The sequence below is a fragment of the Micromonospora sp. NPDC048040 genome, assembly GCF_055587185.1.
The window spans coordinates 1-56,445 of record NZ_JBVJGT010000041.1; the positions used below are offsets into that span (position 1 = coordinate 1).

The 56,445-nt window shown below is 70.3% G+C and carries 52 protein-coding genes and 2 pseudogenes (1 of these 54 only partly in view); 36 read left to right on the plus strand and 18 right to left on the minus strand.

Annotation, left to right across the window (positions count from 1 at the left end; all coding sequences use genetic code 11):
- Positions 1-161 precede the first annotated feature (161 nt).
- From ACZ6O2_RS27230 to ACZ6O2_RS27270, 9 genes are all read left to right on the plus strand, one after another.
- Positions 162-341, plus strand: coding sequence for a hypothetical protein (locus tag ACZ6O2_RS27230; RefSeq protein WP_466024839.1), 180 nt, complete (start codon positions 162-164; stop codon positions 339-341).
- Positions 342-658: 317 nt separating this feature from the next.
- Positions 659-1,198, plus strand: a complete 540-nt coding sequence (locus ACZ6O2_RS27235) for a TetR/AcrR family transcriptional regulator (protein ID WP_466024840.1) — start codon at positions 659-661, stop codon at positions 1,196-1,198.
- 143 nt (positions 1,199-1,341) lie between these two features.
- Complete coding sequence (locus ACZ6O2_RS27240; RefSeq protein ID WP_466024841.1) at positions 1,342-2,691, plus strand: MFS transporter; 1,350 nt, start codon at positions 1,342-1,344, stop codon at positions 2,689-2,691.
- A gap of 17 nt (positions 2,692-2,708) precedes the next feature.
- Positions 2,709-4,058 carry a carotenoid oxygenase family protein gene (locus tag ACZ6O2_RS27245; RefSeq protein WP_466024842.1) on the plus strand — a complete coding sequence of 450 codons (1,350 nt, stop codon included), beginning with the start codon at positions 2,709-2,711 and terminating at the stop codon, positions 4,056-4,058.
- 59 nt (positions 4,059-4,117) lie between these two features.
- Positions 4,118-4,900 carry an SRPBCC family protein gene (locus tag ACZ6O2_RS27250; protein WP_466024843.1) on the plus strand — a complete coding sequence of 261 codons (783 nt, stop codon included), beginning with the start codon at positions 4,118-4,120 and terminating at the stop codon, positions 4,898-4,900.
- A 13-nt stretch (positions 4,901-4,913) separates the two neighbouring features.
- Positions 4,914-5,351: an SRPBCC family protein gene (locus tag ACZ6O2_RS27255; protein ID WP_466024844.1), complete on the plus strand. Its 438-nt coding sequence runs from the start codon at positions 4,914-4,916 to the stop codon at positions 5,349-5,351.
- A 402-nt stretch (positions 5,352-5,753) separates the two neighbouring features.
- On the plus strand, positions 5,754-5,999 hold the full coding sequence (locus ACZ6O2_RS27260; RefSeq protein WP_466024845.1) for a hypothetical protein: 246 nt from the start codon (positions 5,754-5,756) through the stop codon (positions 5,997-5,999).
- Between the two features lie 169 nt (positions 6,000-6,168).
- On the plus strand, positions 6,169-7,059 hold the full coding sequence (locus tag ACZ6O2_RS27265) for an AraC family transcriptional regulator (protein WP_466024846.1): 891 nt from the start codon (positions 6,169-6,171) through the stop codon (positions 7,057-7,059).
- 153 nt (positions 7,060-7,212) lie between these two features.
- Positions 7,213-9,966, plus strand: coding sequence for an ATP-binding protein (locus tag ACZ6O2_RS27270; RefSeq protein WP_466024847.1), 2,754 nt, complete (start codon positions 7,213-7,215; stop codon positions 9,964-9,966).
- Here the strand turns inward: ACZ6O2_RS27270 and ACZ6O2_RS27275 are convergent.
- Complete coding sequence (locus tag ACZ6O2_RS27275) at positions 9,929-10,498, minus strand: ferritin-like domain-containing protein (protein WP_466024848.1); 570 nt, start codon at positions 10,496-10,498, stop codon at positions 9,929-9,931. The two genes, ACZ6O2_RS27270 and ACZ6O2_RS27275, sit on opposite strands and share 38 nt — an antisense overlap.
- 283 nt (positions 10,499-10,781) lie before the next feature.
- Between ACZ6O2_RS27275 and ACZ6O2_RS27280 the strand changes: the two genes are divergently transcribed.
- The 4 genes from ACZ6O2_RS27280 (at position 10,782) to ACZ6O2_RS27295 (ending at position 14,163) form a co-directional block, all read left to right on the plus strand.
- Positions 10,782-11,087 (plus strand): putative quinol monooxygenase, encoded by a 306-nt coding sequence (locus tag ACZ6O2_RS27280; RefSeq protein ID WP_466024849.1) that lies wholly within the window; start codon positions 10,782-10,784, stop codon positions 11,085-11,087.
- A 14-nt stretch (positions 11,088-11,101) separates the two neighbouring features.
- Positions 11,102-12,085, plus strand: coding sequence for an alpha/beta hydrolase (locus ACZ6O2_RS27285; protein ID WP_466024850.1), 984 nt, complete (start codon positions 11,102-11,104; stop codon positions 12,083-12,085).
- Positions 12,082-12,765 (plus strand): class I SAM-dependent methyltransferase, encoded by a 684-nt coding sequence (locus tag ACZ6O2_RS27290; protein WP_466024851.1) that lies wholly within the window; start codon positions 12,082-12,084, stop codon positions 12,763-12,765. Before ACZ6O2_RS27285 ends, ACZ6O2_RS27290 begins: the two co-directional genes overlap by 4 nt.
- A 132-nt stretch (positions 12,766-12,897) precedes the next feature.
- Positions 12,898-14,163 carry a low temperature requirement protein A gene (locus ACZ6O2_RS27295; protein WP_466024852.1) on the plus strand — a complete coding sequence of 422 codons (1,266 nt, stop codon included), beginning with the start codon at positions 12,898-12,900 and terminating at the stop codon, positions 14,161-14,163.
- A gap of 153 nt (positions 14,164-14,316) precedes the next feature.
- Here the strand turns inward: ACZ6O2_RS27295 and ACZ6O2_RS27300 are convergent, their stop codons facing one another.
- Entirely contained in the window at positions 14,317-14,883 is a 567-nt protein-coding gene (locus tag ACZ6O2_RS27300; RefSeq protein ID WP_466024853.1) for a nucleotidyltransferase family protein, read from the minus strand.
- A gap of 1,056 nt (positions 14,884-15,939) precedes the next feature.
- Here ACZ6O2_RS27300 and ACZ6O2_RS27305 point away from each other — a divergent pair.
- From ACZ6O2_RS27305 to ACZ6O2_RS27320, 4 genes are read left to right on the plus strand one after another with little or no spacing between them, the layout of a single operon-like run.
- A complete protein-coding gene (locus tag ACZ6O2_RS27305; RefSeq protein WP_466024854.1) occupies positions 15,940-16,479 on the plus strand; it encodes a (2Fe-2S)-binding protein in 540 nt (179 codons plus the stop codon).
- Positions 16,476-17,480 carry an FAD binding domain-containing protein gene (locus ACZ6O2_RS27310; protein WP_466024855.1) on the plus strand — a complete coding sequence of 335 codons (1,005 nt, stop codon included), beginning with the start codon at positions 16,476-16,478 and terminating at the stop codon, positions 17,478-17,480. Before ACZ6O2_RS27305 ends, ACZ6O2_RS27310 begins: the two co-directional genes overlap by 4 nt.
- Entirely contained in the window at positions 17,477-19,603 is a 2,127-nt protein-coding gene (locus tag ACZ6O2_RS27315; protein WP_466024856.1) for a xanthine dehydrogenase family protein molybdopterin-binding subunit, read from the plus strand. Before ACZ6O2_RS27310 ends, ACZ6O2_RS27315 begins: the two co-directional genes overlap by 4 nt.
- Positions 19,572-20,576, plus strand: a complete 1,005-nt coding sequence (locus ACZ6O2_RS27320) for an XdhC family protein (protein WP_466024857.1) — start codon at positions 19,572-19,574, stop codon at positions 20,574-20,576. The genes ACZ6O2_RS27315 and ACZ6O2_RS27320 overlap by 32 nt, the downstream gene beginning before the upstream one ends.
- Before the next feature lie 107 nt (positions 20,577-20,683).
- Here ACZ6O2_RS27320 and ACZ6O2_RS27325 read toward each other — a convergent pair.
- The 4 genes and pseudogenes from ACZ6O2_RS27325 to ACZ6O2_RS27340 form a co-directional block, all read right to left on the minus strand.
- Positions 20,684-20,854: pseudogene (locus ACZ6O2_RS27325) on the minus strand (transposase); the annotation flags it as partial.
- Positions 20,855-21,408: 554 nt separating this feature from the next.
- Positions 21,409-22,002, minus strand: a complete 594-nt coding sequence (locus ACZ6O2_RS27330) for a class I SAM-dependent methyltransferase (RefSeq protein WP_466024858.1) — start codon at positions 22,000-22,002, stop codon at positions 21,409-21,411.
- A 344-nt stretch (positions 22,003-22,346) separates the two neighbouring features.
- Positions 22,347-22,496, minus strand: coding sequence for a hypothetical protein (locus ACZ6O2_RS27335; protein WP_466024887.1), 150 nt, complete (start codon positions 22,494-22,496; stop codon positions 22,347-22,349).
- A gap of 456 nt (positions 22,497-22,952) precedes the next feature.
- Entirely contained in the window at positions 22,953-23,330 is a 378-nt protein-coding gene (locus ACZ6O2_RS27340) for a MerR family transcriptional regulator (protein ID WP_466024859.1), read from the minus strand.
- 65 nt (positions 23,331-23,395) lie between these two features.
- Here ACZ6O2_RS27340 and ACZ6O2_RS27345 point away from each other — a divergent pair, with 65 nt between their 5' ends.
- Together ACZ6O2_RS27345 and ACZ6O2_RS27350 are read left to right on the plus strand one after the other, a co-directional pair.
- Positions 23,396-24,568: an MFS transporter gene (locus ACZ6O2_RS27345; protein WP_466024860.1), complete on the plus strand. Its 1,173-nt coding sequence runs from the start codon at positions 23,396-23,398 to the stop codon at positions 24,566-24,568.
- On the plus strand, positions 24,487-25,113 hold the full coding sequence (locus tag ACZ6O2_RS27350) for an IS3 family transposase (RefSeq protein ID WP_466024861.1): 627 nt from the start codon (positions 24,487-24,489) through the stop codon (positions 25,111-25,113). The genes ACZ6O2_RS27345 and ACZ6O2_RS27350 overlap by 82 nt, the downstream gene beginning before the upstream one ends.
- Positions 25,114-25,257: 144 nt before the next feature.
- Here ACZ6O2_RS27350 and ACZ6O2_RS27355 read toward each other — a convergent pair whose 3' ends face one another.
- Positions 25,258-25,500 carry a hypothetical protein gene (locus ACZ6O2_RS27355; RefSeq protein ID WP_466024862.1) on the minus strand — a complete coding sequence of 81 codons (243 nt, stop codon included), beginning with the start codon at positions 25,498-25,500 and terminating at the stop codon, positions 25,258-25,260.
- Between the two features lie 18 nt (positions 25,501-25,518).
- A pseudogene (locus tag ACZ6O2_RS27360) lies at positions 25,519-25,809 on the minus strand (tyrosine-type recombinase/integrase); the annotation flags it as partial.
- Between the two features lie 172 nt (positions 25,810-25,981).
- On the opposite strand from ACZ6O2_RS27360, the gene ACZ6O2_RS27365 reads away from it, so the two are divergent.
- Both ACZ6O2_RS27365 and ACZ6O2_RS27370 read left to right on the plus strand, forming a co-directional pair.
- Positions 25,982-27,322, plus strand: coding sequence for a low temperature requirement protein A (locus tag ACZ6O2_RS27365; RefSeq protein ID WP_466024863.1), 1,341 nt, complete (start codon positions 25,982-25,984; stop codon positions 27,320-27,322).
- A gap of 428 nt (positions 27,323-27,750) precedes the next feature.
- Entirely contained in the window at positions 27,751-28,434 is a 684-nt protein-coding gene (locus tag ACZ6O2_RS27370) for an MFS transporter (RefSeq protein ID WP_466024864.1), read from the plus strand.
- Between the two features lie 109 nt (positions 28,435-28,543).
- Here the strand turns inward: ACZ6O2_RS27370 and ACZ6O2_RS27375 are convergent, their stop codons facing one another.
- Complete coding sequence (locus tag ACZ6O2_RS27375; protein WP_466024865.1) at positions 28,544-28,885, minus strand: hypothetical protein; 342 nt, start codon at positions 28,883-28,885, stop codon at positions 28,544-28,546.
- Positions 28,886-29,108: 223 nt separating this feature from the next.
- Between ACZ6O2_RS27375 and ACZ6O2_RS27380 the strand changes: the two genes are divergently transcribed.
- Positions 29,109-30,218, plus strand: coding sequence for a prenyltransferase (locus ACZ6O2_RS27380; RefSeq protein ID WP_350710242.1), 1,110 nt, complete (start codon positions 29,109-29,111; stop codon positions 30,216-30,218).
- Here ACZ6O2_RS27380 and ACZ6O2_RS27385 read toward each other — a convergent pair.
- Positions 30,206-31,579, minus strand: a complete 1,374-nt coding sequence (locus ACZ6O2_RS27385; RefSeq protein WP_466024866.1) for a cation:proton antiporter — start codon at positions 31,577-31,579, stop codon at positions 30,206-30,208. The two genes, ACZ6O2_RS27380 and ACZ6O2_RS27385, sit on opposite strands and share 13 nt — an antisense overlap.
- 1,429 nt (positions 31,580-33,008) lie before the next feature.
- Here ACZ6O2_RS27385 and ACZ6O2_RS27390 point away from each other — a divergent pair.
- Positions 33,009-33,554 (plus strand): RNA polymerase sigma factor, encoded by a 546-nt coding sequence (locus ACZ6O2_RS27390; RefSeq protein ID WP_350710238.1) that lies wholly within the window; start codon positions 33,009-33,011, stop codon positions 33,552-33,554.
- Positions 33,547-34,818 carry a WD40/YVTN/BNR-like repeat-containing protein gene (locus ACZ6O2_RS27395; RefSeq protein WP_466024867.1) on the plus strand — a complete coding sequence of 424 codons (1,272 nt, stop codon included), beginning with the start codon at positions 33,547-33,549 and terminating at the stop codon, positions 34,816-34,818. Before ACZ6O2_RS27390 ends, ACZ6O2_RS27395 begins: the two co-directional genes overlap by 8 nt.
- A 139-nt stretch (positions 34,819-34,957) precedes the next feature.
- On the opposite strand, the gene ACZ6O2_RS27400 is transcribed toward ACZ6O2_RS27395, so the two are convergent.
- Positions 34,958-35,581, minus strand: a complete 624-nt coding sequence (locus tag ACZ6O2_RS27400) for a TetR/AcrR family transcriptional regulator (protein WP_350710234.1) — start codon at positions 35,579-35,581, stop codon at positions 34,958-34,960.
- A 95-nt stretch (positions 35,582-35,676) separates the two neighbouring features.
- On the opposite strand from ACZ6O2_RS27400, the gene ACZ6O2_RS27405 reads away from it, so the two are divergent.
- The gene (locus ACZ6O2_RS27405; protein ID WP_466024868.1) at positions 35,677-36,159 is read left to right on the plus strand and encodes a MarR family winged helix-turn-helix transcriptional regulator; all 483 of its coding nucleotides are present in this window, start codon (positions 35,677-35,679) and stop codon (positions 36,157-36,159) included.
- Entirely contained in the window at positions 36,156-37,793 is a 1,638-nt protein-coding gene (locus ACZ6O2_RS27410) for an MDR family MFS transporter (protein WP_466024869.1), read from the plus strand. Before ACZ6O2_RS27405 ends, ACZ6O2_RS27410 begins: the two co-directional genes overlap by 4 nt.
- 215 nt (positions 37,794-38,008) lie before the next feature.
- Here ACZ6O2_RS27410 and ACZ6O2_RS27415 read toward each other — a convergent pair whose 3' ends face one another.
- The gene (locus tag ACZ6O2_RS27415; protein WP_350710228.1) at positions 38,009-38,881 is read right to left on the minus strand and encodes a hypothetical protein; all 873 of its coding nucleotides are present in this window, start codon (positions 38,879-38,881) and stop codon (positions 38,009-38,011) included.
- Positions 38,882-39,540: 659 nt separating this feature from the next.
- Here ACZ6O2_RS27415 and ACZ6O2_RS27420 point away from each other — a divergent pair.
- Positions 39,541-40,779 carry a S8 family peptidase gene (locus ACZ6O2_RS27420; protein ID WP_466024870.1) on the plus strand — a complete coding sequence of 413 codons (1,239 nt, stop codon included), beginning with the start codon at positions 39,541-39,543 and terminating at the stop codon, positions 40,777-40,779.
- A gap of 187 nt (positions 40,780-40,966) precedes the next feature.
- A complete protein-coding gene (locus ACZ6O2_RS27425; protein WP_350710225.1) occupies positions 40,967-41,767 on the plus strand; it encodes an ABC transporter permease in 801 nt (266 codons plus the stop codon).
- Between the two features lie 29 nt (positions 41,768-41,796).
- Here the strand turns inward: ACZ6O2_RS27425 and ACZ6O2_RS27430 are convergent, their stop codons facing one another.
- Both ACZ6O2_RS27430 and ACZ6O2_RS27435 read right to left on the minus strand, forming a co-directional pair.
- A complete protein-coding gene (locus tag ACZ6O2_RS27430) occupies positions 41,797-42,357 on the minus strand; it encodes a GNAT family N-acetyltransferase (protein ID WP_466024871.1) in 561 nt (186 codons plus the stop codon).
- Complete coding sequence (locus ACZ6O2_RS27435) at positions 42,354-44,420, minus strand: penicillin acylase family protein (RefSeq protein WP_466024872.1); 2,067 nt, start codon at positions 44,418-44,420, stop codon at positions 42,354-42,356. Before ACZ6O2_RS27435 ends, ACZ6O2_RS27430 begins: the two co-directional genes overlap by 4 nt.
- Positions 44,421-44,517: 97 nt before the next feature.
- On the opposite strand from ACZ6O2_RS27435, the gene ACZ6O2_RS27440 reads away from it, so the two are divergent.
- The 7 genes from ACZ6O2_RS27440 (at position 44,518) to ACZ6O2_RS27470 (ending at position 53,408) form a co-directional block, all read left to right on the plus strand.
- On the plus strand, positions 44,518-45,231 hold the full coding sequence (locus ACZ6O2_RS27440) for a siderophore-interacting protein (RefSeq protein WP_466024873.1): 714 nt from the start codon (positions 44,518-44,520) through the stop codon (positions 45,229-45,231).
- Positions 45,228-46,466 (plus strand): MFS transporter, encoded by a 1,239-nt coding sequence (locus ACZ6O2_RS27445; RefSeq protein ID WP_466024874.1) that lies wholly within the window; start codon positions 45,228-45,230, stop codon positions 46,464-46,466. The genes ACZ6O2_RS27440 and ACZ6O2_RS27445 overlap by 4 nt, the downstream gene beginning before the upstream one ends.
- A gap of 142 nt (positions 46,467-46,608) precedes the next feature.
- Positions 46,609-48,165, plus strand: coding sequence for a pyridoxal phosphate-dependent decarboxylase family protein (locus ACZ6O2_RS27450; RefSeq protein WP_350710216.1), 1,557 nt, complete (start codon positions 46,609-46,611; stop codon positions 48,163-48,165).
- A 29-nt stretch (positions 48,166-48,194) separates the two neighbouring features.
- The gene (locus ACZ6O2_RS27455) at positions 48,195-49,493 is read left to right on the plus strand and encodes a lysine N(6)-hydroxylase/L-ornithine N(5)-oxygenase family protein (RefSeq protein WP_466024875.1); all 1,299 of its coding nucleotides are present in this window, start codon (positions 48,195-48,197) and stop codon (positions 49,491-49,493) included.
- Between the two features lie 5 nt (positions 49,494-49,498).
- Positions 49,499-50,095: a GNAT family N-acetyltransferase gene (locus ACZ6O2_RS27460; protein WP_466024886.1), complete on the plus strand. Its 597-nt coding sequence runs from the start codon at positions 49,499-49,501 to the stop codon at positions 50,093-50,095.
- Positions 50,092-51,903: an IucA/IucC family protein gene (locus tag ACZ6O2_RS27465; RefSeq protein ID WP_466024876.1), complete on the plus strand. Its 1,812-nt coding sequence runs from the start codon at positions 50,092-50,094 to the stop codon at positions 51,901-51,903. Before ACZ6O2_RS27460 ends, ACZ6O2_RS27465 begins: the two co-directional genes overlap by 4 nt.
- Positions 51,900-53,408 carry an MFS transporter gene (locus tag ACZ6O2_RS27470; protein ID WP_466024877.1) on the plus strand — a complete coding sequence of 503 codons (1,509 nt, stop codon included), beginning with the start codon at positions 51,900-51,902 and terminating at the stop codon, positions 53,406-53,408. Before ACZ6O2_RS27465 ends, ACZ6O2_RS27470 begins: the two co-directional genes overlap by 4 nt.
- Before the next feature lie 74 nt (positions 53,409-53,482).
- Here ACZ6O2_RS27470 and ACZ6O2_RS27475 read toward each other — a convergent pair whose 3' ends face one another.
- The 4 genes from ACZ6O2_RS27475 to ACZ6O2_RS27490 form a co-directional block, all read right to left on the minus strand.
- Positions 53,483-54,043 (minus strand): NADPH-dependent FMN reductase, encoded by a 561-nt coding sequence (locus ACZ6O2_RS27475; protein WP_466024878.1) that lies wholly within the window; start codon positions 54,041-54,043, stop codon positions 53,483-53,485.
- A gap of 12 nt (positions 54,044-54,055) precedes the next feature.
- Entirely contained in the window at positions 54,056-55,039 is a 984-nt protein-coding gene (locus ACZ6O2_RS27480) for an ROK family protein (RefSeq protein ID WP_466024879.1), read from the minus strand.
- Between the two features lie 6 nt (positions 55,040-55,045).
- Complete coding sequence (locus tag ACZ6O2_RS27485; protein WP_350710207.1) at positions 55,046-55,399, minus strand: DoxX family protein; 354 nt, start codon at positions 55,397-55,399, stop codon at positions 55,046-55,048.
- Positions 55,400-55,490: 91 nt separating this feature from the next.
- The gene (locus ACZ6O2_RS27490; protein ID WP_466024880.1) at positions 55,491-55,922 is read right to left on the minus strand and encodes a type II 3-dehydroquinate dehydratase; all 432 of its coding nucleotides are present in this window, start codon (positions 55,920-55,922) and stop codon (positions 55,491-55,493) included.
- Positions 55,923-56,264: 342 nt separating this feature from the next.
- On the opposite strand from ACZ6O2_RS27490, the gene ACZ6O2_RS27495 reads away from it, so the two are divergent.
- Positions 56,265-56,445, plus strand: the beginning of a protein-coding gene (locus tag ACZ6O2_RS27495; protein ID WP_466024881.1) for a DegT/DnrJ/EryC1/StrS family aminotransferase. It continues 983 nt past the right edge of the window; the window shows 181 of its 1,164 coding nt (coding positions 1-181); the start codon lies at positions 56,265-56,267; its stop codon lies beyond the right edge, outside the window.

Below are 56,445 nucleotides of genomic sequence, written 5' to 3' on the forward strand. Positions count from 1 at the left end.
AGGACTCTCGACAAGCCCTATTTTCCCTGATCAGAAGGCACTTCTTCGTTTTCAGTCCACTCCTTGGACAGCCCTCAACGAAGGGCCGAGGCTAGCCCCTGGGCCAGGAGCTGATCGTCGATCCCGTCTCCCACCGGCCGCGCCGGTCTATGCTTCGCCATTTGATCAGTATCGACCTCGGTGATCGAAACATCCGTCATCAGGTGCTACTCCTTGATCAGGAGTTGCACCCTTCGTTTAATTGGGACACCAAGGAGCAGGGCATCTACGTCGATGTCGTGTCCGGTGAGCCCTGTTTGAGCATCCAGACGGCGGAGCGAAGCGATGACTGGCACGGCTGAGAAGGCGATCCTGACTGGCGGCTGCCGCGCTCGGTTTGCCTGATCGACCCAGAGGGCCGAGATTGTCCACGACATCCCTGCCTGCCGTGCTGCCCCGAGCGGGAGCAACCGACTGCGCGCGCTACATACGCACCGCCGACCTGCTCTCCCTGCAACGCTCCCGCCGAGTGGAACCACCCCGACGAACTACTGTTCCAGAAATCCGAGAGGCGGTCGCGAGCGCGGCTTGGTGTCGGCTTGAGGCTCAGGTCCCGTTGCATGGTCCAGTAAGTGTGTGGTTGACTACTCACATGCAGGGAGCGAGGAAGACGAGGACATTGTCGACCGCCGAGGACCGGCGGGAGGATGTGCTGACCACCGCGATCGGTGCGTTCGCCGCCCGGGGCTACTTCGGTACGACGACGACCGAGGTGGCGCAGCGGGCCGGGATCTCCCAGGCGTATCTCTACAGGCTGTTCCCGGACAAGGAGACGTTGTTCGCGGCGGTGGTGCAGCGGTGCTACGACCGGTTTCGCGACAGCCTCAGCCGGGGCGCAGCGCGGGCCGCAGGTAGTACGCCCGAGGCTGTGCTGTTCGCGATGGGCGGAGCGTACGCGGAGCTGATCCGTGACCAGGACCTGTTGCTGCTGCAGATGCACGCGCAGGCGGCGGCAGTCTCGGTGCCGGAGATCCGCCGGGCGGTTCAGCAGGGGTACGCCCGTGTGGTCGAGTACGCCCGCAGCGTCTCGGGCGCGACGGATGAGCAGATTCAGCATTTCATCGCCATGGGTGCGTTGTGCAACGTAGTGGTCACGATGGGCGCGGAGAGCGTGGACGCGCCCTGGGCGAACACGTTGTCGGCGGGTATTCGGCACTGACGCGGCGCGCTGGGCTGGCGCCGCGCATTCCCAGCGCCAAGTAGTGAGTAATTAACCACTCTATCTCGAGGTGGAAGATGGTGACAGCAGCACACACCCCGGCGGCACCACGGGTGTCGCGGCGTGGTGCGGTCCTGGCATTGATGGCATTCACGCAGTTTGTGGTGGTGCTGAACACGTCGATCATGAACGTGGCGCTTGGACCCATCGCAGTGACGTGGCAGATGCCGCCGTCGGTCCTGTCCTGGGTGGTCAACGCCTACCTGCTGCCCTTCGGCGGTCTGCTGCTGCTCGGCGGAAGGTTGGGCGATCTCGTCGGGCACCGTCGGATGCTGCTGATCGGTTCCGTCACGCTGACGCTCACGTCAGGGCTGGCCTCCGTCGCGTGGAGTGAGTCGGCGCTGCTCGCCGCCCGAGCGGCACAGGGTGTCGGCGCTTCATTGCTTGCCCCATCAGCGCTGGCAGTGACCGTGGTGCTGTTCCCGATGGCGGCCGAGCGGCAGCGCGCGCTGGGGATCATCGGCGCGGTCTCCGGGTTCGGTGGAGCTGCCGGCGTCGTGCTCAGTGGGGTGTTCATCGCGGCTCTGGGCTGGCGGTCGATCTTCGGGCTGACCGTCGTCCTGGCCGCCGCCATGGCTACTGCGATCCCGATGCTGGTGCGCCCGGATGTCGCGACCGGTCAGCCGCGGCGGCAGCTTGATCTGCCGGGAGCGGTTCTCGTCACCCTGGGCCTGACCAGCGTGGTGTTCGGCCTGTCGGCGACGCGGGGTAACGGTGGCGGTACGGCCGTCGCAGGCTTGGCGCTCGGCGTGGTCCTGCTTGTCGGGTTCGTCTCCAGGCAGCGGTTGGCCGCCGATCCGCTGGTGCGCCGGGGCATCCTGCGAACTGGCGCAGTCGGTCCGGCGAATGTGCTGATGCTGCTGCTGGGTGCCCTGTGGATCGGCTTCTTCTTCTACCTGCCCCTGCTGCAACAGCAGGTCCTCGGCTACACCCCGCTTGCCGCGGGTGTGTCGCAACTGCCGCTGGCAACCGCCACGGTCTTTGGATCATGGCTAGCCTCTCGGGCAGCCGCCACCATGGGGCTGCGGCTGCTGCTCGTGGCGTCGTTCGGTCTGCTCGCCGCTGGGCTGGGCACGATCTCCCTGGTCTCGGCCCACGCGAGCTTCGCCACCGCTCTACTCGGTCCGTCGCTGCTGGTCGGCCTCGGACTCGGCGTCGCGTTCGTGCTGCTGACCGGGCTCGGGGTGGCCGGAGTCGAACCGCGCGAGTCGGGTCTGGCCAGCGGACTGATCAACACCACGCGGCAGATCGGCGGCGGCCTCGGCCTGGCCCTGCTCACCGCCGCCGCCGGGCTGGCCACTGGTGCCGACCACCCGGGATCTGCCGCCCTCCTCGAAGGCTTCCGGTGGGCGATGCGCACCGGACTCGTGATCGCGGCAGCGGCCGCGCTCACCGCACTGTTCACCGTTCCTGTCGGTCGCGACCGGCACTGACCACAAAGGAGTATTCGATGACCACCAACAAGCCCTACCTGACCGGCCACTTCACGCCGGTCGTGGACGAGACCACGGCCTACGACCTGACCGTCGAGGGGACCCTGCCGCCGGAGCTGTCCGGGCAGCTGGTCCGCAACAGCCACAACCCCAAGCCGGGTATCACCCCGACGCACTGGTGGAAGGGCAGCGGCATGGTCCACGGCATCCGGTTGCGCGCCGGCCGCGCCGAGTGGTACCGCAACCGCTGGGTGCACACCCCGGCCCTGGACGGCACGCCGTATATGACCGAGCACGGCCCGGACATGACCGCCAGCGTCGCCGGCACACACGTCATCGAGCACGGCGGCAGGCTCCTGGCACTGTGCGAGGCCAACTACCCCTTCGAGCTCACCCGAGACCTGGACACCGTTGGCGCGTACGACTTCAACGGCAAGCTCACCACCGCGATGACCGCCCACCCCAAGACCGACCCGGTCACCGGCGAGCTGCACTTCTTCGGTTCCTCACCGATGCCGCCGTTCCTGACCTACCACGTCGCCTCACCCGACGGCCAGATCATCCTCAGCGAAGAAGTCCCCACCGCCAGCGCCGCGCTCAAGCACGACTTCGCTGTCACCGCCAACTACGTGGTGTTCCTGGAGATGTCGGTGACCTTCGACCCGACTGAGAAGTCCGGCATCCCCTACGGCTGGAGCGACGCCATCGCACCCCGGCTGGGTGTCATGCCCCGCGGTGCGGGCGGCGCTGCGAAGATCCGCTGGTACGCGATTGAGCCCGGCCAAGCGCTGCACGTCGCCAACGCGTACGAGGACGGCCACGGCCGCATCATCGTGGAAGGCCCCAGCGTCGACCGCGACGGTTGGACCAAGTCGTGGAACTGGTGGGCCGGCGCCGCCGGCCCCCGCGGCGCCGAACCCAGCGCCGGCTCGGTCACCCGCCGCTGGGCCGTCGACCTGGCCACAGGCACCGTCACCGAAGGACCCTGCGACGACCTCGTCGTGGAGTTCCCCACCATCAACGACGATTACCTCGGCCGCGAGCACCGCTACCAGTACGCCATCTCGTTTCCCGACGTGCAGGGCATCGGCAACCACGGCATCGTCAAGTACGACCGCCACAGCGGTACCCGGCAGGTCCTGCCCGTCGGCACCGGCGTGTTGCCGAGCGAGGCCGTCTTCGTCCCCGCCGCAGGCGCCACCAACGAGGACGACGGCTATCTGCTCACTGTCGTCAGCGACCTCAACCGCGACGCGTCCAGCCTGCTCGTCCTCGACGCCAGCGACCTCGGCCGCGCGCCGGTCGCGACCGTCCGTCTGCCCCGCCGCGTCACCGCTGGCATCCACGGCTCATGGATCACCGACTGAAACACCACACCGCCCGTATCGGTGAGTGATCAACCACTCTATCTGGGGAGTGCCCCGCGATGTACCGCAAGTTCAATCGCCGCCAAGTGGTCGCAGGCATCGTCGCGGCGGCGCTGGTCGCCACGGGCGTGACGCTTGTGGCGGCGCCGGCCCACGCCTCCAGTCGACACATCGTCGACGTCGACCGCAAGGCGCAGGTCATCGTCGACCTGTCCATCGTCATCGACGCCCCGCTGCCGACCGTGTGGCGGCTGCAGACCGGCATCGACCGGTGGCCCACCTGGCAGCGCAACGTCACCGCAGCCACCCTCGACGGCCCGCTCGCCGTTGGCAGCACCTTCCACTGGCAGACACACGGGCTGCCCGTGGACTCCACCATCAAGGAGATCGACCCGCTGCACCGCATCGTCTGGGGCGGACCCGCGCTCGGCATCGAGGGCGTGCATGTCTGGACCTTCACCCAGACCCGTCAGGGCGTCCTGGTTCACACCACCGAGTCGTGGGACGGCCCTCCGGTCGCCGCCAACCCCGAGACCGCCAAGGGGCATGCTCACCGACTCGCTGACCGCCTGGCTGGCAGACCTCAAGACGGCTGCCGAAGCCGCTCGCTAACCAATCCATGTAAGAAGAGAACACTCATGACCGACACCGTCGACCCGGCCGACACCATGCAGGCCGCCAGCCCCGACTCCGCCAAGAAGGCCAAGCACCATACGCGCCGCCGCCTCGCCAAGCTGTTGCTCTACATCTCGCTGGCAGTCAGCGCATTGATGGTCCTGGCTGAGCCCTGGCTGCTCGTCCCGCTCCTCACCGCTGCCGTCGCAGTCGCCCTCTGGGACTGAAAGGAAGGCCGTCATGGACATCAACCGCAACGCGCGGATCATCGTCGACCTGACCACCGTCATCGACGCCCCACTGGCAACCGTGTGGAACCTGCACACCGCCATCGACCAGTGGCCGACCTGGCAGAACGACATCACCAGGGCGCAACTGTCCGGACCTGTCGCCGCCGAGACCACCTTCACCTGGCTCACCCACGGCCTGACCATCGAGTCCACCATCGGCGAGGTCGAACCGATGCGCCGCATCGCCTGGGGTGGACCCGCGCACGGCATCGACGGCGTGCACGTCTGGACATTCGAACAGACCACCCAGGGAGTCCTCGTCCGCACCACCGAATCCTGGGACGGCCCACCGATCGCCGTCGACCCCGAGGGCATGCGCACCGCGCTGGCGTCTTCACTGACCGCGTGGCTGGCGGCGCTAAAAACCACCGCGGAATCAGCGGACTGAACGGTTAGAGCGGCAAAGCCAGGACCGGCTACGACGGGGTCCATATAGCAGCGAACCCGTATTATCCCTGGTCAGGGTGATGCGGGTATCGCCAAAATAGGGCAGCAGGGCAGCGCTCCGGTCACTGACGTGGCTGGCGTCGGAGCCGCTGCCTACACCTACACCGACCAGGCGAACGGTTTCACCGTTGCCACGTACGACGCGAAACCTCTACCTGAGTGTCACGGCCGCACCGCTGCGCCTAGAGGCCGCGCTGCGTGCTGACCTGCCTGCCCGGGTGAGTGCCGTAGCGGCCTTGACACTGGCCGCCCTGCACGCCTGACACCGGGTCCCGCCGGCGTCCCACACCTTCCCGCCGATATTTCCATCCGGGCATCTACCCGAGCGTCAATGGAGACTGCTGTGCCTACGACACCTCTGCCCGCTGTTTTGCCGGGATCCGGTGACAACGACTACGTCCGCTACATGCGTACCGACGACCTACTGTCCTTGCAGAAAGGGCCGGGGGAGTGGGTGCACCCCGACGAGCTGCTGTTCCAGATCGTGCACCAGAGCACCGAACTATGGCTGGAACTCACCCGCTCCCACCTGTCTCGGGCACTTGCGCACCTCGCGGCCGAGCAGCCGTCCGCGGCATTGATCGCTTGATCGGGCCCGCCGTCTGGACCTGAGCGCAACCGTCATCGCCGAAACAGCTCTGTCGACCCCCACCGAGCTTGTGGCGGTCACACACGACCGCGCCAGGGGCTGCTGCGTCATGGCGGCGGAACCATCCGCGCCGCGACCATAAGTCGGCAGCCGGTGGAACAATTGGGTCATGTCCCTTGACGAGGTACGCGACCTCATCGCCCGGCACGTCAAGCCCGATCTTCGTACGGCCATCGATGAGGTGCTGATCTTCAAGGCCGACAACCCGTTTCCCCCTAAGCCAACAACATATGGGAAAGTTTTCGCATTCGTCGCTCAAGGGACGAAGCGCTTCGGGCTCGGCGACCAGATCTACGAGTACCGGGCAGGGCAGTACCTCGTCGTTTCGGTGGATCTGCCGGTCACGGCGCACTTCAGCGCCGCGAGCCCGGACAAGCCAGGGCTCGGCGTGGGCTTGACACTCGATCCCATTGCCATCGCTGACCTGCTGCTTCAGGCGACAGCCGACATCTTGCGCGACAGCGACGAGGGCGCGCCTTCCGGGTTGGCCATCAGCACGGCTTCTGCCGACATGCTCGACGCGGTGGTGCGGCTGTTGCGGCTGCTCGACACCCCACGCGACATCCCTGTGCTGGCGCCGATGATCAAGCGCGAGATTCTGTGGCGGCTGATTACCAGCGAACAGGGCCCGATCATCCGGCAGCTCGGGCAACCTGACAGCACTTTGAGCCACATCACTCGCGCTGTCCGCTGGATGCGCGACAACTACCGCGAGCCGTTCCGGGTAGAGATGGCGGCACAGCAGGCGGGAATGAGCGTCTCGGCTTTCCACCGCAACTTCCAGACGCTCACGTCGCTGAGCCCGATCCAATATCAGAAGCAGATCCGGCTTCATCAGGCACGGCTTCTGCTCGCCTGCGACGCCACGGACATCGCGGGAATCAGCCGCCTTGTGGGCTACGAAAGCCCCTCGCAGTTCAGCCGCGAGTATCGTCGCCAGTTCGGCGCGCCGCCGAGACTCGACGCGGTGCGCCTGCGGCAGCCCGTGCCGGCTCACTGATGAACCGGCCAACCCTGCTGGGGCGGTTCATCGCGGCATCGCCTGCCGCCGTCCGGGGAACCCGAGAGGATTAGGCAAGAACGCGAGAGGAATGTTGCTTCCACTCGCATGCATGCTCGTGTTTGTCTGAGGAGCAGGCAACGTGAGGTGCATGTGGGTGATATCGGACTTTACGGTCGAGATGCTGAACTAGAGCAGCTTTTGATATTTCTGGGCCAGGCGAGGCGCGGAGGCGCCGCACGGCTGCTGACGGGTGAGCCCGGTGTGGGCAAGTCCTCGCTCATGGGCGCTGCGGCGGAACGTGCCCTCGCAGAGGGCATGCAGGTGCTGCAGGCCTCGGGGTCTGAGTTCGAGGCCGATGTCAGCTATTCGGCACTCAACCAGTTGCTGCTTTCCGTTCAGGGTGGCATTTCACGGCTTCCCACCGGCCCGCGGAAAGCGCTGGAGGTGGCATTGGGATTCGGGGCCGGTACGGCACCGGACGCCCTGTTGGTCTGCAACGCCACCCTTCTGCTCGTGCAAAGCCTCGCCGACGAGGCGCCGGTGGTGCTTCTGGTCGACGACGTTCATTGGATCGATCGTGCCAGCGCTGTCGTTCTCGGCTTCGTGGCTCGCCGCCTGGCAGGCCGCCGAGCCGGCCTGCTGATGTCGACGAGAACAGGTGCGGCCAGTTACCTCGACCGGCGCGGGCTGGCCGAGGTCGCGGTGGTGCCGTTGGACGAGGCCGCCGCGGAGCAATTGGTCATCGCCACGTTTCCCCAGTTGCCGTCGCGAATCCGGCGGCGGCTGCTTGATCTCGCCCAAGGCAATCCGCTGGCATTGATGGAGCTGCCGTCCACGTTGTCAGGTGCCGTCCAGCGGGTGGTGGCTCAACCCGAGGTTGTTCCGCTCAACGACCGGCTGCAGGCGTTGTTCGCAACGCGCATCGCGGAACTGCCGGAGCCGACCCGCCGTCTGCTGCTGCTGGCCGCGTATGAGGGCACTGGTGACGTGCGGGTGCTGCATGCCGCCTGCGCCGACCGTGGCGGGTTGGCCGACCTGGCTCCCGCCGAGCGGACGCAGCTGGTGTATGTGGACGACGCGACCGCCCAGATCGCATTCCGCCATCCGCTCATCCGATCGGCGATCGTGGCGATGTCGACGCACGAGGAGCGGCGTACGGCGCACGTCGCCCTGGCCCAGGTGCTGGTCGACGAGGAACGCCGGGCGTGGCATCTGGCCGCAGCCGCCGTGGCTCCGGACCGGGCGGTCGCGCAGCTGCTCGAAACCGCCGCACACCGTGTCATGCTGCGCGGCGACGCGGTCGCAGCGATCGCAACCCTGGTACGCGCCGCTGAACTGAGCGTGACCAGCGCCGACCGGGGCCGGCGTCTTGCCGAGGCCGCCTACATCGGCGCGGAGGCGGGCGGAACGACCGCGGACGCACGCACACTGCTGGCCGATGCCCGCCGGGCGATGCCGGACTCAACAGGGTCGCTGCACGCGGCCAACGCCGCCGCGTTCCTGATGCTCAACGGCGAGGGTGATGTGCACACTGCCCATCGCCTGCTCGTCGGCGCCATCGAGACCGGCGATCACGGCTACCGCGCCGACGATCCGGCGTTGATCGAGGCAATGCACACCCTGCTGCTGTTGAGCTGGTACGGCAGCGCGCCGCAGTATTGGGAGCCGTTCTTCCGCGCGCTGCGACGGCTGCGGCCAAACCCGCCGCAGATCCTCGGCCTGGCCAGCAAGACCTTTCCCGACCCCGTACGCACCGGCGTGTCCGCCCTCGCCGACGCGGAAACGATTTTGGGCGCCCTCGCCGAGGAGGCCGACGCCACGCGCGTCATGCGGGTCGGCACAGCCTCCGTGTATCTGGATCGGCTCGGTGACGTCCGCGAAGGGTCGTGGCGGCTTGTGCATCAAGGACGCGACGGAGCGGCAGCTCGCAGGCACATTGGCGGGCTGATGCACCTGTGCCTGGACGACTTCCTCATCGGCCGATGGGACGAGGCGCAAGAGCTGGCATGGGAGGGCCAGCAGATCTGCGACGAAGACGACTTTCCTTTCTTCTCATGGTATTTCTGGTATAACAGGGCGATCGTGGCCGCCGGGCGGGGTCAAGCCGACGAGGCGTACAAGCTGGCCGATGAGATCACCAACTGGGCGCATCCTCGTGGGGTATCGGCTGCAGTCCTGTTCGCCCACCATCCGCGTACCCTCGCCGCCGCCGCTGCGGGCGACTTTGACGCCGCATATGTTCACGCCGCCGCCATGAGCCCGCCAGGGACGTTCGCCCCGTTCGTGCCCCACTGCACCTGGGTTGCATTCGACCTGGTCGAGGCGGCTGTGCGGACTGGGCGGACGGTGGAGGCACGGGCACACGTCGAGGCCATGCGCACGGCCCGACTGTCGCGGCTGTCCAGCCGGATGGCGCTGATCCAAGCGGGCGCCGAGGCCCTGGTTTCCGGCGACCCCGAGTCCGCCGAGAGGGTTGAGCTGTTGCTCGGCGACACCGCTGTCGACCGGTGGCTGTTCGACGCATCCCGCATACGGCTGGCCTTTGGCGAGAAGCTCCGGCGAGCCGGACATGTCACGCAGGCCCGCGTCCACTTGCTCGCCGCGCGTGACGGGTTCGCCGCGATGGCAGCCGGGCCCTGGCTTGACCGTGTGCACCGCGAGCTGCGCGCCGCGAAGTACCCGCTGACCGACGCTCGCGCCCCCGGCGCGGCCGCATTGACGATGCAGGAGACGCAGATCGCTCAGCTGGCCGCCAGCGGCCTGACCAACAAGGAGATCGCCCACCGTCTGTTTCTTTCGCACCGCACCGTCGGCGCGCACCTGTATCGGATCTTTCCCAAGCTCGGTGTGACGACCCGGGCCGGTCTCAGGGATGCTCTCTCGTCACCTCCTGATCCCCAGTGATCTGCTCGGCTGGACGGCCCGGGGCAGACTCGGCTGCGAGCACGCGGGCCTGCGCTTCCTTCGCTTCGAGCAGCCGTTCCAGCAGGCGGCGGGTGGTCGGGTCGGCGTCGCCCACCCAGCGAACGGCCTCCTGCAGGGTCTGGACGAGGATGCGAGCCGCCACAAGATTCTGCGCGACGATCCCGGTGAGGTCGCCGGCGGCGAAGCTCTGAAAGCTGATCCGTGACCGCCCGGCAAGGTGCCGTGGATCGTGGTCGGGGGCGAATCCGAGGTCGCGGATGCGGGCTGCCAGCGCACGGGCCTCGGCTCGGTCGTCGTCGGCGCAGGTGAGCAGATAAGCGGCGACCGGCTGCGCCGACAGGCCCCGCACCAAGACGGCGTGGTGTTCGTACTGCAGCGACGACACGATCACGCTCGACAGCAAGACGTTGAGCAGACGCGCCACCGCGCTCAGGTCGGCCCGGTTCGACGGCGTGATCGGCCCGTCGTCCGGGTCGCACACCGCACGCTCGCGTACCTCGCGTGTGCGCAATCCTGGTTGTCCTGGCATACACCCATGGTTGGTCAGCCGTCCGTCGGGCACATCTGTCAAATGACCTAACGGTCGCCGCAGAGGTGTGGTGCGGCGTCCGCGTCGCCGGTCTCCGCCCGGGCTTCCGCCCAGAAGGCTGTGCCTGCCATTACGTCATCGACGGCTAGGTAACCGGCCACCGCCAGGCGATGACCCTGAGGTCGTATGACAGATGTGCCGCCCCTGTCGCTGCGACGAGATTGGCTCTCGTCCTGAACGAGCACGACCCACCGAGGGGCACGTCATGACCATCGGACACGGCTTCCACGCCACGATGACCGCCAAGCCCGGCAAGGGAGACGAGGTCATCGACCTCCTGCTCCACGCGCCGTCGCTTGCCAACGACGACTGCGTCGTGTTCCTGGTCGGCCGATCCGCGGCCGACCCGGACACGATCTTCGTCACGGAGGGCTGGACCAGCCCCGAGGCCCACAGCGGCTTCTTCGCCAGTGAGCCCGCGCAGACCCTGGTCGCCCGGCTGCAGGCGCTGCTGGCTGGCGAGTCGGCCTACACCGACGAGATTCCCGTCGGTGGCAAGGCCGCCTTCTGAGAGGACGAACCATCGTGATCACCACTACATCGCGTCCCGGCGTCGATCCCGAACTGGCGGCGCTGCTCGCCGAGATGCCGCTGACATCCATCCTGAACGCCGACGCCCTCGCGCAAGTACGCCCATACTCCTCGGCTCCGGTCGAGCCACTGCTGGACGGCCGTCCCATCGACCGCAGCGAGTTCGTCACCCGCGCTGGCGACGGCGCGGAGATCGCGCTGTCGGTCTTCCGCCCGACCGGTGACCGCACCGCACTCGCCCCGTGCATCTACTGGATTCACGGCGGCGGCATGATCATGGGTGACCGGTTCGCCAACATCGACATCCCGCTGGAATGGCTTGACCGGTTCGGTGCCGTGATCGTCACCGTCGAGTACCGACTGGCTCCCGAGGCTCACGGCCCGACGCTGGTCGAGGACTGCTACCGAGGCCTGTTGTGGACGGCCGAGCACGCCGGCGCGCTCGGCGTCGATCCGAACCGCATCATCGTCGCCGGTGCCAGTGCGGGCGGCGGTCTGGCGGCCGGGGTGACGCTGCTGGCCCGCGACCGGGGCACCGTCCCGATCGCCGCGCAGATCTTGATCTGCCCGATGCTCGACCATCGCAACAGCACGACCTCCAGCCGCCAGTTCACTGGTGTACCCGGTGTCTGGACCGGGCAGACGAACGAGTTCGCGTGGCGGTCGGTCCTCGCCGACCTGCCCGCCGGCGTCTCCGCGTACATCTCGCCAGCGCTGGCCGAGGACCTGTCCAACCTGCCGACCACCTACATCGACGCCGGAACCGCTGAGGTCTTCCGCGACGAGGATGTCGACTATGCCAGCCGGATCTGGGCTGCCGGCGGCCAGGCCGAACTGCACGTCTGGGCGGGTGGCGTCCACGGGTTCGACGCGCTGTTCCCACAAACGCGCATCGGTGCTATCGCCCGGCGGGCCCGCACCGAATGGTTGGCCCGCGCATTGGACGGCATGTCCGCCGAACACGGGGGCAGGCAATGACCGTCGACTACCGCAGCCAGTTCCTACGTGAGTTCATCCGCGATCCGCTCACGGTCGCGTCGGTCGGGCCGAGCAGCCAGGCACTCGCCGACGCGGTCGTCGCGCCGGTTCCACTCACCGGCGACCCCGTCGTGGTGGAGCTTGGCCCCGGCACCGGAGCGTTCACGCAGGCCATCCAGCGGCGGCTGGCCGGCCGAGGCCACCACCTGGCCGTCGAGATCAACGAACGGTTCGCTGACCTGCTCGCTGCGCGTTTCCCAGGCGTAGACCTCGCCGTCGCCGACGCCCGTAATTTGCGCGAGATACTGATGGTACGCGGGTTCGACCACGCCGACGTCATCGTCAGCGGGCTCCCGTGGGCGGCCTTCACACCAGGGCGACAGGACGACCTGCTCGCGGCGGTCACCGCAGTCCTCGCCCCACACGGCGCCTTCACCACCTTCGCTTACGCCTCCACGCGCTGGATGCCGCCAGCCCGGCGGCTCCGGCGCGGCCTCAGTGAACGGTACGAGGAAGTGGTACGCGGCCGGACGGTGTGGGCGAACATGCCGCCCGCGTTCGTCTACTTCTGCCGCAGGCCGCACCTACCAGCGCGCCGAGTGACGGCCGGGACTGCTCCGCACCTGTCGTGGCATCGGCCGGCACGGACGCTGCACGTCACGCGACCACCGAACCGCTAACCGCAGGCGGGGCCGCGCGTCAACCTCGCGTGGCCCCCCAGCTCTCGCCCTACCAACGATGGGGACACTGTGCGTACCCGTGCTTCCACCTCCGAAGACGCTCCGGCCCGGCACCGCGGAAGACATGTCGTCATGAGCGCCGAAGGCGACCGGGTCACGACGCTGGAGCTCTTCTTCGACCTCGCATACGTCTTCGCTTTCATCCAGGTGAGCATGCTCATGATCGAGCACCACGACGCCACCGGCATCCTGCAGGGGCTGGCCGTCCTGGGGCTGCTGTGGTGGTCCTGGACGGCGTACAGCTGGCTGGCCAATCAGGCCCGCGCGGACGAAGGCCTGGTCCGCATCGCGATGATCGTCGCAACGACGGCCGTCTTCGCTGTCGGACTGGCCGTGCCAGAGGCCTATCACGACCGCGACGGAGGGCTGTTCGGGCCGATGGTGTTCGTGTGCGCCTACCTGGTCGCCCGGTGCACCCACGGCGCGGTGTACTTCCTGGCAGCCGTCGGCGAGGAACGGGCGCGGCGTGAGGTCGTGCTGACGGTGCTGGCATCCATGCTGCCGTCCGGCATCCTGCTCACGGCCGGCGCCCTGCTCGGCTCGCCGTGGCAGGTGTGGTGTGTCTCCGCCGCGGCCGCCATCGAACCGACCGTCGCCTATGTCACGACCCGGGGCCTGCAGGGACGCATCAACTCGGCCGCGCACTTCGCCGAGCGCCACGGGCTCGTCGTCATGCTCGCTCTGGGCGAATCAATCACCGCACTCGGGTTCGGTGCCACCATCGGACCGATCAGCCTGCCGGTCCTTGCTGGGGTGATCCTTGCGATCCTGATCGCGCTCGCGATGTGGTGGGCGTATTTCGCCCGCCTCGCCCGCCCCGCCGGGCTTGCGCTCGCCCGCCAACGGGGCCGGCGACGCGCGACGACCGCCCGCGACGGATACACCTACCTGCACTTTCCGATCATCGCCGGTATCGTCCTCGCCGCTGTCGGAGTTGAGTCCGCCATGATCCACATCGGGCAGGAAGGTGCTTTCGGCCTGCTGAGCTCTGGAACGCTCGCCGGTGGTGTGGCCGGCTACCTCGCCAGCACCGTCCTTTTTGCCCGCAGAGTCATCGGCGGCTGGCAGTGGTCAAGATTGTGGACGGCCGTGATGCTGCTGGCGGCCGTGCCCCTGTTGGCGGCGCTCTCGCCGCTGGCGGTCCTCAGCATGGTCGCCGGAACGATGGTGGCGCTGCTGCTGGCTGAGTGGCTCCTACCCAGCCACGGCCTGCGGCTGACCTGGCCAAACCTGCAGGCAGACGAGTGCCCACGGCAGCGCCACCGCACCGGGACCGGCGACACTGACGAGGAACCGTCGGTGGGCGCCGGTGACGTCCACCGACTGCGCCAGACGTAGCCAAGCCCGGTTCACCTCGTCGAGATATCCGTCCTGGCTGTCAGTGCGTCCGAACAGCCCTACCCGTGCCTCACCCGGCCGGGGCACGGCATGTGCAGACATGACCATCCCTCGGCGTGGGGGAGTGAGGGGTGGACGAGCCTTGCGGGCCAGTCACCGTTCGTCGACGTCGTATCCGGCGGCCACGTCGCCGCATTCGACCGTGGTCACGTGGGCGGCGTGCCGGCGTAGATATGCGCGCGCGCCCTGGTCGCCACGCACGGTCGCGACGATCTCAGCCCAATGGTCACGGCCCAGTACCACCGGATGGCCGGGTTCGCCGTCGTAGCAGGCGCGAGTCAGGCAGCCCGCGTGTGCCTGCGCCAGCAGTCGGGCCACCGCCGTCGCAGAAACCCCGGGCATGTCCACCAGATGCACGCACACGGCCGAGACCCTCTGTACGCGGGCGGCCGTGGTCATTCCGAGCCGTAACGATGAGGCCATGCCCTCGGCCCAGCCCCGATTCTCGACCACCTGAACACCTTCTAGATTGACGGCAGCCCGGGTCTGGCGGGCTCCGGCACCGAGGACCGTGATGATCGGGTCGCAGCCGCCGTCCCGAAGCACGCGGAGCGCCTGCCCGAGAAACACGGGTGCCTTGGGGCCGCCGTAGCGGCGCCCTGCCCCGGCGGCTAGGACCAGGCCGGCGACGCGGTCTGCCGCAGCGTCGAGAGAAGTCATCTCGACCCGCCGCGTGGTCTACGCCAATACCGGGCGCGTGAGGACGCGAGATCAGCGCACCGTTGCGGCGGCGGGCCAGTTCGCGCCGTGGGGCAGCAGGGCCGTGAGGAGACCGGTGACATCGCGGGGGCCTGGTGAGGCGGGATCACCACTGCAGTCTGCACGATTCTGCCTACCTGTTCTGTCGCCGGAAATGATGCGCTGCCCATGGAATCAGGAAACTTCGGGTCAACGGCGAGACCCGCCGGTGGACGTCGACAGCCGCAGCGATGCTCGACGGCCCGCTTCCTCAGCCCCTTCACCGGCGGCGTAGTCGCCGCCGGTCCACCTGACCGTCTCTCGTTTGCACCATCAGTGTCAGCCGGCCGAGCCGTGACGAGCCTCAGATGCGGACGGCTTCGGGGGGCCCGACGGTCAGTCACGGCACCGCGCCGTGCCACACGACGGCGCGGAGATTGCGAACACATCAGCGCTGGGCCGCCCGCCGTGGGCCTCCGGTGCCCGGCCGAGGCCGGGTAGCACCGCAACGCCGGCCTGCTGTGGCGGGCGGCACGGTGGGCCGATGGCGGCGCGGGCGTCGAAGAAGCGCAGGATCAGGCAGAAGTTCAAGACTTCTGGGCAAGAGAGATTCGATGAACTGGCGTAACGTCTATGACGTCTGTCAAATGGCTCCATTGCCTAGTTCGCGCCGCCGGAAATTCGTCCGGTTCGGTGTGACCGGCCGGTGAGGCCAAACCGCTGCTTTATGGATTCTCGCTGGATCGTGCTCGCCAGGCCCGTCGTCATCGCAGTCGGTGACTGATGTGGTGTCGGCCAGCACAGGAAAGAATCGGGGCGTGACTGAGGGTGCTGTTACCCGACGGAATGATGTTTCTGCGGGCAATTGGCATGGCTGCCGGACATGGCTGATGCCGGGCGTGGTCGCCGAACGGCGGCGGTCGCGCAGCCCGTCGTCGCGGCGCACGGGAGCGGCGCAGGCATGAGGATATTCAGATCTGGCGGTTCGCCATGCGGGGCCATCCTGTGAGCTTCGAGCAAGGTGGTGAGAGGATCGCGATGACCGATGACACGCGTAGTGAGATCGAACTACGAGTCAACGACGAGACTTACCGATTGGCGGTGGACAACCGCAGAACACTTCTCGATGCGCTGCGGGACGACCTGAACTTCACTGGCGCGAAGAAGGGCTGTGATCATGGCCAGTGCGGCGCGTGTACCGTCCTGGTCAACGGGCAGCGAGTGGTCTCCTGCCTCACCCTCGCTGTCGCCGCCGACGGCGCCGCTGTCACGACCATCGAAGGCCTGGCCGGCGACGGTGAGCTGCACCCGATCCAGGAGGCCTTCATCCGCCTTGACGGATTCCAGTGCGGGTTCTGCACGCCAGGACAAATCTGCTCCGCGGTCGGGATGCTCGCCGAGCATGCGGCAGGCTGGCCCAGCGCAGTCACCCGCGACGGCTCACCCCATCGGGCAGAGGAACTGACCGAAGAGGAGATACGCGAGCGGATGAGCGGCAACCTGTGCCGCTGCAGCGCATACCCGTCGATCGTGCGTGCGATCCTCGAGGCCTCCGCCCGCGAGGCGGTGGCCGGATGAGAGCGTTCGCCTATCAACGGACGACACAGATCCGCGATGCCCTGAACCTCGTAGCCCAGCACGACGGAGCGCGGTTCCTCGCGGGCGGCACCAATCTCGTCGACCTCATGAAAGCCGGAGTCGAGTCACCCGCCCGGCTGGTGGACATACGACGCCTCGCGTTGAGCGAGATCGGCGAAACGCCGGACGGCAGCCTGGTGCTCGGGGCGACGGCCACCAACAGCGCCGTCGCCGCCGACGCACAGGTGCGGCTCCGGTACCCGGCATTGAGCCAGGCGATCCTGGCAGGGGCCTCGGGCCAACTGCGCAACATGGCAACCGTCGGGGGAAACCTCCTGCAGCGCACCCGCTGCGCCTACTTCGCCGATCCGTCGGAGGCATGCAACAAGCGGGTTCCCGGCAGCGGATGCTCCGCCCTCAACGGGGTCCACCACAACCACGCGATCCTCGACTGGACGGAGCATTGCGTGGCTACTCACCCCTCGGACATGGCGGTGCCGCTGAGCGCCTTCGACGCCATGGTGCGATACGAGACCCTCGACGGCACTGGAGAGATCCCGCTGTCGGAGTTCTATCTCCCCGTAGGTAACCGCCCGGACCGGGAGACCGCCCTGCCCGACGGCGCCCTGATCACGGCAGTGGTGATACCGGCAGCCGCGGTCGCCAGAAAATCGCGCTACCGCAAAGTCCGGGAGCGCGCGTCGTACGCGTTCGCCACCGTTTCTGTGGCGGCAGCACTCGACGTCCAGCAGGGCCTGGTGCAGGACGTGCGGCTCGCACTCGGTGGCGTGGCGTCGCGGCCATGGCGGGCGCGACTGGCCGAGTCCGTGCTGCGCGGCGGTCCGGCCACAGCCGAGCGGATCAGCGCAGCCGCCGACGTGGAGATCGCCGCCGCCGACCCGCTGCGCGACAACGCATACAAGGTGACGCTCGCCCGCAACCTGATCGAAGCGGTTCTGACCGAACTCGCCGCGGACGCCGGAGAGGAGAGCAACGGATGAACCCCGACGAGATCATCGCTGCCGTAGGCGAATCACGACCCCGGGTCGAAGGCCGCCTCAAAGTCACCGGCTCCGCCCACTACGTCGCGGATTTGCCGGTGCCCAACCTTGCTCACGGCTGGATGGTCACGGCCGCGGTGTCACGCGGCCGAGTCCGGGACATCGACGCCACGGATGCTCTCGCCCAGCCGGGAGTCCTGGGAGTACTGGACCACCGCAACGCGCGACGCCTCAACCCCGACGTCGGCCACCACTTCGGCCCCGACCGCAGCCTCCCGCTGCTGCAGGACGAGGTCATTGAATACGCCGGCCGTCCCATCGCCCTCGTCGTGGCGGAGACAGCCGAGCAAGCACGTGCCGCAGCGGCGGTATTGAGGGTGACCTACGACACGGAGCCCCACGACATCGAGTTCTCCATGAACCACCCCGCCGCACGCCCCGCATCCACCCTGTTCGGCCCGGAGGCCGACACCGGTGACCTGGAAGCCGAGCTCGCGGCATCCGCGATGGTGGTGGACGAGCTGTACCACACACCGGAAGAGAGCCACAGCGCCATGGAGCCGCATGTCGCGACTGCGTGGTGGAAGGACGGCCATCTCTACGCCCTCGACTCCAACCAAGGGCCCTTCGGCATCTCCCAGGTGATGGCCTCGCTGTTCCTCATCGACCCGGAACGTGTGCACATCCGCGCCGAGCACGTCGGCGGCGGCTTCGGCGCCAAAACCATCTGTGGGGCGCAGATCATCCTGGCAGCGTTGGCCGCCGAGCATCTCCAGCGGCCGGTACGGGTCGCGCTCACCCGTAGACAGGTCTTCCTGGCAACCGGGTCGCGGCCGCCGACTGAACAGCGCGTCCGAATCGGCGCCGATGCCGACGGGCGGCTCCGAGCGATCCACCACCACGCCGCGTTCGCACAGTCGCCGCTGGCTGAGTACATCGAGTGGTGCACCGAGCAGGCCCGAACCCTCTACGCGGCACCGGCGATCCGCACGCAACTCAGTGCGGTACCCCTCAACCTTCTGCCTCCGTGCTCCATGCGTGGACCCGGCGCGTCACCCGGTTCGTTCGCTTTCGAGTCCGCCATCGACGAGGTAGCCGAGCGGCTGCGGATCGATCCCCTGCAGCTGCGGCTGCTCAACCAGCCCGTCGTCAGCCCGGTGTCCGGCCGCCCGTTCAGCACCCGCCGCCTGGTCCAATGCCTTCAGGAAGGTGCGCGCCGGTTCGGCTGGGCCCAGCGCGACCCCCGCCCCCGGGTCCGCAGGGAGGGCAACCTCCTCGTCGGCACCGGCGTGGCCGCCGTCGCGTTCATCGCGGGGGCCTTCCCCTGCTCTGCAACGATCACCGCGGAGACGGACGGGACATTCTCCGTCAAGGTCGGCGCCACCGACATCGGCACCGGAGCACGCACCGCGCTGATCGCCGTGGCCGCGGACGCCCTCGGTGTGGGCACCGGACGGGTCCGCATGCACATCGGCGACAGCGACCTCGGCCTGGCCGCGGGAGCCGGCGGATCCCGAGGCACGACGTCATGCGCGTTTGCCATCACCGAGACCGCGAAGGCGCTGCGCGAGAAGCTGGTCGATTCCGCTAGGCCAGTCACCGCGTCAGTCGACACCACACCGCTGATCAATTGGCAGCCGGCCGAAGACCGATACACCTACAGCGCCGTGTTCGCCGAGGTCACCGTCGACCCGGCAACCGGAGAAGTGCGCGTACGCCGGTTGCTCGGCATGTTCGCCGTCGGCCGTGTGATCAATCCGTTGCTGGCCCGCAGCCAGCTGATCGGCGGCATGATCGGAGGCCTGTCGATGGCGCTGCACGAGGAGTCCGTTCGCGATCCGCTCACGGGCCGCCTCGTCACGGCCGACTTCGCTGGGTACCACATCTCCGCCCACGCCGACGTACCCACCATCGAGGCCGACTTCGTGGCTGACTACGAGCCTCAGGATCCGTCCGGATTCAACGGTCTCGGTGAGATCGGCAATGCCGGCACCGCTGCGGCGATCGCCAACGCGGTGTGGCACGCCACCGGCACCAGGCACCGAACATTGCCGATCAACCTCAGCCGTGTCATCGAGCGGGCAACGGCCCATGACCGCCCGGAAGCCGTCAGTGTTGCGTGAAGTGTGGCCATTCGTGGACTCCAAGCGGCGGGCGGGCCAGTCGGTCGTACTGGCCCGCCTGGTGACCCGCAACGGCCCCGGATCGAGGCCAGTGGGTTCAACCATGGCGGTCGCCGCGGACGGCACCTGGCGAGGCTCCGTGTCCGGCGGCTGCGTGGAATCGATAGTGGTCGAGGCGGCGCGGTCGGTGTTGCACGGTGCGGCACCACACATACTGACGGTGTCGCCGGGCGAGCAGCTACTGCCCTGGGAAGAGCGGCCCGCCTGCACCGCGACGCTGGAGGTGCTCATCACACCCGCGCCACCCGCCCCGGTTCACGAGGCGATCACGGAAGCTCTGGCGGACGATCGGCCGGTGACCGTACGCGTCGGGCTGCGACCGCCGTATCGCTGGTCCGTTACCCCGATAGCCCAGGACGCCGTCGCTGACGACGACTATCTCGACCAGTTGCCGCCGCGTCGGCGACTTCTCCTCGTCGGGGCCACCGACCTAGCCGCCGTGATGGCAGACATGGCGCACCTGTTGGACTGGGCGGTAGTCGTCGTGGACCCTCGGCCTGACCATGTCGCAGCGGGTGCGATGCCGCCAACAGTTCGGGTAGAACGTGCCTGGCCGGACATCTGGCTGGCTACGCACCCGCTCGGACCTCAAGACGCTGTCGTGACACTCAGCCACGATCCACGGATAGACGACTGTGCCATTCGCGCAGCGCTGTCAGGAGATGCGGGACATGTGGCTGCCCTGGGCAGCCGAGCCACTCATGCCCAACGGATGCGACGGCTGGCAGGCCAGCCAGACCTTGACCGACTTGTCGGGCCCGCGGGACTTGACCTCGGTGGTGCATCGCTCGCCGAAACGGCACTGTCCATCCTCGCCGAGACCGTCGCGGCAAAAAACGGCCGCAGCGGCCGTCGGCTACGAGACGGTAGGCTGCCGATCCGAGCCGCAGATGCCGCGACGGCTCATGGTTGACACCCGTCGAGCTGGCACACCGAGCCAGCGACAGGCGTGGCGCACGCCAACAACCGGTTCATCGCGGCTTGCTCGGTCGGGAAGTGACCCCGCCGGCGGGCGGCCTACCGGAACCGGGCGTCCAGGCTCTCGATGATGTTGGTGGTGTAGAGGACCTCGTGGTCGTAGCCCAGGAACGGCACGAACTGCGGCCAGGAGGACCGCCATAGTCGGATGACGGCGGGGTGCTGGTTGCCGAACTCGCCGGCGAACGCCTCGAACCGGGCCTCTGCGGCGGCGACGGGTCGGGGCGGTGCAGATCTTCCGCATCGCGGTGATCGGACTGCCAGACGGTTGGATTAAACGATTCTGCCAGTCTCACAGCCGGACGGACCTTGGGTCGCCTGGCGCGGCGAGACATTTGGCTGCTCTCCGACGGCCGTTGGCGGGGCCGCGGCCGGCTCGTGGTGACAGCGGGCAGGAGGTGTCCTCCGATTTCCTGGACGAGGCCTCTGCCCGGTCGATGGCTGACCGGATGAAGACCTCAGCCGGTACTGGCGTGATCTAACGGAGGCGGTACGGCGGGAGTCGGACCGCAGGCGCATTGAGTAGTTTGTGATGCAGCATCGCGCCCCCGACGCAGACGAGGTGCCATGACAGGTTCAGCATTTGTAAGCGCACACGATCGTGTGTCTGGAGAGAGCCTATGGTGGGTCAGCGAAGTGAGTGGGGTCGGACTGGCGCAGCGTTCCACTTGGCCAGTCGGAGATTGGCCATATCGGAATAAATCAGTGGCCAATCTTCGAATGGCATTTCGTTGTTCACGGCCGTCTCGGCCGGCGCCGCGGCTGGGTCAGCCTGGCTTGACCGCCAGCGTCGCAAAATAGTTCGACATGTATTGGGCGGATGCGTTTGATTGATGCGGTGCTTCTGCGAAGCCGGTGAGGACGAACCCCGCGGCGAGTTGCCCGCCGATCTGGTCGGTGAGGGTGTGACTATATTCAAGAGGGGCATCCGCGCCGAACTTCGTGGCGCGTTCCTCGGTTGAGTACTGCGTGGCATCGCTGTAGGGCAGCTTGTGCACGACGACCAGCCCGCCGCGCTCGTCGAGGGCCTCGTGGTCGAACAAGTACACATCAGGGTTGAGGAAGCCCACGAGCAGAGTTCCGCCCGGTCGCAGGACGCGGAAGCACTCACGCCACACCGGTGCCAAGCCGGGTACAAATACGTTCGAGACCGGGTGGAACACGACGTCGAATGCAGCGTCGCCGAAGGTGCTGAGGTCGCGCATGTCACCCAGGACGGTGCGCAGCTCGAGTCCGTCGCGCGCCGCCACCATCTGGTCCTGGCCGAGCTGGCGGGGCGAGTTGCCGAACACGGTGACCCGCGCCCCTGGGGCGGCGAGGATCGGACCCTGCTGGCCACCGCCGGAGGCCAGGCACAACACGGCCTTGCCGGTCAGGTCCGTCGGCAGCCAGGAGCGGTCGACTGGCTCACGCCCGATGAGAACAATCGATCAGTCGCCCATGCGGGCGCGCTCGACATCCTCAGCACTCACCGGCCTCGACCACTCGTTGCCCTCTTGGACTTCCTTGTCCCAGGCTGCCCGATTATGAGCAACGGGGTCGACAACAATGTCCTGCACGTTTAACTCTCTGCTACAGCCAAGCGGGCACCAGCGGTACTGACAGTTCGGTGCCGCTAGCCAACACGATTGCAGGGGCGGGCTCAACGAAGCTAGCGGGCATCGAGGTGTCCACGGGCTCGACGGATGGTCGCGCAGCGGGTGCGTTAGCGCTGGTTGCCTGGGTCGCGGAAGCCGTAGGCGTCGCGGGCGATGGTCTTGATGACCCGGTTGGTGGGCAGGGGCACTTCACCGAGCTCGGGCTGCCCCGCACCCTTGCGCTGCGGGTGCTCGGCAACGGCGTCGTCCCCCAGCAAGCCGCCGCCTCGCTGGGGCTGCTGGTATGTCCACACCGCTGGAACAACCCTGCTTGAGAGACCTCGGACGCCAGCAAGCACCCCGTGCCGTCCAGTCACGGCAGCCCGCCTCCGCCGCCACGCCCTCGCGCTTCGCATCCATACCTACCCAGATCGCTCAACCCGCCGCAACCGCCAAGGGCCCAAGCCTGCGCCGGTGCCTCTAAAGACGAAGGACCCACCGATGCCTTCCACACGTCGTTCCCATGCCACCACCGCCGGGCCGGCCACCGAGCGGAAGCGGTCGGTGTGGACCGCGGAGCAGGTCCGAGCTCTGGGCCTGACCACCGACCTCGCCACGGCCGCTGACATCCTCGGAATCTCACGGTTAGCGGCCTACAAGCTAGCCCGCCGGAACTCCTTCCCGTGCCGCTCATCCGCGCCGGCACCCACTACCGAGTGCAGGCGGGATGGTCACTATGCGATGGATGACTCCACGGGGTTGGGTTGGGCCGGGGCGCGCGTGGTTGCGAGCAGGTCGTCCAGCAGCGACCGCGTGTGGACGAGTTGGTCGATGTCGTTGGTGATCCGGCGGCGCTCTGCTTCGAGACGTTCGCGGCAGTCGTCTAGCAGCAGGGATTCGCCGGACAGGCATGCCAGGATCTCGCCGATGAGGTCCATGCCGAGGCCCGCGGCGAGGAGGGTCTGGATGTGCGCCACCTTGCGGATTTCTGAGTCGCTGAAGATCCGGTACCCGCTGGGGGTTCGGTCCGGCCTCAGGGCACCCTTCTCCTCGTAGTAGCGCAACGCTCGCACGCTGACTCCGGTCCGGTCCGCCAGCTCTCCGATTTTCATCTGGCCGCTCCGTTCGCTACTCGGGCTTGACTCTCACACCGACGTGAGAGTTTAGCGTGCCAGGCATGCTCCGACTTGCCATCCTCATGTTCTGCGTCTTCAGCATTACCACCGGTGAATTCGTGGTGGCCGGAGTCATGCCCGAAGTCGCCACCGACCTCGAGGTCACCGTCGGCACCGCAGGCCTGCTGATCACTGCCTACGCCGTGGGCATGATCATCGGCGGCCCGGTGCTCACCGCGGTGACCGCCGGGATCGACAGAAAGCGGCTGATGCTGGCACTGCTGGCTGTCGCGGTCGTAGGGAACGCGGTCTCCGCCCTCGCCCCCGAATTCTCCTTCCTCTTGACCGCCCGGGTGGTCACCGCGCTGGTGACCTCGACCTTCTTCGCCCAAGCCATCGTGGTCGCAGTGCAGTCCGCGCCACCCAAGCGAGCCGGGACCATGGTTGCCCGGCTGGCCTTCGGGATGAATCTGGCCATGATCCTCGGAGCGCCCATCGGCACCCAGATCGGCAACCAGTGGGGTTGGCGCGCGACGTTCGCCGCGATTGCCGTTGCGTGCCTGATCGGGCTGGGCCTTGTGTTCCTGCAGCTCGCACCGCCGAGCGACACAGGTCGGACATCGGCGGTCTCGGAGTTGCTGGTGTTGCGACAGCGGCCGGTGCTGGTGGCGCTGGCCATCACTGCGGTCGGCAACGTCGGTGTTCTCATGGTGTTCAACTACCTCGCCCCGCTGCTTACGGATCTGGGCGGCCACCCCGCCACCCGGCTGCCGGTCCTGCTCCTCGCCTATGGCGTCGGCGCGACGATCGGCAACCTGGTCGGCGGCACGCTCTACGACCGCAACCCGTGGCTCTTCCAACCAGCCCTCCTCGGGCTGCTGGCCGCAACCCTTGTGGGCACCTGGTTCGTCGCCGCCTCAACCACACTCACCGCGGTGGCAGTCGTGGCAATCGGCCTCCTCGGCTTCGCGATCATCCCCGGCATGCAAGCACGCGTGATGATGACCGCCGCCGAAGCGCCCACCCTGGCCATGGCCGTCAACGCGTCCGGATACCAGGTCGCTGCTGCCTGCGCTGGCCTGTTCGGCGGACTCATCGCCGATTCCGCTGCTGGTCCCAGGCCCATCTACCTCGTAGCCGCGGGCTTGACCATGTGCGGCCTGCTCACGACCGCCGTGGCTACCCGTTCCCTGCGCGGGACCCACCGCGAAGGCGCCGCAGTGACCGCGGACTGACGCCCGTCGACCTGGGTCTCGAACGATTCGGGCCCAGGACTCACCCCAGCTGTCCGCTGGGCACACCCACAGGACAACGGGATCCTGCCGTCGATGGGCTCCGTCGGCGACTCGTTCGACAATGCGCTCATGGAGAACTCTGGTCGACGCTGGAGATAGAACTCGTCTACCGCACATCGTGGCGGACCCGCGACGAGGCCGAGAACGCGATCTTTGCCTACATCGACGGCTGGTACAACACCCGCCGCATCCAGAAGGAACTGGGCTACCTCAGCCCCGACGAGTACGAAACCGCCTGGCACACCCCGCCAGCACAACCCAGCCGAGCAAACAATCGTCACCCCTGCACCAGCCGGCAGCAGGTAACCACCGCTCCATCAAAGCGGGGGGAAGTCAAGTGCTGCGTTGAGGTCAGCGTCGGGAAGCGGCATAGCGGTCAGGCTGGCCGCCGGTGGCCAGCTCCGACCCGGGGAGCCGGGTCCGTGCCGGGCGGGGTTGGGTCAACTGCGGCACTGTGGCGGTGTCCGCCGGGGTGCGATCCGTGACACGAGAGCCGACTCAGTCTGTTCCAGCAGCGTCCGTACGCGCGTCAAGGTCCGGTCGATATGGCGGACCGGGCGGCGGCCCGCTCCCCAGGAGGCCGGGTCGGCGGCAGACAGTGAGGATGGCAGCAGAAGCGGGGGTTCGGGTCACGTTGTGCGCTGACGCACTCCGCGGGCGACTCGGACAGCGAGCCAGGTGCCGCCGGCCAAGAGACTCAGTCCGAACAGGGCGATGACAGTTTCATAGATCCGAGAAGAATCGCCGAGAGACGGCCCATCCGGCGGCAGGCCATCCCAAGCGCTCCATGCGCCGTAGACGAACAGCACACCGACAACTGCCAACGCGAGCGCCACAAGCAGAGACGCGGCCCGCCCGATCCACTTCAACATCGCAGCAGTATTGCAGCCCTAGCCGCCCGGCGAGGCCAGACGACTCCAGAATGGAGTTGTCAACGGTTCCGGAGGGTGGTTGGGGGATCTTGCGGCGCCTTCGGTGTCCGTCTCTCCTTGATGGGGGTGGCGACGGTCTTGCGGAAGGTGTGGGGTGACCCATTCGAGATCGGTGTCGGCGCCGGCCTGGCGCCACTGACGGCGGACGTTGTTGGGCGACAGTCAGGTGCCGCGTCTGGAGGCGAGGATCGCGTCACGGGGGTTGTCGGCGGCGACGAGCTTGCGGGCCAGGAGCATGCCGACGGGGAAGCTGCAAGTAGAAGACCGCAGCGGCCCACGGGCCGCACCCCGCGCCTGGGCCGGTCGGCGGCACCGCAGCTCGAGCCCGTTCCGTCGGCGCCGCCCCGCCGACCCGCATAGAATCCGGCCGACCGGCATGAAACAGGCCATTCTGAGCCAGGCGTACTGTCAGACTGGCGCCGTGACGAAGGAAGGACCGACGGCAGGAGGTGACAGGGGGAAGACCCCAGGGCGCAAGCCCGTACGCGCTCACCTGCGCGACGCCGTCGTCAGCCTGCTCGGCAGGCGGCGGGTACGCGAAGGCACCCGCACGGCCACCGAGGAGCTCTTCTTCGACTTGGTCTTCGTGTTCGCCTTCGTTCAACTCGTCGCGCTGATCCGGAGCGACTACACCCCTCAGGGCGTGCTTCGCGGAATGCTCGTGCTGGCCCTGCTGTGGTGGTCCTGGGGCGCCTTCGCGTGGCTGACCAACAACCTGCAGGCCAGTTTCGGGGTGATGCGGTTCGGGTTGTTCGTGGTCACCGGGATCACTTTCGTGATGGCGCTGTCGACCCTCGTCGCGTTCACCGACCGGCCCGGCGGGTTGTACGGCCCGCTCGTCTTCCCCATCTGCTATTTCCTCGTGCGGTCGCTGCACCTGGCGCTGTACGCGTACGCCGTCTCGGCCCGGCACGTGGCCCGGCACATTCTGGTGCCCGCGGTGCCGATGGTCGCCAGCACCGCCCTGCTCGTCTGCGCCGCGCTCGTGCCGCACCGACTCCTCACCGACCAGCGACAGGTCGCCATCGCCGTGACCCTCCTCTGGCTGCTGGCCGTGCTCGTGGACTACGTAGGTAGCTTCACGTTGCCCGTCTGGGAGATCGGCATCTTCTCCGCCCGGCACTGGTGCGAGCGGTACGGGTTGATCCTGATCGTGGCCGTGGGCGAGAACATCATCTCGATCGGAACATCCAGCTCCAACGTGTCGCTCAGTTGGCAGCTCCTGTTCGCCGTGATGCTGGCCATGACCGTCACCGGGGCGGTGCTCTGGACCTACTTCGACGTGGTGGCGCTCGTCGGTGAGCAGGTTCTCGAGCGGGCCGACCCGAAGACCAGATTCGCCCTCGCCCGGGACGCCTACAGCTACCTGCACCTCCCCATGGTCGCCGGCATCCTCCTGCCAGCCCTCGGGATGCGCGAGCTCGTCAAGAACGTCGGCCACATCGATGGACACCACCCCGACGAACGGCTCTCCGCCATCGGGCTCTTCGGCCTCTACGGGGGGATAGCCCTCTTCCTCCTGGCCAACGTCGCCTACCAGCTGCGGATGGCCCACACGATCAGGACAATCATCTGGACCCGGGTGGCTGCCGTTCTGGTGCTGGCCGCGTTCGTCCCTGTCGCACGGCGGATATCGGCCATCGGTGCGCTGGGCCTGCTGGCGGCTGTCTCCTTCATTCTGATCGTCGTGGAGGTCATCGTGGCCGACGGGCAGCGCCGTCGCCTGCGCGAGTCGGGCCTGGCCGCCCGGATGCAGGTTTGAGGAACCTGCATCCGGCGGCCGACTAGATGGTCACGACGATCGTGTTGGCGGTTGCCTCGCCACTGCCCCCGTTCACGCCGCGGGTAGCGTCGTGCCGTGCATGGGTGGGCATTGCGTCGGTGGGGATTCGGGGTGCGGTGGCGGCGATGAGGGCGGCCATCCGACAGCGGGGCTGTCAAGACATGTCGGCTTGAAGCTCGTGAGCCGGCTGGAGTTCGGCTCGGGGGCAGTGGCGATGCGATACGAGCCGAGAAGGTAGCCATCGGGCTGGTAGCCCGAGCCGGCAGCATCATCATGGGGCTCTGGTTCACGGATCTCGTTACTGCAATGCGGCCCCGTGGCTGTCCACAGCTACCGCCTCGCCAACGGACCCGCCGGCTTTCGGGCGAGGTATTGGCGACCGAGGGTCAGGTCCATACACTCACCGCGTGATCCCGCCCGGATACCCCGCCCAGTCTCGACCATCGATGGTTCGCCCGCCCTGGTCGCTTGCCGGCCCAGCGCTTAGTGCGTTCCTCGCCGCCGGACTCCTCATCGCGCCCGTCGGACCGCTGGTCAGCGCCATCACGCGCGACCTCGGACTGTCCACGGCGGGCATGACGATGACCGTGGTCGCACAGTACGTGATGGCAACGGTAGCCCTGGTCGCGCCCGGCTACCTGCTCGGCCGGCGGTGGCCCACCGCAATCGCGTTGCCTGCGCTGGCGCTCCTGATCATCGGTAGCGTCGTGAGCGCGTTCACGCCGGGGTCGGCACTGTTCGCGGTCGGGCGGGTGATCGTCGGGCTGGGTGCCGGAACCGCGGCCGGCGCCGCCCTTGCCCTCGCCAGTCAACTGGTCCGCGGGCGCTCCCGGGCCCGGCTGGTGCTCGGCCTCGCGCTCGGCGCCGCTCTCCTGCTCGGACCCGTCGTGAGCGGCATGCTGGCGCAGGCGCTGAGTTGGCGGACGGCGCTTTTGGCCGACGTGCTGGTGGCCACGGTCGCGCTGTTCAGCACCATGGCAAGCGGCATCGCCATGTGGGTCCTGCGTCCGTCCCAGCCCAGCCCGCCGGCTACCCCTGCTGCCACAACGCCGCGGCCCGGCGCAACCTGGATCGGTGACCCAGGGCGCTGACAATCCGCCCAGTCGTGCCACCGGATGTCGTGGAGGCGGAGACGGTGGCGATGATCTACGACGAGGTCGACGGGTTGGCGGGCCGCACCAGGCCAACGGCAGCGACCGGTCAGATTCGTCTTGGTCGGATGCGATGCCCAGCCCGATGCTGCCCCTCGGCCAGCAGGAGGTCCACGGCGGCGAGGACTGCCTGCCAGGACCGGGTGGCCTCCGGGTCGTGGCGCTTGGCGAGTCGCTCGAAGATGGCGAGGCTACGCTGCACGGACTCCAGGTGCGGATCAAAGACCGAGGGCCGGTTCCAGCGGAGATAGCCCGGTGTCACGTGGAGCCGGACGTAGTTGGCGTTTCGGTAGCGCGGGTTGCTCAGTGAGCGCTGGCGGAGGTAGGCCAACTTCCCGAGCGCCAGCGTGTCGGCGAGAGGCAGCTTCTCGTCATTGGCCGCGTAGGGCATTTTGGCTGAGGTCTTCGCCCTCAAACCAACGGTTTGCGGCCTGTGACGATCGTGAGGGCCCGGGCCGCCGTCGGGGTTGGGACGATCGGACGTCGTGCCGCAGTGGCAATGGACGCTTACCCGACAGATCGTGGCGATTGTCGTTGGCGGGGACGAAGGTTGTGGTCGCGGTCTGAGCACGGGGAGGCGCTACACGATGGACGCGTTGTCGGAACCTCAGTCGATGGCAGGACCTCGCCGGCCTGACGCCGGGCCGGTGGCCGGGCGGGGCGACACTCCGTGGCGGGGTCTCGTCCGACTGGCCCGACTCCGCTTCCTGCTGTACAACCTCCTGCCGGTGGGTCTCGCCGTGGCGGTGTCGGTACACCAGGGCTATCCGCTAGATCTCACGTGGTACGCCGTCGCGCAACTGTTCGCGTGGACGGTCCACGTCATGACGCACTACTGCAACGAGTATTTCGACCTGGCGGCCGACCGGGCGAACGTCTACTTCACGCCGTGGACGGGCGGCAGCCGGGCCCTCGTCGACGGGGTGGTCGCACCCGTGGTGTCGTTCCGCGCCGGAGTCGTCCTGTTCGGCGTGTCGGCGTTGATGGTGGCTGTCATGCCGTCCTGGCAGGCGCGCGTGCTCGCCGCCGCGGCCGTGGTGCTGGCCTGGTTCTACACGGCGCCACCGTTGCGGCTGAACTACCGGGGCGCGGGGGAGATGACGGTCGCCGCGATACTCAACGGCCTGTGGCCGGCCGTCGCGGTGGTGCTCCAGGCCGGCACCGTACCGATGGTGCTGTTGGCCGTGCTGGCGCCCACCGCGGTGCTGCAGGTCGCCCGGATGATGGTGATGAACCTGGGCGACCGCCGATCGGACGCGATGGTCGGCAAGCGCACGCTGCCCGTCATCATCGGTTACCGGCCGGCGGTGCGGGTGATCGTCGGGGCGCAGTTGGTCGGGTACGCGACGCTCACCGTCTTCGCGTTGCTCGGCTGGGTGCCGTGGCTGGTCTGGGCGGCGATGGCCGCCACCGCGCCGCTGTCGGCCTGGCTCGTCGGGCAGCTCCGCGGCGGCGCGATGCGCGACCTCGACCCCCGGCGCATGACACCGGTGGTGTTCTGGGCCTCGAACCACGTGTCCCTGATCGTCGCGGCGGCGATGCTGGGCGTGATCCTGGATGCGGCGCGCCGTTCCGCGGACGGTGGTGCGCTGGCCGTGCTCGGCGCGGTTCTCGCCGGCTACGGGATGCTGTTCGCCCACCGCCTCTGGTTGGCGCGCCGACACTCCGAGCGCGGGCAGGATCTCGCCCAGCGTGCGCGTCCTGAGCCGGCTCAACGAGGTTGAGCGGACGGCTCCCGTGGTGCCCCGGTCGCGTGATCGACTTCCGTCTCCGCCACGACGTCGCCGTCGGAGACCGGTGGGGCCGGTGATCCCGACCGACGTTGGATGAAGTAGTACAGCGGTGTGGCCGCCAGCGTGGTGATGACGGTCATCAGGGCCAGGACGGTGTACAGCGCCGGCGTCACCAGTCCCTTTTCCAGGCCGATGTTCAGCAGGACGAGTTCCATCAGTCCGCGCGCGTTCATCAGGGCGCCGACCGAGGCCGCGGCGCCCCACGGTAGACCGGCCGTGCGGGCACCGATGGTGCACGCCACGCCCTTGCTCAGGAAGGCCACCACGACCACGATCACCAGGACCAGCAGCACACCGGGATCCGTCAACACGCTGAACTGCGTGGCCAGGCCGGAGTAGACGAAGAACGTCGGCAGCAGCAGCCGGACCGTGACCGGCTCGATGCACACCCGCAGGGCCTCGGTGAAGCGGCCACGGGGTATGGCGACGCCGAACAGGAAGGCCCCCACCACCGCGTAGATCCCGACCGCCTCGGTGTACGCGGCACAGAGCAGCAGAATGATCATCGTCGTGATGAGCCCGGCGGGACGCAGCCCGTCGTCGTCCATGGCCCAACGGGCGAGCCTGGCGGACAGGGTGCGACCCACGGTCAGGACCACGAGGACGTAGAGCAGGCCGCCGCCGAGGGCGAGCAGCGCGACCGACGCGTCGCCCTGGGCCGAGGAGACCACCACGGCCAGCAGGACCCAGGCGACGGTGTCGTCGACGGCGGCGCACGCCAGGGCCACCGTCCCGGTGGGGCTGCCGCCGAGATTGTTCTCGTGGATGATGCGCGCCAGCATCGGAAAGGCGGTGATCGCCATTGCCGTGCCGACGAAGAGGGCCGCCTGCCATGCGGCCACCTTCTCGTCGAAGAACGTCCGGTTGCTGGCCAGCACCCAGCCCAGCACCGCGCCGGTGGCGATCGGTGCGATGACGCCGGCGACGGACGACCCGAGCGCCGAACGGAGGTGTCCCGTGAGCACGTCGGTGCGGAACGACATCCCGACGACGAACATGTAGAGGACCAGGCCGAGCTGGCCGGCCACGTAGAGCACGATCAGCGATGGGTGGGCGATGCGGCTACCGGCGTCGCCGGCGTCCAGATGCAGCGTGGTCGGGAACAGCCAGCCTTGCAGGGCGGGCAGCAGGAGACCGAGCAGCGTCGGCCCCAGCAGGAAGCCCGCGACCATGTCGGCGACGACCTGTGGCTGGCCCAGTCGGCGGAGGAGGAGTCCGACCGACCAACAGGTGAACAGCACCACCGCGAGTTGGAGGAAGAAGTGCAGGGACAGGGCGAGATTCGACGGCATCATCACCTCGGCGGTCGCAGGCTTTCTGGTGCGGGCAGGAAGAACTGACGCATGCCGTACCGCGGTGGCCGACGCCGGCACCGGCGGGGAGCCGCGCAGTTCGCCGATGACCACGAGGTGATCGCCGGCCGGGAGGGTGGGGCACCACATCGAGGTCCGCGGTGGCGCGCGCGCCGTCGGTCGGCCAGGACGGCCGCCGGACGGGGAGGTTCGCGGCCGTACGCGCGAGAACTGGTGCTGCCAGAACGCGGACGCGCGCGTCGCGCCGCCGTGCGGCAGGTCGAGCGAGGAATTGGCGCGACTCGGCGCGGCACCGGACGTCGCGTCGGCCGTTCGCGCGACGCCGAGAAGTGGCGGCGGCAGGCACGCGTTTCCACTGGCGAGCAGGTCGTTGTCCGTGGCCGACCAACGCGATCCGCCGGGGCGAGAATGGCAACCTCGGGAGGGTTTACGCATCAGGTCGCGGAAGTCCTCTGGCTTCATCTGTCGTCCTTTCGGGGCGACGGTTCGCCGACGACGCGACTGCCTCAGATAATCGTGTTGCGCACGCGGATACGTCAATGATTCAGCGCTTGGTTCAGCAATCGTGGAGAGTGTCTGGCCGCTGGCGAGGTGGGCCGTGGGCCGGGGGCGGGTGGAGGCGCGGCGGGGCAGGTCGGTGTGCCGGGAGTCGTGAATACCCTGGTAGTTGCCACTGGTCGGGTGGCTGCGGGATCGGCCTCGACGTGCTGGTGGGTTCCTCGCTCGGCCGGTCGGGCCGACGGCGAACTCGGCCGGTGCGGTGCCGGCTCGCGTTGGTACGTGCTGCCGGGCGCGTTTCCCGTGGGCGTTCGGCGGGGCGCGTGACGAAGGTGCGGAAACGAGAATTGGGCCCGCAGAAAATCCCGCGTCGCGAGTGGCCTGTCCGGGCATCGGATTCGCAGAGAAATTGATCACCGTTGGGTCGGAGCCGAGTTCACGGATATGCCTGTGTGGTTCGCGTGTGCGGCGTGGCTGAATCGGTCGTCGGGAATCTTCAGCGTATTCAGGGTCGGGCGCTGTCCTCCGACTGCCGTGCGGCAACAGTTTCCCCGATCCGCCTGTTGGCGCTGACGTCAGGTCGGCGCCAGGAGCGGCATCATGCCGTACTGCGGCGGATCCGGCGCCGTCACGCCTGGGGTCGTCCCACCGCGTCGGTGCCGCGCGAATGGTCGGCGGCACCGGCGATCCTCCTGCCCCATCGGACACGGCCGGAGAACAGCACCGCCGCCGGCGCGGTGGGCAGGGCCACTGCCCCGACTTCCGTGATCCAGACTCCTGGACGGTGACCCGTCGCCGCCCCGCGACGCTTCGCAGGCGCGAGCGAGCGGCGATTCGCCGAGCGGAGGTGTCACCGGGGCGGCTGCTGGTTGGTCTCAAGGGATGCAGAGGTTGAGCAGGAGGAGACGATGTGTCGGACATCCAGGAGCAGATCCGGGAGTTGTACGCCGCCGCGGCGTCGCGTCTGGTGTCGCAGTTGTTCGCGATCACCGGTGACTACGCGGAGGCTCAGGACGTGGTGCAGGACGCCTTCGTGCGGGCGCTGGCCCGGCCGGGTCGGTTCGGCCAGGTGGAGCATCCGGAGGCGTGGCTGCGTACGGTGGCCCTCAACATCGCCCGGAGCCGGCACCGACGCCGGATGGTCTTCGCCCGGCTGGCGCGTTCCGGCCAACTCGACGGTGGACAGCGGGGGGCCGCGGGCATGTCGCCCGACCACGTCGCCCTCGTCACCGCACTCCAGCGGCTGCCGCGCCCGGCCCGTGAGGCCGTCGTGCTGTACCACATCGCGGACATGACGGTGGCCGACGTGGCGGAGACCTTGGGCTGCTCCGTGGAGGCGGTCAAGACCCGCCTCGTCCGGGCCCGTCGTGCCCTCGCCGTCGGCCTCGACGACACCGCCGACATCACCACCGTTCGACCAGCGATCGTGAACGAGAGAGGTTCTCTCCATGCCTGACCTGGACTTTGCCGGGCTCGACCGGGCCGCCCAGGCGGCCTTCAGACCGGACTTCACCGAGGTGTGGCGCCGGGCGGCACGCCGTCGACGGCACATCCGCGTGGCCGCGGCCTCGCTGACCACACTCGCGCTGGTCGCTGTCGCCGGCGTCGCCTCCGCCGGTCTGCACCGCGCGGACCCCCAGGTGTCCGTTCCCGGCCTCGGCGGGACCACGACGCCCGGCTTCATCCCGACGCCAGCGCCTTCCACCAGCCCTGTCCCCGGTGAGGCCCGGACCCCTCGTCCGGGCCCGGTGGTCGCGGGAGACCTCGACCACTTCTACTTCCGCTGGAAGAACTGCCGGGAGGACGACTGCGTGCTGATGGTGTCGGGCACCGCCGACCGTGGCGCGACCTGGCGCAGCCGCGAGCTTCCGCTGTCCGGCAACGCGCTGGTCGCCCTCGCCGCGGCCGGGCAGCGCACGCTGATCGCGTCGTACCAGGTCGCCGTCGGGGCCGGAGACCGGCAGGGCTGGCTTGCGAGCGTCGACGGCGGGGAACGGTGGCGGGAGGTGACGGCGGACACGGCCGTCCAGGTGCCCGACGGATGGCGCGTGCTCAACCACATGATCGGCCCGCGCGCCGACCGGATCGTGGCGGCGGACCCGGCCACGGGTGACGTCGTGCAGGTGGCGCAGACCACGGGGCTGGAGTTGCCCGCGCTCGCGGAAGACGTGCCGCCCGAGGCGGGCATCTGGGGCAGCGGCTACACGGCCGTGGACACGATCGACGGCCGGCTCGTCGGCCGGGGCAGCGCGATCACGGTGAGCCGCGACGGAGGCCGTACCTGGCAGCGACACGTCTTCGCCGGGCCGCTCACCGCCGGCCACGACGTCGCGCTCGACGTGGCCACGTGGGACGGCCGCACCGTCTACGCCGTCGGCAGCATCGACGGCACGCTGGTCGTCCATCGCAGTGGTGACGGTGGCCGGACCTGGCAACGCACCGCCGGCAGCGCGGCCGTGGGTGACCGGCAGCTTCGCGCCTCCGTCCGGTCCGACGGAACGCTGGTCATCCAGGCCGGTCTCGTCGCCGACGACCGGCCGCTGATGTTCAGCAGCGGCGACGGGGGGCAGCACCTGTCCCCGATGGAGCCCGCGCCCGGCGCGGCGGCCGTACCGGTACCGGGCGGATACGCGCAGCGCGGCTGGCCGCACACCCCGGGCACGTGGTGGTCCGCCGACGGGAATACCTGGTCCTTCCTGGGCGCGCCCGACCTGCCCTGACGCGGGGCTCCCGCCGGGCCGGCACCGCCCGGCGGGAGCGCGGGACCGGGCAGCGGTGGTGCGGCGAGATCCACGGATGCGTGCGCACCGTCCGCTGCCGACCGCGGCGGCGGTCGCGGCGTGGGTGGCCGCTGCGGGCTCAGGTGGTGCCAGGTGGGGGAGCGGCAGCCTCGACGGCCGGTGCGGAGGCCGCCTCCGCGAGCGCGGCCCGGAGGGTGTCGCGCAGCGGCCCGTCGGGGTGCTCGATCCAGTGCTGGACGGCGACGCGCAGGGTGGCCAGGAAGGTCGCCGCCAGGACCCGGGCCCGCAGCTCCGGGTCGGGGCCGGCCAGCCGGTGGACGAACTCGTCGGCGAGTTCGCGCTCGATGGTGGTGTACGCCGCGATCTGCTGGGCGACGAGTCCCGGGTGTCCCCGCAGTTGGCGGCGGCGGACCAGCCACGAGGGGGGCGTGCTGCCGTACACCTCCTCGGCGAGCTGTTCGGCGGCCCGGCTCAGCGCGCGCCAGGGCGGCGCGTCGGGTGGTTGCTGGCGGACCAGCTCCAGCAGTCGGCGAAGTCGCACGGCGTCGCCGTGGAAGATCGCCTCCTCCTTGCTGGAGAAGTAGTTGGAGAACGTCCGGCGGGACACGTTCGCGGCATCGGCGATCGCCTCGACGGTGACGCGGTCGAGCCCGTGCTCGGAGGCCAGGCGCAGAGCCGCCTCGTGCAGGGCGAGGCGGGTTGCCGCCTTCTTGCGCTCCCGTAGCCCGGTGGCCTCGTCCATGCCGTCAGCCTAGTGCCGACGTGACTCGTTTCTCACTGCGCAAACTTGCCCATTGGGCAAGATCGGCAGATGCTTGTATGCGGCAACCATCTGCGATGTGGGGGGAAACGGTGGACGGCACCGCTCGTCAACTCGGCACCAGGCTGCACGAACTGGTCCGGACCGTACGGCTGATCCGGCGGCGTCGGGCCGACGTGCGGCCGCTCGTGCCGCTCGGCCTGGTCGGCATGCTCATGCAGATCGACCGGCTTCCCGCCGGCTGCCATGCGCGGGAGCTCGCCGCCCGCACCGGGCTGGACCCGTCGACCGTGAGCCGCGCGATCGCCTCGCTCGTCGGGCTCGGCCTGGTCGAGCGGGGCGCCGACCCGACCGACATGCGAGCCAGGGTCCTGGCCGTCACCCCTGACGGCCGGGCCGCCCTGACCGAGATCTTCGACTGGTACGGCGGGGTGCTCGAGCGGGCGCTCGCCGACTGGACGCCCGACGAGATCGCGGCGCTGAGCGGGGCGCTCGGCCGGTTCACCCGCGACGTCGAGACCGCCCTCGGACACCACGACAACCTGGAGGCCGCGCGATGAGCGCACCCACCACGACGACCGGCGACACGCCGATGACGCATCGGCAGACGCTGGAGGCGCTCAGCGGCCTGCTGCTGGTGCTCTTCGTCGCCATGCTCAGCGGCACCGTCGTCTCGACGGCGCTGCCGAAGATCATCGGCGCGCTGAACGGGTCGCAGACCCAGTACACGTGGGTGGTCACCGCCACCCTGCTCACCGCGACCGCGACCACCCCGATCTGGGGCAAGCTCGCCGACCTGTTCAACAAGAAGCTCCTGGTGCAGGTCGCCATCGTCGTCTTCCTGGTCGGCTCGGTGGTCGCCGGCCTCGCCCAGACCGCCGGCCAGCTCATCGCCGCGCGTGCGTTCCAGGGCATCGGCGTCGGCGGCCTCCAGGCGCTCGTCCAGGTCGCCATCGCGGCGATGATCCCGCCGCGGGAGCGCGGCCGGTACAACGGCTACCTCGGCGGCGTCATGGCCGTGGCGACGGTCGGCGGCCCGCTGCTGGGTGGGCTCATCGTCGACACGTCCTGGCTCGGCTGGCGCTGGTGCTTCTTCGTCGGGGTCCCCGTCGCCGTCCTCGCGCTGATCCTCCTCCAGGTCACCCTGCGCCTGCCCACGGTCCGCCGCGACAACGTGAAGATCGACTACCTGGGCGCCAGCCTGATCGCCGCCGGGGTCAGCGTGCTGCTCATCTGGATCTCCTTCGTCGACGACTCGTTCGCCTGGGTCTCCTGGCAGAGCGCGGCGATGGTGGGCGGCTCGGTCCTGCTGCTCGCCCTGGCGGTCTGGGTGGAGGCGCGGGCTGACGAGCCGGTGGTCCCGCTCGACCTGGTCCGCCAGCGCACCACCGCCCTGGCCATCCTCGGCAGCCTCGCGGTCGGCATGGCCATGTTCGGCGGCGCCGTCTTCCTCGGCCAGTACTTCCAGATCGGCCGCGGCTACAGCCCGACGGAGGCCGGGTTGCTCACCATCCCGATGATGGCCGGCGTCCTCGGCTCGTCGATCGTCGCCGGTCGCCTGATCACCAGGACCGGGAAGATCAAGCCCTACATCCTCGTCGGGGCGGTCGTGCTCGTCGCCGGTTTCGCCCTGCTCGGCACCATCGACCACGAGACGTCGCTGGTGCTGGTCGGCGCGGCCATGTTCATCGTGGGCGTCGGGGTCGGCATGACCATGCAGAACCTCGTCCTCGCCGTGCAGAACACCGTCTCCCTCAAGGACATCGGCTCGGCCAGCTCCACCGTGGCGTTCTTCCGCTCCCTCGGCGGCACCATCGGGGTGTCGGTGCTCGGCGCGGTCCTCGCCCGCCGGGTCACCGAGCAGATCACCACGGACCTCGCCGCCGCGGGCATGCCCACCTCCGGCGGGGGGACCGGCAGCCTCAACATCGACGCCATGCCGGCCGCGGTCCAGCAGATCGTCCGGGCCGCGTACGGCGACGCCACCGGACACATCTTCCTGATCTCCGCGGCCATCGCCGTCGTCGGCGTCCTCGCGGCGGCCCTGCTCAAGCCGGTCACCCTGCGCACCAGCCTGGACCTGCCGGACGCCGCCACCTCGGCGGCCGTCGCCGCCGACGCCGTCGACGGCGCTCCCGCCTTCGACCAGGTGGACGTGGACGCCGTGGCGAAGGAGTCGTCGGCCCGCCGCTGAGGTCCGCCCCACGTCAGCAGGGGCCGCCGCCGTAGGAAGACGGCGGCGGCCCCGTTCGTCGGCGGGGAGGTGGAGCCGGTGTCGGGCCCGCGCACCCTGCGCGACGGTCGCGTGGTCGAGGGCGACGCGGCCTGTTCCGCCACGGGTGCGGCGGACGCGGGAAACACGTCGGGGAGGGACGGTCACCGTCCCTCCCCGACGTCGACCGGGCCGCCTCAGGACAGGAACTTGTCCAGGGCCGCCTCGATGGTGCCGGAGTCCGGCGCCGCGTACGACTTCATGGTGTTCTTGTTGTACGAGATGAAGCTCGGGCACCGGTTCGCCGGGGCGCTCACGGTGCCGCCGTCGCCGATCTTCTCGCCGGTCTTCGCCGCGTAGAAGGTCAGCTCGTAGCGCGACGAGATGTAGTCGATGGTGACCTGCTTGTCGGAGCTGTCCTTGTACTGGCACTTGCGGGGCGTGCCCTCGCTGCCCTCCACGAACTTCAGGCAGCCGACCACGGAGACCGACTCGAAGTCGGCGCTCTTGGCGTAGTACGGCTTGTTCGAGGCGATCGACTTCGACGACCAGAACGTCAGCCGGTCGGGGTTGTTCGAGAAGACGTACGCCTTGGCGCCGGACGCGCCGTTGTAGGGCGCCGCGTTGAGGATCTGGCTGCCCTCGCAGACGTCGCCCAGGTCGCTGGAGTAGCGGGCGGTCACCGCGTTGTTGCTGTTGCCGGGGTCCTGCGACTCGGACTGCCCGGGGGTGGGGGTGGCGTCGGTGCCGGGCTCGCTGGACCCGCTCGGGGTGGCGGACGCGACCGGAGTGGGATCGTCGTCGTCGTTGACGAGGACGAACCCGACGCCGGCGCCGCAGAGCACGAGCAGGACCACCACGGCGGCGGCGGACAGGCCGATGATCAGGCCCTTGTTCGACTTCTGCGGCGGCGGGACCGGGGCCCCGAACTGCGGTGGCTGCCCTGGCTGGCCGTATCCGGGGTACCCGCCCTGCGGGGCCGGGTACCCACCCTGCGGGGCCGGGGGCCCGCTCCACGGGTTGACGTTCGGATCCGGCTGCCCTCCGTACGGAGGGTGACTGTCGGTCATCTGAAGCCCTTATCGATGTCGATGTGTGCCCAGGCACGGGGATCATGCAACAGGGTAGTGAGCGCTCCAAATCTCGACAGTTGCCGGCGATCAGGTCGAGGCCCGGGTCATAGCCGCCAAGAACCGGCGATCACCGTCCGTGTAGGAGGCGGCTGCCCTAAGTCGACGGGGGTCGGCGGCGGCCCGGTGGCGTCGGAGAGGCGGATCCGGGCCGTGCGGCGGGATTCCGCGCCCTGCACCGCTCAAGTGTGGACGCCGCGCCGGGCGCGCCTGCCCCGTGACGAGGATCACTCATGCTGCCGGTCCGCGATGTGGGCGGCGCCGCGCGGCCGGGCGCCTCGGTCGGCCCGCCGTGTCGCCCGCCGCCGGGCGCGGGGTGTCGCCGCCGTCGCCGCGTAGCCGTCGCCGCCGTCGCCGCGTGGCCGTCGCCGTGGTGGCCGCTCGGTCCGTGGCTCCGGGCGGCCGTAGATGTCGACGTATCTCAATTGGATCTTGTTCGCGCAAGTCTTTCACGTGCGGTTCTTCAACATCGTCCTCACATCGTGAACACCAAGAAAATATACGAAGATGAATATGATGGCTAAGGTTTCCTCATCGTCCACCGCCTGCCGGGTGCGCCACGAGCCACCCGAAGGCCACGACAGTAGGAGGACCGGGAGATGACGCTCCCTCGCACTCGACGGCGTATCCTCGCCGGCGCGGTCGGCGTGTTCGCCAGCGCCGCCATGGTCACCACCATGATCGGCGCCCCGGCGACAGCCGCCCCCGGAACCGGCGAGATCCGCAGCGCCGGCGGCGCGACGGCCGTGGCCGACAGCTACATCGTGGTGCTCAAGGACAGCAGCGTCGGCGGTCGCGCCGGCACCCGGCAGGCCGAGGTGCGCAGCAGCGCCGGCTCGCTGGCCGCGCGTTTCGGCGGGACGGTCGGGCACGTCTACGGCGACGCGCTCAACGGCTTCGAGGTGCGGCTGTCGGAGCAGGCCGCCAAGCGCCTCGCCGCGCACCCCGCCGTCGACTACGTCGAGCAGAACCACACCGTGACGACGACCGCCACCCAGTCCAACCCGCCGTGGGGTCTGGACCGCATCGACCAGCGGGCCCTGCCGCTCAGCCGCACGTACACCTACAACAGCAGCGGCACCGGCGTCACCGCGTACATCATCGACACCGGCATCCGGACCACCCACGTCGACTTCGCCGGCCAGGCCGTCGACGGCTACGACGCGATCGACAACGCGCTGCCGGCCGCCGACTGCAACGGCCACGGCACGCACGTCGCGGGCACCGTCGGCGGCAACACCTACGGCGTCGCGAAGAACGTCCGGCTGGTGGCCGTGCGGGTGCTGAACTGCCAGGGCAGCGGCACCTGGGCGCAGGTCATCGCCGGCATCAACTGGGTGACGTCGAACCACCAGGCGGGCCAGGCCGCGGTGGCGAACATGAGCCTCGGCGGCTCCTACAACAGCTCCCTGAACACCGCCGTGGCGAACTCCATCGCCGACGGCATCACCTACGCCGTGGCCTCCGGCAACTCGAACGCCAACGCCTGCAACTACTCGCCGGCCTCGGTCCCGACGGCGCTCACCGTCAACGCCTCGCAGAGCAACGACGCGCGGGCCTCGTTCTCCAACTGGGGCACCTGCACCGACCTGTTCGCCCCCGGCGTGGGCGTCCTGTCGGCCTGGTCCACCAGCGACACCGCCACCTCGTCCATCAGCGGCACCTCGATGGCCTCGCCGCACGTCGCGGGCGCGGCTGCCCGGGTGCTCAGCGTCAACCCGGGCTGGACGCCCGCCCAGGTCCACTCGTACCTGGTCAGCCAGGCCACGACCAACGTGATCACCAACCCGGGCAGCGGCTCGCCGAACCGCCTGCTCTACCTCGCTCCGACCTTCTGACCCTCCGGCGCCGGTGGCCTGACGGCTCCGGCGGGAACGGTCGCACCGGCCCCGAGGCGTCCCGCCCCGGGGCCGGCCCGCGTCCGGGCCGCTCTTCGCCGCCTGCGGAGTCGTCCGCCCAGGTCCGGGCGCCGGTCGGTGCGAGGCCGCCGTCCCGCGGCCGTCCGCGCGCCGGCAGACTTGCCGGATGTCATCGACGATGCTGGTGGTCGGCCCGGAGTTGGCCGCCGCCCTGGTCGCCCTGGCCGTGGTGGCGGCCGTCGTGGTCCGGGCCGGTGGGCTCGGGCACGGCCGGCAGGTGCTGGTCGCCGCGGCCCGCGCCGCGATCCAGTTGGCGGCCGTGTCGCTGCTGATCACCGCGATCGTGGTGTCGCTGTGGGCGACGGCGGCCTTCGTCGTCCTGATGTGCGCGGTGGCGGCGGCCACCTCCGGCCGGCGGATCACCGGCCGGTGGGACTGGTGGGCGGGCGTGCCGATCGCGGCGGGGAGCATGGCCGTGGTGGCGGGGCTGCTGTCCGCGGGGCTCGTGCCGATGCGGGGGATCGCCGTCATCCCGGTGGCCGGAATCCTCATCGGCGGGGCGATGACCGCGACGTCGCTGGCGGGCCGGCGGGTGCTGGACGAACTGACCGCCCGTGGGGGAGAGGTGGAGGCCGCCCTGGCGTTGGGACTGCCGGCACGGGAGGCCGTCCTGCTCGTGTGCCGTCCGGTGGCCGGGCAGGCGCTGGTGCCGGCGCTCGACCAGACCCGCACGGTGGGCCTGGTGACGCTGCCGGGCGCGTTCGTCGGCGTGCTGCTGGGCGGCGCCAGTCCCCTCACGGCCGGGATCACGCAGTTGGTCGTGCTGGTCGGGCTCCTCGCGGTGGAGGCGGTCGCGGTCGTCATCACCGTCGAACTCGTGGCCCGCGGCCGGTTGCGTCCGGCCCGGGCGGAGCTGCTCCCGTTCGACCTGCGGGCGGTCGGTGGCGGCCGGCGGGTCCGGACCTGACGCCGGGGGCGGTCCGGACCCGCCGGCCGTCAGACCGGTACGGGGTGATCCGACTCGAACCGGGCCCGGGTCAGGAACGCCAGCTGGGCCCGCTTGTCGGGCATGTCCACCTCGTCGCCGAAGGCGAAGCCCTCCCGCTCCAGCCGGTCCAGTGCGCGCTGGTTGCGTACATCGGGTTCGACCACGATCCGCTGCCGCGTGGGGTCGCTGAACAGGTAGCGGGCGAGGGCGGGGCCGAGGGCGGTGGTGAGGCCGCGCGGCGGGCGGTTGCCGGGCGCGAGCAGCAGGTGCATCCCGACGTCGCCGGGCCGGACGGTGTAGCGCTCGCCGACCGGGTCCGCCTCGGGCTGGTAGGTCTGGAACAGGCCGACCGGCGTGTCGTCGAGCATGATCAGGTACGCGTGGTGGGTGGTGAGCCCGGCGACGAACTCGTAGATCTCCCGCACGTCGTCCACCGAGTACGAACCCATGCCCCAGAACGACGCCCGCGGCTCGGTCACCCAGCCGTGCACCAGTTCCGCGTGGCGCTTCGGGTCCAGCACGACGAGTGACAGCTCGCCGAATCCGGGGATCTTCTCCTGGTAGATCACGATGTCTGTGCTCCTGGTTCCGGGGTGAGTTCTCGCCAGTCGGTGACCACCGGGACCAGCTCGCCGCCGGCCCACAGTGGGAGTTGGTCGGCGAAGTGCGGGTCACCGGGCCGTCCGGAGGCGCCGAACGGCACGACCCAGCGGCTGTCCGCGCGGTCGGTCAGGTCCCACACGTAGCGGGCCACCGGGCCGCGCCAGCACGCGTCGGACACGCCCGGGACGCTGGAGGTGGACAGCACGCAGTCGGTGTCGCCGGCCAGCGCGACCCGTTCCCGCATCGCGCGTACGGCCGCGTCGACCGCCGGCGCCACGCCGAGATGGACCGGGTGCAGCACGTGCCGCCGGCCCCACGGCCCGGGCGGGTCGCCCGCCGCGACGTCCGCCAGCGCACCGGCCGCCGCCGGGGCGACGTCCCCGCCCAGGCGGTGCAGCCCGGCGACCACCCCGTCGAGGGCGTGGCCGATGCGGGCCAGCGGGTCGGTCCACGGCGTGAACAGCGGGTCGAACGCGCTCGGGGCGCGCAGCGGGCGCAGGCAGGGGTGGTCGTGCAGCCGCCGGACCAGGGCCGCGCGCCAGGCGGCGAAGGCGCCGGCGTCCGTGCTGTCGGCCCCCATCCGCCCGTCCCAGGCGAGCAGCCGGTCCCGCAGGCGCCGCGCCGGCTCGCCGAGGTCGTCGGGGTCCAGCCGGTCGAGCACGCCGCGCAGGGTCGCGGCCTCCAGCCGGGTGTCCATGTGCACGGCTGCCGGGCCGGCACCGCCGGCCAGCAGGGCGCGGATGCGGCGGGCGCGGTGCGGCGGGGCGAAGTCGGTGCCGAGGTCGGCGGTGTCGGGGCGCCGGTCGTTGGCGCAGACCGCTGTCCCGTCGACGGCGGTGCGGCGTGGTGGCGCGTAGCCGCCGTGCCACCGGTACCGCGGATCCCAGCCGGGCACCGGCTCCCGCCGGCACCGGTCGTCGCGGATCGGGACGAGCCCCGCGACCAGGTGGACCACCGCCCCGTGCCGGTCCGCGACGAGGACGCTGTTGACCGGCTCGACCCAGTCCCGCAGCGCGTCGGCGACGTCGTCGGCGCTTGTCGCCCGCAGCAGCGGCAGCAGCGCGTCGAAGCCGAGGCGCCCCTCGACCCGGCTCGGGGTGCGCAGGCTGATCGCCTCGCCGGTGTGTCGGTCGAGGTCGACGACCGGCCCCCGGGGCGTCTCGATCACCTCGACGGACTCCGGCTCGCCGCCGCGCACCTCGATCCGCTCGATGTGGCGGTGCGTCGGCGCCCAGCCGTCCGCCTCGCGGACCAGCACCCGGTCGCCGTCGCGGCGTACCTGTTCCCGGTAGAGGTCCTGGTAGTCGGCCATCGCGTTGGTGACCGCCCAGGCCACCTCGCCCGCGTGCCCGAAGTGGGGCAGGCCGGGGACGCCGGGGAACGCGAGGCCGAGCACGTCGAACTCGGGGCAGGCGAGGCGCACCTGCTGGTAGACGCCGGGCAGTTCGAGGATGCGGTGGGGGTCGCCGGCGACGACCGGCGCCCGGCCGGTGACCGGTTCGGCGGGCACCGCCCAGGCGTTGCTGCCCGACCCGCCCGGCCCCTCGACGGCGAACAGGCCGGACGCGGCCGGGCCGAGGGCGCCGGCGACGTGGGCGTGCCACAGCTTGTTGGGGAAGGTGGAGAAGAGCACGTGCTGGACGAGGAAGACGCCCAGCGGCGACCACGGTCGCCACGGGCCCGGCGCGCAGCCGACCGCCGCGAACTCGGGCGCCGCCGCCGCGCCCTCGGCGAGCCCCTCGTTGACCCCGTCCACATAGGCGGTGACCCACCGCCTGGTGTCGGGGGCGAGCCGGTCGAAGCAGCGCCGCGCGGTGTCGTCGAGGCGGGCGCGGCGGGCGAACCTGTCCCAGTCCAGCTCCACGGGGCCGACGTGCTCGGCGAGGCGACCCTCCGAGCGCCACCGCTCGACCTCGATCTGCCAGGCCCGGTCGACGGCGGCCACCCGCCCCTGGAGGCGGGCGAGGTCGTCGACGGTGTCGGCTCGCAGGTGCGGGACGCCCCACCGGTCGCGATAGACGCCGGTCATCGCGGCGTGGGTCGGATGGACGGCCGTGCCGCCTGCCACATGGACATCAACTTAGGTTACCCTCCCCTAACTGGGGCAGACCTTACCTGGAGGGTGCGTGAAGCGGAACTGGGAAGCCCTGGTGCTGAAGGCGATGGGCGGCCGTGACTTCCGGCTGACCGTGCTTGGCGCCGAGTCGGTGGGCGGGAACTACCGCCGCCTGCACATGGACGGCGGCGGGCTGTTGGCGGCGTGCGGCGTGCACCCCACCATGTGGGTCCGGCTGTGGTTCGACAACGACGGCCGCCCGCACCAGCGCGCGTACACCCTCGTCGACCCGGACCCGGCGACGGGCCGGTTCGACCTGGAGTTCGCCATCCACGACGGGTGCGCCGCCCGCTGGGCCGCGGCCGCGAAGCCCGGCGACACCATCGACGCCACCATGCAGGGCAGCGCGTTCAGCCTGCCGGATCCCGCCCCGCGGCACCTGTACCTGGTCGGCGACGCCGCCTCGCTCCCGGCGGTGAACAGCCTGCTCGACGCGGCCCCCGACGTCCCCGCCACGGTCTGGCTGGAGTACGCCGACGACGGCGAGAAGGCCCTGACGCCGCGCGCCCGGGCGGGGCACGAGGTCACGTGGGTGCCGCGTCGCGACGACGGGCGGCACCTGGTCGACACGGTCTGCGCCGCGCTGTCCGCCGCCGACGACGGCGCGCACTACTGGGTGGCCTGCGAGGCGGCCAGCACGCGCGGCATCACCAGGCATGTGCGGCGGACGCTGGGCGTCGGCAAGCACCAGGTCACCTCGCTGGGCTACTGGAGCGCCCGGTGAAGGGTCGGCTCGGCACCCTCACCGCGCTCTACGTCACCCAGTACCTCGGCATCGGCTTCATCACCGTCGGGCTGACCGCCATCCTGCGCGACGGCGGCACCTCCCTCGACGCGCTGGCGCTGCTGCAGTTCGTCGGCCTGGTCTGGCCGGTCAAGTTCCTCTGGGCGCCGATCCTCGACCGGTACGGCTCCCGCCGCCGCGGCCACTACCGGTCCTGGCTGCTGGTGCTCCAGGGCGGCCTGGTGCTGGCCCTGCTGGCGCTGCTGCCGTTCGACCGCCCGGCCGAGCGGCTCGGCCCGGTCGTCGCGATCTGCGTCGCGTACGTGTTCCTCTCCGCGACGCAGGACATCGCCGTCGACGCGGTCGCCGTCCGGCTGCTGTCGGAGCGGGCGCGGGGTGTCGGCAACGGGATCCAGGTAGCCGCGAGCTACGTCGGCAACCTGCTCGGCGGCGGCGCCTGCGTGATCGTCTACGACCGGTTCGGCTGGGTGCCCGCGATCCTGCTGCTGGCCGTGCTGACCGTCGTCGGCCTGCTGGTGGTGTGGCGGTTCCGGGAGCCCGCCCGCGCCGACCGCGTCCGCACGGGCCAGGCGTACCGGGCGCTGCTGTCCGTGTTCGGCCAGCCCGGCTGCCGGTGGTGGACCTTCGGCGTGGTGCCCCTGGTCTACACCGGAGCCGGCGCGGCGTACGCCCTCGTCACGCCGGCCCTGGTCGACGCGGACTGGTCGCTGGAGCGCATCGGCGTGGTGACCGGCGTGGTGACCAGCGTGCCGGCCGTCGCGGCCGGTCTGGTCGCCGGGATCGGGATCGGCCGGTTCGGGCGGGCCGGCGTGCTCGTCGCCGGGGGAGTGGCGCTGGCGGCGTCCACGGCGATGTTGCTGCCGCTGATGAACGGCCGTGCCCCGCTGGGCGGGACGGTCGCCGCGCTGTGCTGCTTCATGGCCGCGTACACGGTCGCCAACGTCGTGCTCTACACGGTCAACATGGACTACTCCCGCCCCGGCACGGGCGGCACGGACTTCACCGTGCTGTCGTCGTTCGGGCTGGTCTGCTCGTTCGTGGCCGCCTCCGTCGCGTTGGCCGCGGCCGGTCAGGTCGGTTATCCCGCGGTGGCGATGGCCGCCGTCGTCCTGGTGGGACTCGGCGTCGCGGTGGGCGTGGCACACCAGCGCCGGTTCCGGCGCCCCGCCGGGGCGGCGCCCGGGGAGCGGGTGTTGGCGACAGCGTCGAACTGAGCGAAATCGATGCGACGCGGCAACATCTTTGACACGAAGTTAGGTTAGGGTAACCTAACTTCGCTCGATCATCGGATCGCGGGCGGCAGGCGACGTCCACGTCCCCTGCCACCGTGTCCACTCCCGACCGCTGAGGACCCGCATGAGCCTGCCCGGATCCACCGTCCAGGCACCGTCGACCGGGGTGACCCCCGGGACGAACGGCGCCCGCGCCCACCTGTTCACCGCCGGTTCGGTCGAGGACTACCGGCGCGTGCTGGCCGCCGGCATCGACCGGGTGGCGACCCGGGTGGCCGGCGCGGACCGGCCGTTCACGGGCGTGACACCGGACGAGCTGGCGCCCCGGATCGCCGGCATCGACCTGGACCGGCCGCTCGGCGACACCGGCGCCGCGCTCGACGAGCTCCAGGACGTCTACCTGCGCGACGCCGTCTTCTTCCACCACCCCCGCTACCTGGCACATCTCAACTGCCCGGTGGTGATCCCCGCGCTGCTCGCCGAGGCCGTGCTCAGCGCCGTCAACTCCTCCCTGGACACCTGGGACCAGAGCGCCGGGGGCACCCTGATCGAGCGCCGGCTGGTCGACTGGACGGCCGAGCGGATCGGCCTGGGGCCGGCCGCCGACGGCGTCTTCACCAGCGGCGGGACGCAGTCCAACCTCCAGGCGATGCTGCTCGCCCGCGAGGAGACCTGCGCCCGGGTGACCGGCCGGGCGACCGGGCAGCAGTCCCGGCCGGAGCTGCTGTCCCGACTGCGCATCATCACCTCGGCGGCCGGCCACTTCAGCGTGCAGAAGGCGGCCAGGCTGCTCGGCCTCGGCGCGGACGCGGTGGTCACCGTGCCCACCGACACCGACCGGCGGATGCGCACGGACGAGCTGGCCCGCCAGATCGACCGCTGCCGCGGCGAGGGGCTGGTGGTGATGGCGGTGGTGGCCACCGCCGGCACCACCGACTTCGGCACCATCGACCCGCTGCCGCAGATCGCCGACGTCTGCGCGGCGGCCGGCGTATGGCTGCACGTCGACGCCGCGTACGGCTGCGGGCTGCTGGTGTCGCCGACCCGGCGGCACCTGCTCGACGGCATCGAACGGGCCGACTCGGTCACCGTCGACTACCACAAGTCGTTCTTCCAGCCGGTCAGCTCCAGCGCCCTGCTGGTGCGCGACCGGCGGGTGCTGCGGCACGCCACCTGGCACGCCGACTACCTCAATCCCGCCCGGATGGTCGAGCAGCGCATCCCCAACCAGGTCGACAAGAGCATCCAGACCACCCGCCGCTTCGACGCGCTGAAGCTCTGGCTGACCCTGCGGATCATGGGGCCGGACGCCATCGGCGCGCTCTTCGACGAGGTGGTGGACCGGGCCGCCGACGCCTGGCGACTGCTCACCGAGGATCCCCGCTTCGAGGTGGTCACGCGGTCGCAGCTCAGCACCGTGGTCTTTCGCTACCTGCCGAGCGGCCCCGGCCGCGACCTCGTCGACGACGCCAACCTGTACGCCCGCGAGGCGCTGGCGGCCTCCGGCGCCGGGCTGGTCGCCGGGACCAGGGTCGACGGCGCGCACCACCTCAAGTTCACCCTGCTCAACCCCGAGACCACGCTGGACGACATCGCCCACGTCCTCGACCTCGTCGCCGACCACGCCGGCTGGTACGCGCGCACCAGGGCGACCGCCGAGCTGACCTGCCCCGTCGGCTGACGACCCGTCCCCGCTCTGGAGATAACCGCATGTCGACGCACGACTTCATCGCCGTCGGGCTGGGCCCGTACAACCTGGGCCTGGCCTGCCTGACCGAACCGATCGAGGACCTCGACGGCCTCTTCCTGGAGGCGCGGGACACCTTCAGCTGGCATCCCGGGATGCTGCTGGAGTCGACCCGCCTCCAGACGCCGTTCATCGCCGACCTGGTCACACTCGCCGACCCGACCTCCCCCTACTCCTTCCTGGCCTACCTCAAGGAGTCGGGGCGGCTCTACCCGTTCTACATCCGGGAGAGCTTCTTCCCGCTGCGCAGCGAGTACGACGACTACTGCCGCTGGGCCGCCGGCAAGCTCCGCGGCGTCCGCTTCGGACAGCGGGTCACGTCCGTCGAGTTCGACCCTGGTGACGAGCACTACGTCGTGCGGGCCACGGTGACCGCCACGGGGGAGCAGGCCACGTACCGGGCCCGGCACCTCGTGCTCGGCACCGGCACCCCGCCGCACGTGCCCGACGCCTGCCGGGGGCTCGGCGGCGACGCGATCCACAACTCGCAGTACCTGGAGCACCGGGCGGCGCTGCGCGCCAAGCGCAGCATCACCGTCGTCGGCAGTGGGCAGAGCGCGGCCGAGATCTACCACGACCTGCTCGGCGACATCGACGCCTGCGGCTACCAGCTGAACTGGGTCACCCGGTCGCCCCGGTTCTTCCCGCTCGAATACACCAAGTTGACCCTGGAGATGACCTCGCCGGACTACGTGGACTACTTCCACGCCCTGCCGGAGGCGACCCGCTACCGGCTGGAGTCCGCGCAGAAGGGGCTGTTCAAGGGCATCAACGCCGACCTCATCAACGACATCTACGACCTGCTCTACGCCAAGAGCATCGGCGGCCCGGTCCGCACCCGGTTGCTGACCAACACCGCGCTGACCACCGCCGCGTACGACGAGCCGAGCGGGACGTACGCGCTGGGGCTGCGCAACGTCGAGCAGGACCGCGACTTCACCCTGGACACCGAGGGTCTCGTGCTCGCCACCGGCTACCACTACCGGGTCCCGGAGTTCCTCGAGCCGGTGCGCGACCGCATCCGCTGGGACGACCACGGCCGCATCGACGTGGCCCGCAACTACAGCATCGACCACACCGGCCGGGGCATCTTCCTGCAGAACGCCGGCACCCACACGCACAGCATCACGTCACCCGACCTGGGCATGGGCCCGTACCGCAACTCGTGGATCATCCGGGAGCTGCTCGGCCGCGAGCACTACCCGGTCGAGAAGAGCATCGCCTTCCAGGAGTTCGGCGTACCGGCCGGAGCCACGTCGTGACCGAGATCGTCCACCGCCGCGTCGACGGCCGGCTCGGCGAGTTCGCGCTGCGTACCCTCGACCCGGACGCCGACGCCGCGCTGCTGCACCGCTGGGTGACCCACCCGAAGGCGGCGTTCTGGCTGATGCAGGACGCCGACGTGGCCCGGGTCGCGCAGGAGTACCGGCGGATCGCCGCCCACCCGCACCACGACGCGTTCCTCGGCCTGCACGAGGGACGGCCCGCCTTCCTCGCCGAGCGGTACGACCCCGCCCGCGTCGAACTCGTCGGCCTGTACGACGCGGTCGACGGCGACGTCGGCATGCACTTCCTCTGCGCACCCACCGACGCGCCCGTGCACGGCTTCACCCGCGCGGTGATCACCACCGTGCTGGCGTGGCTGTTCGCCGACCCGGCCACCCGGCGGGTCGTCGTGGAGCCCGACGTGCGCAACACGGCGGTGCACGCGCTCAACGCGGCCGTCGGCTTCACCGTCGTCGGCCCGATCGCCAAGCCGGAGAAGGACGCGCTGCTCAGCGTCTGCACCCGCGCCCAGTTCGAGGCCGCGACCGGCGCGACAGACATCCACCCCGCCGCAACCCGAGGAGACCTGCCCGCGTGAATCCCTCCGCATCCGTGGCCCACCTGACGCCGGCGAGCTGGGCCCGCGCCAACCGGCTGCTGGTCCGCAAGGCCCTGGCCGAGTTCGCCCACGAACGGCTGCTCGCACCCCAGCCGGTCCCCGCCGACGCGGACGGCCCGGCGGCGGGGGAGCGCCGGTACGAGGTGCGCGGCGACGGCGGCGACGTGGTCTACCGGTTCACCGCGGGCCTGCTGGCCCTGGACCACTGGCGGATCGACGCCGACAGCATCACCCGCCACCGCGGCGACACCGAGCTGCCGCTGGACGCCCTCGACTTCTGCCTCGACCTGCGCGGCGCGCTGGGCCTGCGCGACGAGATCCTCCCCGTCTACCTGGAGGAGATCAGCTCCACCCTCGCCAGCACCGCGTACAAGCTCGACAAGCCGGCGGTCAGCGCCGCCGACCTCGCCCGCGCCGACTTCCAGACCATCGAGACCGAGATGACCGAGGGCCACCCGGGCTTCGTGGCGAACAACGGCCGCATCGGCTTCGGCATCGACGAATACCACGCGTACGCGCCGGAGGCCGCCCGCCCGGTCCGGCTGTTCTGGCTGGCCGCGCACCGGGACCGGACGACCTTCACCTGCGCCGCCGACCTCGACTACGACACCCTGCTCCGCGCCGAACTCGGCGACGACACCCTCGCCGCCTTCGCGGGCACCCTGACCGGGCTCGGCCTCGACCCGGCCGACTACCTGCTCATCCCGGTGCACCCGTGGCAGTGGTGGAACCGGATCTCCGTCACGTTCGCCGCCGAGGTGGCGCAGCGCCGGCTGGTGTGCCTCGGGCCCGGCCCGGACGAGTACCTCGCCCAGCAGTCCATCCGCACCTTCTTCAACGTCACCGACCCGACCCGGCACTACGTCAAGACGGCGCTGTCCGTGCTGAACATGGGCTTCCTGCGGGGGCTGTCCGCCGCGTACATGGAGGCCACCCCGGCGATCAACGACTGGCTCGCCGACCTGATCGACGGCGACGAGATCCTCAAGCGCACCGGGTTGACCATTATCCGCGAGCGGGCCGCCATCGGGTACCGGCACCTGGAGTACGAGGCGGCGACCGACCGGTACTCCCCGTACCGGAAGATGCTGGCCGCGCTGTGGCGGGAGAGCCCGGTGCCCGGCCTGGAGCCGGGCCGGCGACTGGCCACCATGGCGTCCCTGCTGCACACCGACCGCGGCGGCCGGTCGTTCGCCGCCGCGCTGATCGCGCAGTCCGGGCTGGCGCCGCAGGTGTGGCTACGCCGCTACCTCGACGCCTACCTCACCCCGCTGCTGCACAGCTTCTACGCCCACGACCTGGCCTTCATGCCGCACGGCGAGAACGTCATCCTCGTCCTTGACGGCGGGACGGTCGAGCGGGCCATCTTCAAGGACATCGCCGAGGAGATCGTGGTGATGGACCCGGACGCCGACCTGCCCCCGCAGGTGGGGCGGGTGCGCGCCGACGTGCCCGAGGACATGAAGCTGCTGTCGATCTTCACCGACGTCTTCGACTGCTTCCTGCGCTACCTCAACGCGATCCTGGTCACCGAGGGCGTGCTGGACGAGGAGACCTTCTGGCGCACCGTCGCCCGGTGCGCGGCCGACTACGCCGACAGCGTCCCGCACCTGGCCGAGCGGCTGCGGCGTTACGACCTGTTCGCCCCGGAGTTCGCGCTGTCCTGCCTCAACCGGCTCCAGCTGCGCAACAACCGGCAGATGGTCGACCTCGCCGACCCGTCGGCCGCGCTGCAACTGGTCGGCACCCTGGCCAACCCCATCGCCCGCTTCGCGCCGACCCGATGACCGCCACGACTGTCGCGCCCGCCGGCGGGACAGCCGTCGGCGGCGCGGGCGGCCGGGTGCGGGGCCGGTGGCTGATCCTCGGCGTGCTCTGCCTCGCCCAGGTCACCGTGGTGCTCGACAACACGGTGCTGACCGTGGCCATCCCGGTGCTCACGACCGAGCTGTCCGCCAGCACCGCCGACGTCCAGTGGATGATCAACGCGTACGCCCTGGTCCAGTGCGGCCTGCTGCTCACCGCGGGCAGCGCCGCCGACCGGTACGGCCGCCGTCGGATGCTGCTGGCCGGTCTCGTGCTGTTCGGGCTCGGGTCGCTGGCGGCCGGGCTCGCGCAGTCCGGCGGCCAGCTGATCGCCGCCCGGGCCGGGATGGGGATCGGCGGGGCGCTCCTGGTCACCGCCACCCTCGCGGTGGCGATGCAGGTCTTCGACGACGCCGAGCGGTCCCGCGCGATCGGGCTCTGGGCCGCGGCGAGCGCGCTGGGGTTCGCAGCCGGGCCGCCGTTCGGCGGGCTCGTCCTCGCCCACCTGCCCTGGGGGGCGATCTTCCTGGTCAACGTCCCGATCGTGCTGGTCTGCCTGGTGGCGGCGTGGGTGCTGGTGCCGGAGTCGCGCCGCCCGACCGGCGGGCGCCTCGACCTGGGCGGGGTGCTGCTCTCCACGGCGGGCCTGACCGCGGTGGTCTACGCGATCATCGCGGGGCCGGAGCGGGGCTGGACGGCCGCCCCGGTGCTGGGCGCGGCCGGTGCCGGGGTCGTCCTCCTCGCCGCCTTCGTGGCCTGGGAGCGGCGGGTCGCCGATCCGATGCTGGACATGCACTTCTTCCGCAGCCGCCGCTTCGTGGGCGCGGTCTCCGGGGTCGTCCTGATCACCTTCGGCGCCACCGGCGCGCTGTTCCTGCTGACCCAGCACCTCCAGTTCGTGCGCGGCTACCCGGCCTGGGAGGCGGGGCTGCGGATGGTGCCGTTCGCGCTCTCCATCGTCCTGCTCAACGTGGCCGGCGTCGCCGTCCGGGTGATCCGCCGGCTCGGGCTGCCCCGGTCGATCGCGCTCGGGATGACGCTGCTCGCCGGCGGACTCGCCCTCATCACCCACGCCCCGACGGACGGCTACGGGGTGCTGCTGCCGGGGCTGCTCGTGATGGGCGCCGGCTGCGCCGTGGCGAACCCGGCCATCGTCGAGGCGGTGATGAGCGCGATCCCGCCGGAGAAGGCCGGGGCCGGGGCGGGGGTGGACGGCACCATGACGGAGGTCGGCAGCAGCCTCGGCGTCGCCGTGCTCGGCGCGATCCTGAACGCCCGGCTCGCCGCCCTGCTGCCCGCCGCGCTGGCCGGCGCCGGGTCGTTCCCCGCCGCTCTGGCGGCCGCCGGGACCGAGGCGGAACGCGGGCTCGTCGCCGGCGCGTTCCGCTCCGCGCTGGAGACCGGCCAGACGGTGGGCGCGGTGGCCGTCTTCGCCGGCGGCTGCGTCGCCGCCGCGCTGCTGCGCCGGGCCGAGCGGGCCGGCTGAGCCGGCGTCCTCCGGCCGACCGCGCCGACGCCGCCACGCCCGGTGGCGTCGGCGTCAGGCCGGTGGCGTCGGCGTCAGGGTCGGCGGAGCGTCCGCAGCGCGCCGGCCCAGGCGACGACCTGGTCCAGCATGGTGCTGACGGCCTCCTCGTGGTGGGCCGCCGGCCGGAAGTCACGGAAGTTCACGAAGTCGGTCGTCAGGGAGAGCGCGACCTGCGACCGGACGTCGGCCACCCCGAGCTGCCCGAGCACCAGCCGCAGGTGCTCGGCCGCGCGGGTGCCGCCGTGCACGCCGTAGCTGACGAGACCGGCGGACTTGTGCTGCCACTCCTGGAAGAGGAAGTCGACGGCGTCCTTCAGCGCGCCCGGGATCGAGTGGTTGTACTCCGGGGTGACGAAGACGAACCCGTCGAACCCGGCCACCGTCGCCGCCCACCGGCGTACGGCCGGACGCGTCGACGGCGCCATCGACGGCGGCAGCACCTCGTCGAAGTGCGGCAGGCGGTAGTCGGCGATGTCGACCAGCTCGACGGTGAGGTCGGCCCGCTTGGCGGCGAGGTCCCGCACCCAGCGCGCCACGACGTCGGCCTTGCGTCCGGGCCGCGTACTGCCGACGACGACACCGATCCTGACCATGGTTGATCTCCTCTACGGGGTGGGGACGGGGCTGGCGGGGGCCGGCGCGGCGTTCAGGCCCCGGGCCAGCTCCACCGCGCCGTGCAGGGACGACAGGCCGCCGAGGGCGGCGGGGAGCACCGGCGGCGCCGGACGGCCGGGGCGGCCCGCCGACCGGGCATGCTCGGCGACGAGCGGGACGAAGCCGGGCAGCCCGGCGGCGAACCCGCCGCCGACGATCGCCGCCGCCGGGTCCAGCAGTTCGCCGAGGCTGACCACCGCCGCCGCCAGGGCGCGGCAGCTCGCGTCGACCGCGTGGAGCGCCCAGTCGCGGCCCTCGCGCAGCCCGTCGCGCAGGTCGTCGAAGCTCACCTCAACTCCCCGAGCGTCGGCAGCCCGGCGCAGGGTGGCCGGACCGGACGCGACCGACTGGAGGCAGCCGCGCCGGCCGCAGTCGCAGCGCGGACCGTCGAGGGCGACGACCATGTGCCCGATCTCCGCCGAGGACCGGCCCGGCACGGGCCGTCCCGCCAGCACCACGCCGCCGCCGATGCCGGTGCCGACGCCCAGGTAGACCACGTCGTCGTGGCCGGCGTGCCGGGCCTCCGCCAGCGCCGCGAGGTCACCGTCGTCGGCGACGGCCGTCGCCGCGCCGGGGAAGAGCCGATTCAGGGCGTCGGTGAGGTCCAGGCCGGCCCAGCTCGGCCGGCCGGGCCATGTCGTGACGGCGCCCGCCGCGTCCGTGGTCGCCGGCATCGCCACCCCGACCGCGCCGACCGGCCCCCACGCGTCGCGCAGCCGGGTCACCTCGGCGGCCAACGCGGCCAGGTCGGCGGCCGCGTCGGCGCCGTGCGGCCAGCGGAAGGTCCGGTCGTACGCCGGCCGGCCGGCCGCCTCGGCGCGCAGCGCCACCTTGGTGCCGCCGACGTCGACGCCGAGTACTCCAACAGCGCTTTGCCCGTCGGGCCCGGGGCGCTGCGGGTCGGGCCCGGCGGTGGGACGCTGCGGGTCGGGCACGGCGACTCAGCCCTTGAGCACGTGGAGGACCACCAGTGCCACCGCGGCGACGGCGAAGACCACCGGCGTCAGGGTCTCGGCGGCCGGGTCCTTCGCGCGGGCGTGGTAGACCACTGCGCCGACCATCTGCAGGGCGATGCCGACGGCCGCCGCGATGCCCAGCGGCGCCCAGAGCAGCCCGAGCAGCAGACCGGCGATCGCGGCGATCTCCAGCACCCCGAGCACGCGGGTCAGGCCGGGGGAGACGCCCAGGTGGTCCATTCGCTGGCGCATCTGCGCCTTTCCGGTCAGCTTCGGCACGGCGGTGCCCAGGAAGACTGCGGCGAGGATGGCGGTCAGGACGATGACGGGAATGTGCACCTGAGGTCCTTCGGGTGAGGTGGGAGGATGCGGACGACCGTACCGGCGCCGGATCGGCCCGGCAGACGGCGGAGGGCGCCGCGCGGAGCCCTCACCGGACGGTCGCGACGAGGGCGCGGGCGGCCAGCCGGTAGCCCAGCGACCCGAGCCCGACGATGACGCCGCTGGCCAGCGGGGCGATGACCGAGTCGTGCCGGAAGCTCTCCCGGGCCCAGACGTTGGACAGGTGCACCTCGATGAAGGGCCGCGGATAGTTGGCCAGCGCGTCGCGCAGGCTCCAGCCGGCGATCATCAGCGCGCCCGGGTTGACGATGGCGCCGACGGTGTCGTAGCGGTTCTGGATCGCGCGGATCAGGGCGCCCTCGCAGTCGTGCTGCTCGGCCACCACCCGCCAGCCCTGCGCGGCGACCTCCTCGCCGACCGCCCGCTCGATGTCGTCGAGGGTGTCGGTGCCGTAGATCTCCGGCTCCCGCCTGCCGAGGATGCCCAGGTTCGGGCCGTTCAGCAGCAGCACGTCCGACACGCTTCACCTCGCGGGGGCGCGGGTCCTGTCCCGGCAGAACCCGATGAGTGGTCTGGTCCTCTGCAGTCTTACTGCGCGGCCGGCGGGGGGGCGACCCGGCGACAGCTCGCGCGCGGGTGGAGTAAGGGGTACGTAGGGGCTGTTAGGGGCGGTGACCCGACGTCCGGTTCGGTTACCGTCCTCCGTGCTGAAGCGATGCCGCCGGCTCCACGGGGGCGTCACCTACCTCGAACCGGCCATCCGGCGCCCCGGTGCGCCCGGACCGCGTACCGGCGGTCCCGGGTCGTCCCGCCCGATGTCCGGCAAAGCCCCTGGTCTGCCCGAGTTGGGAAGTGGGAAGTCATGAGTGGTCAGCCCTCGACGGTGTCGGAGTTCCCCGAGTGGCCGCAGTTCGGTGACGAGGAGCGCGCCGGACTGATCCGCGCCCTCGAGCAGGGCCAGTGGTGGCGGATGGGCGGCAGCGAGGTCGACTCCTTCGAGCAGGAGTTCGGCACCTACCACGGCACGCCGCACGCGCTCGCCG

Bases quoted from the DNA above. Each gene is read 5' to 3' on its own strand.
- ACZ6O2_RS27385 (WP_466024866.1), bottom strand. From the start codon at position 31,579: ATGCCGTCGAATCTCGCCCTGTCCCTGCACTTCTTCCTCCAACTCGCG.
- ACZ6O2_RS27290 (WP_466024851.1), top strand. From the start codon at position 12,082: ATGACCGTCGACTACCGCAGCCAGTTCCTACGTGAGTTCATCCGCGAT.
- ACZ6O2_RS27310 (WP_466024855.1), top strand. From the start codon at position 16,476: ATGAGAGCGTTCGCCTATCAACGGACGACACAGATCCGCGATGCCCTG.
- ACZ6O2_RS27295 (WP_466024852.1), top strand. From the start codon at position 12,898: ATGAGCGCCGAAGGCGACCGGGTCACGACGCTGGAGCTCTTCTTCGAC.
- ACZ6O2_RS27305 (WP_466024854.1), top strand. From the start codon at position 15,940: ATGACCGATGACACGCGTAGTGAGATCGAACTACGAGTCAACGACGAG.
- ACZ6O2_RS27300 (WP_466024853.1), bottom strand. From the start codon at position 14,883: ATGACTTCTCTCGACGCTGCGGCAGACCGCGTCGCCGGCCTGGTCCTA.
- ACZ6O2_RS27425 (WP_350710225.1), top strand. From the start codon at position 40,967: ATGTCATCGACGATGCTGGTGGTCGGCCCGGAGTTGGCCGCCGCCCTG.
- ACZ6O2_RS27240 (WP_466024841.1), top strand. From the start codon at position 1,342: ATGGCATTCACGCAGTTTGTGGTGGTGCTGAACACGTCGATCATGAAC.
- ACZ6O2_RS27435 (WP_466024872.1), bottom strand. From the start codon at position 44,420: ATGACCGGCGTCTATCGCGACCGGTGGGGCGTCCCGCACCTGCGAGCC.
- ACZ6O2_RS27415 (WP_350710228.1), bottom strand. From the start codon at position 38,881: ATGACCGACAGTCACCCTCCGTACGGAGGGCAGCCGGATCCGAACGTC.
- ACZ6O2_RS27355 (WP_466024862.1), bottom strand. From the start codon at position 25,500: ATGTTGAAGTGGATCGGGCGGGCCGCGTCTCTGCTTGTGGCGCTCGCG.
- ACZ6O2_RS27255 (WP_466024844.1), top strand. From the start codon at position 4,914: ATGGACATCAACCGCAACGCGCGGATCATCGTCGACCTGACCACCGTC.
- ACZ6O2_RS27450 (WP_350710216.1), top strand. From the start codon at position 46,609: ATGAGCCTGCCCGGATCCACCGTCCAGGCACCGTCGACCGGGGTGACC.
- ACZ6O2_RS27420 (WP_466024870.1), top strand. From the start codon at position 39,541: ATGACGCTCCCTCGCACTCGACGGCGTATCCTCGCCGGCGCGGTCGGC.
- ACZ6O2_RS27315 (WP_466024856.1), top strand. From the start codon at position 17,477: ATGAACCCCGACGAGATCATCGCTGCCGTAGGCGAATCACGACCCCGG.
- ACZ6O2_RS27340 (WP_466024859.1), bottom strand. From the start codon at position 23,330: ATGAAAATCGGAGAGCTGGCGGACCGGACCGGAGTCAGCGTGCGAGCG.
- ACZ6O2_RS27475 (WP_466024878.1), bottom strand. From the start codon at position 54,043: ATGGTCAGGATCGGTGTCGTCGTCGGCAGTACGCGGCCCGGACGCAAG.
- ACZ6O2_RS27345 (WP_466024860.1), top strand. From the start codon at position 23,396: ATGCTCCGACTTGCCATCCTCATGTTCTGCGTCTTCAGCATTACCACC.
- ACZ6O2_RS27375 (WP_466024865.1), bottom strand. From the start codon at position 28,885: ATGCCCTACGCGGCCAATGACGAGAAGCTGCCTCTCGCCGACACGCTG.
- ACZ6O2_RS27245 (WP_466024842.1), top strand. From the start codon at position 2,709: ATGACCACCAACAAGCCCTACCTGACCGGCCACTTCACGCCGGTCGTG.
- ACZ6O2_RS27470 (WP_466024877.1), top strand. From the start codon at position 51,900: ATGACCGCCACGACTGTCGCGCCCGCCGGCGGGACAGCCGTCGGCGGC.
- ACZ6O2_RS27250 (WP_466024843.1), top strand. From the start codon at position 4,118: ATGTACCGCAAGTTCAATCGCCGCCAAGTGGTCGCAGGCATCGTCGCG.
- ACZ6O2_RS27455 (WP_466024875.1), top strand. From the start codon at position 48,195: ATGTCGACGCACGACTTCATCGCCGTCGGGCTGGGCCCGTACAACCTG.
- ACZ6O2_RS27380 (WP_350710242.1), top strand. From the start codon at position 29,109: ATGGCAGGACCTCGCCGGCCTGACGCCGGGCCGGTGGCCGGGCGGGGC.
- ACZ6O2_RS27405 (WP_466024868.1), top strand. From the start codon at position 35,677: ATGTGGGGGGAAACGGTGGACGGCACCGCTCGTCAACTCGGCACCAGG.
- ACZ6O2_RS27400 (WP_350710234.1), bottom strand. From the start codon at position 35,581: ATGGACGAGGCCACCGGGCTACGGGAGCGCAAGAAGGCGGCAACCCGC.
- ACZ6O2_RS27410 (WP_466024869.1), top strand. From the start codon at position 36,156: ATGAGCGCACCCACCACGACGACCGGCGACACGCCGATGACGCATCGG.
- ACZ6O2_RS27320 (WP_466024857.1), top strand. From the start codon at position 19,572: ATGACCGCCCGGAAGCCGTCAGTGTTGCGTGAAGTGTGGCCATTCGTG.
- ACZ6O2_RS27280 (WP_466024849.1), top strand. From the start codon at position 10,782: ATGACCATCGGACACGGCTTCCACGCCACGATGACCGCCAAGCCCGGC.
- ACZ6O2_RS27265 (WP_466024846.1), top strand. From the start codon at position 6,169: ATGTCCCTTGACGAGGTACGCGACCTCATCGCCCGGCACGTCAAGCCC.
- ACZ6O2_RS27395 (WP_466024867.1), top strand. From the start codon at position 33,547: ATGCCTGACCTGGACTTTGCCGGGCTCGACCGGGCCGCCCAGGCGGCC.